The following is a 57,671-nucleotide window of genomic DNA, read 5'->3' as shown; positions in this document are numbered from 1 at the left end:
GGTGATCATGCTGGTCGGGGCTCTATCGATCCTCAAATTGCCGATCAACCAATACCCGAGCATCGCGCCTCCGGCGATCGCTATCTCCGTGACCTACCCAGGCGCTTCCGCACAGACCGTGCAGGACACCGTGGTGCAGGTCATCGAGCAGCAGCTCAACGGTATCGACAACCTGCGTTATGTGTCCTCGGAAAGTAACTCCGACGGCAGCATGACCATTACCGCGACCTTCGAGCAGGGCACCAACTCGGACACCGCGCAGGTTCAGGTACAGAACAAGCTGAACCTGGCCACCCCGCTGCTGCCGCAAGAAGTGCAGCAACAGGGTATCCGCGTGACCAAGGCGGTGAAGAACTTCCTGTTGGTGATCGGTGTGGTTTCCGAGGACGGCAGCATGTCCAAGGACGACCTCTCGAACTACATCGTGTCCAACATGCAGGACCCGATCTCGCGGACCGCGGGCGTGGGTGATTTCCAGGTATTCGGTGCCCAGTACGCCATGCGTATCTGGCTCGACCCGGCCAAGCTGAACAACTTCAACCTGACTCCGGTTGACGTGAAGAACGCCGTGGCGGCGCAGAACGTCCAGGTCTCGTCCGGCCAGATCGGTGGCTTGCCAGCCCTGCCAGGCCAGCAACTGAACGCCACCATCATTGGCAAGACCCGCCTGCAGACTGCCGAGCAGTTCAAGGCGATCCTGCTGAAGGTCAACGCGGACGGCTCGCAAGTGCGTCTGGGCGATGTCGCCGATGTCGCCCTGGGGGGTGAAAACTACTCCGTCAGTGCCCAGTTCAACGGTGCCCCGGCTTCCGGCCTGGCGGTGAAACTGGCCAACGGCGCCAACGCCCTGGACACCGCCAAGGCCCTGCGCAAGACCATCAGCGACCTGGAACCGTTCTTCCCGGAAGGGATGAAAGTGGTGTTCCCGTACGACACCACCCCGGTGGTGACCGAGTCGATCAAGGGTGTGGTTGAAACCCTGGTCGAAGCGATCGTGCTGGTGTTCCTGGTGATGTTCTTGTTCCTGCAGAACTTCCGCGCCACCGTCATCACCACCATGACCGTTCCGGTGGTGTTGCTGGGTACCTTCGGCATCCTCGCGGCCGCCGGGTTCAGCATCAACACCCTGACCATGTTCGGCATGGTGCTGGCCATCGGCTTGCTGGTGGACGACGCCATCGTCGTGGTGGAAAACGTCGAGCGGGTAATGGCCGAGGAAGGCCTGTCACCCAAGGAAGCGACCAAGAAGTCCATGGGCCAGATCCAGGGCGCCCTGGTCGGTATTGCCCTGGTGCTGTCGGCGGTACTGCTGCCAATGGCGTTCTTCAGCGGTTCCACCGGTGTGATCTACAAGCAGTTCTCGATCACCGTGGTCTCGGCCATGGCCCTGTCGGTCCTGGTTGCCCTGATCTTCACCCCGGCCCTGTGCGCCACCATGCTCAAGGCCATTCCCCACGGCGAACACGCCGCGCCGAAACGCGGCTTCTTCGGCTGGTTCAACCGTACCTTCGACCGCAGCGTCAAAAGCTACGAGCGTGGCGTGGGCAACATCCTGCGGCACAAGGCGCCTTACCTGCTGGCCTACGCGCTGATCGTGGTCGGCATGATCTGGCTGTTCGCCCGTATCCCGACTGCGTTCCTTCCGGAAGAAGACCAGGGCGTACTGTTCGCCCAGGTACAGACCCCGGCCGGCTCCAGCTCCGAGCGGACCCAGGTGGTCGTCGACGAAATGCGCGCCTACCTGCTGGACAAGGAAAAGGACACCGTGGCCTCGGTCTTCACCGTGAACGGCTTCAACTTCGCCGGTCGTGGCCAGAGTTCGGGCATGGCGTTCATCATGCTCAAGCCGTGGGACGAACGCTCCGTGGACAACAGCGTGTTCAACCTGGCCGCCCGTGCCCAGCAGCACTTCTTCAGCTTCCGCGATGCGATGGTGTTCGCCTTCGCCCCACCGGCGGTACTGGAGCTGGGTAACGCCACCGGTTTCGACGTGTTCCTGCAGGACCGCGCCGGTATCGGCCACGAGAAACTGATGGAAGCGCGCAACCAGTTCCTCGGCATGGCGGCGCAGAGCAAGATCCTCTCCCAGGTGCGTCCGAACGGCCTGAACGACGAGCCGCAGTACCAGCTGGAAATCGATGACGAGAAGGCCAGCGCCCTGGGCGTGACCATCTCCGACATCAACAACACCTTGTCGATTGCCCTGGGCAGTAGCTACGTCAACGACTTCATCGACCGCGGTCGGGTGAAGAAGGTGTACATCCAGGGTCAGCCTAACGCTCGCATGAGCCCCGAGGACCTGAAGAAGTGGTACGTGCGTAACAGCGCCGGGACCATGGTGCCGTTCGCCTCCTTCGCCAAGGGCACATGGATCTACGGTTCGCCGAAACTGGCCCGCTACAACGGCGTGGAAGCGGTGGAAGTCCTGGGTGCCCCGGCGCCGGGCTACAGTACCGGTGAAGCCATGGCCGAAGTCGAAGCCATCGCCAAGAAGCTGCCGGCCGGTGTCGGTATCTCCTGGACCGGCCTGTCCTACGAGGAACGCCTGTCGGGCTCGCAAGCGCCTGCGCTGTACGCCTTGTCGCTGCTGATGGTGTTCCTGTGTCTGGCGGCGCTGTATGAAAGCTGGTCGATTCCGATCGCGGTCATGCTGGTGGTGCCGCTGGGGATCATCGGTGCGCTGATGGCAACCAGCCTGCGCGGCCTGTCCAACGACGTGTACTTCCAGGTGGGGCTGTTGGTGACCATCGGTCTGGCGGCGAAAAACGCCATTCTGATCGTCGAGTTCGCCAAGGAACTGCACGAACAGGGCCGCAGCCTGGTGGACGCGGCGATCGAAGCCTGCCGCATGCGTCTGCGTCCGATCATCATGACCTCCCTGGCCTTCGTGCTCGGTGTGGTACCGCTGGCCATCTCCACCGGCGCAGGCTCGGGTAGCCAGCATGCGATCGGTACCGGGGTGATTGGCGGTATGCTCACCGCGACTGTCCTGGCAATATTCTGGGTACCTTTGTTCTTCGTCACCGTGTCCAAGATGGGCCGCCGCAAGGCAGACGAAGCGCAAACTACTGAAACTCCTGAAGAGGCTGGCCAATGAGCAAGTCGCTACTCTCCCTCGCAATCACCGCCGCCGTGCTGAGTGGTTGCTCGCTGATACCGGATTATCAGCAGCCGCAAGCGCCGGTCGCGGCGCAATACCCGCAAGGGCCGGCCTATTCGCCTGCGGAGGCAGCCAACCAGGCAGCCGCCGAACAGGGCTGGCGGCAGTTTTTCCATGACCCTGCCCTGCAGCAGCTGATCCAGACCGCGCTGGTGAACAACCGCGACCTGCGGGTCGCGGCGCTGAACATCGACGCCTACGCCGCGCAGTACCAGATCCAGCGCGCGGACCTGTTCCCGGCGATTTCGGCCAACGGCAGCGGCAGTCGTCAACGTACCCCGGCGCGGATGTCGCAGACCGGTGAAGCGGCCATCTCCAGCCAGTACTCGGCAACCCTGGGTATCAGCGCTTACGAGCTGGACCTGTTCGGTCGCGTTCGCAGCTTGAGCGAGCAGGCCTTGCAGACCTACTTCTCCAGCGAAGAAGCCCGGCGCAGCACGCAGATCAGCCTGGTGGCCAGCGTGGCCAACGCCTACCTGACCTGGCAGGCCGACAAGGAACTGCTCAAGCTGACCCAGGACACCCTGGCGGCCTACGAGGAGAGCTACCGCCTCACCTCGCGCAGCAACGAAGTCGGCGTGGCCTCGGCCCTGGACCTGAGCCAGGCGCGGACCTCGGTGGAAAACGCCCGGGTGCAACTGGCGCGTTACACCCGCCAGGTGGCCCAGGACGAAAACAGCCTGACGCTGCTGCTGGGTACCTCGATCCCGGCCAACCTGCCGAGCGCGCAGCCGTTGTCGGCCGACCTGCTCAGCGAGTTGCCGGCCGGCCTGCCGTCGGAACTGCTGCAACGCCGTCCGGACATCCTCGCCGCCGAGCACAACCTGAAAGCCGCCAACGCCAGTATTGGCGCGGCACGCGCGGCGTTCTTCCCGAGCATCAGCCTGACCGCCAATGCCGGGACCTTGAGCCCGGACATGGGCGGTCTGTTCAAGGGTGGCTCGGGCACCTGGTCGTTCGCGCCGCAGATCAATATCCCGATCTTCAACGCCGGCAGCCTGCGCGCCAGCCTGGATTACTCGAAAATCCAGAAAGACATCAACGTGGCGCAGTACGAGAAGTCCATCCAGACCGCCTTCCAGGAAGTCTCCGATGGCCTGGCCGCACGTCAGACCTACAACCAGCAGTTGCAGGCCCAGCGTGACTTCGTCAACGCCAACCAGGACTACTACCGTCTGGCCGAGCGTCGCTACCGCATCGGTGTCGACAGCAACCTGACCTTCCTCGACGCCCAGCGCTCGCTGTTCAGCGCGCAGCAAGCGTTGATCACCGACCGGCTTGCGCAGCTGACCAGCGAGGTCAACCTGTACAAGGCCCTGGGTGGCGGTTGGAACGAGCAAGGTTCGCAGAAAGCCGAAGTGAGCAAAGAGGCACCGCCACTGAAGCTGTTCTGAGTGCATGACGCTTGAAAAAAGCCCACCTTCCGGTGGGCTTTTTTATGGGCCGAAGACGGCCGCCACTTGTGTTCGTTAATCGCCCAAAACCCGCCAAGGCCAATTGAACAGGCCCGTTGATCCAACGCACCATTCCCCGCACCTACAAAAACCAATAACAACAGGTTCGTCATCATGACCCCGCGCCCTGCCCGCTCCGGCTGATTCCGTTCCATCCACCCTCCCGGTTTCAACCTTGTCTGCAACCTGACGTTGCGGCAGCGCCCTGCCTCACCCCTAACAATTAGAGAGCCCGATCCATGAAGCCATCCACTCGCACTCCCTATTCCCTGCTGCCCAGCCTGCTGGCCGTCAGCATCGCCGGCACGGCCCTGCCGGTCATGGCCGCGGAGTCCGGCTTTCTCGAAGACGCCAAGGTCAACCTGAACCTGCGCAACTTCTACATCAACCGTAACTTCACCAACCCGGGCAAGAGCCAGGGCAAGGCTGAAGAGTGGACCCAGAGCTTCATCCTCGACGCCAAGTCCGGCTTCACCCAGGGCACCATCGGTTTCGGCATGGACGTGCTGGGGCTGTACTCGCTGAAGCTCGATGGTGGCAAGGGCACCGGCGGCACCCAGCTGCTGCCCCTGGATCACGACGGGCGTCCGGCCGACCACTTCGGCCGCACGGGCGTCGCGTTCAAGGCCCGCCTGTCGCAGACCGAAGTCAAGGTCGGCGAATGGATGCCAGTGCTGCCGATCCTGCGCTCGGACGACGGTCGCTCCCTGCCCCAGACCTTCCGCGGCGGCCAGATCACCTCGAAGGAAATTGACGGCCTGACCCTCTACGGCGGCCAGTTCCGCGCCAACAGCCCGCGTGACGACAGCAGCATGAGCGACATGTCGATGACCGGCAAAGCGGCCTTCACCTCCGACCGTTTCAACTTCCAGGGCGGCGAATACAGCTTCAACGACAAGCGCACCCAGGTCGGGGTGTGGAACGCCCAGCTCAAGGACATCTACAGCCAGCAATACCTCAACCTGATCCACAGCCAGCCGCTGGGCGACTGGACCCTGGGCGCCAACATCGGCTTCTTCTACGGCAAGGAGGATGGCAGCGCCCGCGCCGGCGACCTGGACAACAAGACCTGGTCGGGCCTGTTCTCGGCCAAGTACGGCGGCCACACCTTCTACGTCGGCCTGCAGAAACTCACTGGCGACAACGCCTGGATGCGCGTCAACGGCACCAGCGGCGGTACCCTGGCCAACGACAGCTACAACGCCAGCTACGACAATGCCCAGGAAAGATCCTGGCAACTGCGTCATGACTACAACTTCGTCGCGGTCGGCATACCCGGCCTGACCTTGATGAACCGCTACATCAAGGGCGACAACGTGCACACCGGCACCATCACCGACGGCAAGGAATGGGGACGCGAGAGCGAGCTGGCCTACACCGTGCAAAGCGGCACGCTGAAGAACCTCAACGTCAAATGGCGCAACTCGACCATGCGCCGCGACTTCAGCACCAACGAGTTCGACGAGAACCGCCTGATCATCAGCTACCCGATCAGCCTGCTGTAAGCCCACTCGCTCGCCCACACCAAAAACAAGGCCAGCCCCATTCCCGGGGCTGGCCTTGTTTTTTGCAGGAGCAAAGCTTGCTCGCGATGATCGTCAACGATGGCGCGTACTGACTGGCTGAACGCCGCACCCTCAGGTTCATCGCGAGCAAGCTCGCTCCTGCAGGGAAAACGCAGCGGCGCCGAGTTGCTCGGCGCCGCCTTTCTTTACAAGTCGCGGGTCATCAGGCGCGGGATTCGACGCCCAGCTCGTCCCACACCGACTCGGCCAGGTGGAAGGTCGCGTTGGCCGCCGGAATACCGCAGTAGATCGCGCTCTGCATGATCACTTCCTTGATCTCGGCGCGGCTCACGCCGTTGTTGGCGGCGGCGCGCAGGTGCAGCTTGAGCTCTTCGTTGCGGTTCATGCCGATCAGCATGGCGATGGTGATCAGGCTGCGGGTGTGGCGTGGCAGGCCCGGACGTGTCCAGATATCGCCCCAGGCGTGCCGGGTGATCATTTCCTGGAACTCCGAGTTGAACTCGGTCAGGGTGTTCAGGCTGCGATCGACATGGGCATCGCCCAGCACCGCGCGACGCACTTGCATGCCTTCGGCGTAACGTTGTTTCTCGTCCATCGGGGGCTTCCTCAAATGTTCTGGTCAGCCAGCAGAAATGCCACGACCCGCTCGCTGAACGCCGCGCCGGCCTGGACGTTGGACAGGTGCGCCGCATGGAACTCGGCGTATTCGGCGCCGCGCACGCGCTCCTGAATGAAATGCCCGCCCGAGGGCGGCGTGACCGCATCTTCGGTACCGGACACCACCAGGGTCGGTGCCTCGATCGCCGACAGTTGATCGCGGAAATCCGCATCGCGCACCGCCGCGCAGTTGGCGGCATAACCCTGGGGCGAGGTGGCCGCCAGCATGTCGGTGATCAGCTTGGCCTGGTCCGGGTGCGCCACGGCGAAGGCCGGGGTGAACCAGCGGGCGATCGAGGCATCGCGCAATGCGACCATGGCCGCCTGGCCATCGCGCAGCACGGTTTCGATGCGTGGGTTCCATACCGATGGATCGCCGATCTTCGCCGCGGTGTTGCACACCACCAACTTGTTCAGGCGCTCGCCGGCATTGATGCCCAGCCACTGGCCAATCAACCCGCCCATGGACAGGCCGCAGAAATGCGCACGCTGGATATGCAGCGCGTCCAGCAGCGCCAGCACGTCACGGCCCAACTGCTCGATGCTGTAGGGGCCTTCGGTGACCAGGGATTTGCCGTGGCCACGGGTGTCGAAACGCAGCACGCGGAAGTGCTTGGTAAAGGCCGGAATCTGGATGTCCCACATGTGCAGGTCGGTACCCAGGGAGTTGGACAGGACCAGCACCGGCGCATCGACCGGGCCGTCCAGTTGGTAATGCAGTTCGCCATCGGCGAGTTGTACGAATCCCACGGCAGTCTCCTTCAGGCGTTCAAGGCTAAATGTTCGGCCACGGCGCGCTCGACCCAGGCTTGTGCCTGGCCGAGGTAATGCGCCGGGTCCAGCAGGCGGTCCAGTTCTTCCGCCGACAGTTCGGCGGTCACTTGCGGCTCGTCCCCCAGCACCGCGCGCAGATGCCGCTGTTCAGCTACCGCGCGTTTGCAGCACTGCTCCAGCAGATGGTGTGCGGTCTCGCGACCCAGGCGCTGGGCCAGGGCGATGCTCACGGCTTCCGCCAGCACCAGCCCCTGGGTCAGGTCGAGGTTCCTGGCCATGCGCGCGGCGTCGACTTCCAGGCCGTCGGCCACCAGCAGCGCCTGTTGCAAGGCACCGGACACCAGGCAGCAGATCTCCGGCAGGGTTTCCCATTCGGCGTGCCACAGGCCCAGGCTGCGTTCGTGCTCCTGGGGCATGGCGCTGAACATCGTCGCCAGCAGCCCGGGAACCCGGGTCGCCGCGCCGATCAATACCGCCGCGCCCACCGGGTTGCGCTTGTGCGGCATGGTCGAGGAGCCGCCCTTGCCCGGCGCCGACGGCTCGAAGACTTCCGCCGCCTCGGTCTGCATCAGCAGGCTGATGTCACGGCCGAGCTTGCCGAGGCTGCCGGCGATCAGGCCGAGCACCGAGGCGAACTCCACCAGCCGGTCGCGCTGGGTGTGCCAGGGCTGCTCCGGCAGGCTCAGTTGCAACTCCTCGGCCAGGGCCTGGGCAATGGGCAGGGCCTGCTCGCCCAGGGCCGCGAGGGTGCCCGAGGCCCCGCCGAACTGCAGCACCAGCAAGCGCGGCTTGAGCTGCGCCAGACGCTCGCGGCTGCGGGTCACGGCCCCCAGCCAGCCGGCGATCTTCATGCCGAGGGTGACCGGCGTGGCATGTTGCAGCCAGGTGCGGCCGGCCATGGGTGTGTCGGCATAACGTTGGGCCTGGGCGGCCAGGATGCCGCCGAGGCGCGCCAGGTCGTTGTCGATCAGGCTCAGCGCCTGCCGCAGTTGCAGGACCAGCCCGCTGTCCATCACATCCTGGCTGGTGGCGCCCAGGTGCACATAACGCTCGGCGCTGGCATCGGTCTTGGCGATCTGCTTGCCCAGGGCCTTGACCAGTGGGATCGCTGAGTTGCCCGCAGTGGCGATGGCCTGACCCAGGGCGGAAAAATCATAGAGTCCGGCGCGGCAGGCCGCCTCGATCGGCGCCACTGCCGCGGCCGGAATCACTCCGACCCGAGCCTCGGCCCGGGCCAGCGCGGCCTCGAAGTCGAGCATGGCCTGGACCCAGCCCTGGTCGCAGAACACCGCGCGCATATCGCGGGTGGTGAAGTAGGCATCGAACAGTTGGTTGCTCGCCGGTGTACTCATAAACAATCCTTTGGGGCGTGCGTCCGCGACGGACGCGCGCGGACAGGTCAAAGATCGTGGTGCAGGTACGCCGCCTGTTTAGGCAGACGCAGGCTGAACAGGAAGGCAATCGCCATCATCGCCGTCACGTACCAGTAGAAGGTGTTTTCCATGCCCAGGGATTTCAGGCCCAGGGCCACGTATTCCGCCGAACCGCCGAACAGCGCGTTGGCCACCGCATAGGCCAGGCCTACCCCCAGCGCCCGCACTTGCGGCGGGAACATCTCGGCTTTTACCAGGCCGCTGATGGAGGTGTAGAAACTGACGATCGCCAGGGCCAGGGTGATCAGCACGAAGGCCAGGAACGGGCTGGTAACGGTTTTCAGGGTCAGCAGGATAGGCACGGTGCACAGCGTACCCAGCGCGCCGAACCAGAGCATCGAGTTACGCCGGCCGATCTTGTCCGCCAGCATGCCGAACAGCGGCTGCATGCACATATAAAGAAACAGCGCGCCGGTCATGATGTAGCTGGCGGTCTTGGCGTGCATGCCGGCGGTGTTCACCAGGTATTTCTGCATATAGGTGGTGAAGGTGTAGAAAATCAGCGAACCACCGGCGGTGTAGCCGAGCACGGTGACAAAGGCCTTCGAGTGATGCTTGAACAGCGCGGCCACGCTGCCGGCGTCCTTGTCTTCACGCATTTCCTTGCTGGTGGTTTCTTTCAGCGAACGCCGCAGCAGCAGGGAGATCAGGGCCGCGATGGCGCCGATCACGAACGGAATGCGCCAGCCCCAGGCCTTCAGCTCCGCCTCGTCGAGAAACTGCTGCAGGATCACCACCACCAGCACTGCCAGCAGTTGCCCGCCGATCAGGGTCACGTACTGGAAGGAGGCGAAGAACCCGCGCTGGCCCTTGAGCGCGACTTCGCTCATGTAGGTCGCGGTGGTGCCGTATTCCCCGCCCACTGACAGGCCCTGGAACAGCCGCGCCATCAGCAGCAGCGCCGGCGCCCAGGCACCGATGCTGGCGTAGGTCGGCAGGAAGGCGATGACCAAGGAGCCGGCGCACATCATCAGCACCGAGATCATCATGGAATTCTTGCGCCCGTGCTTGTCGGCCACCCGGCCGAACAGCCAGCCGCCGATAGGACGCATCAGAAACCCGGCGGCGAACACGCCGGCGGTATTGAGCAGTTGCACCGTGGGGTCGTCGGAGGGGAAAAACGCCGGGGCGAAATAGATCGCGCAGAAGGCGTAGACGTAGAAGTCGAACCATTCGACCAGGTTGCCGGAGGAGGCGCCGACGATCGCGAAGATCCTCTTGCTGCGTTCCTCGGTCGTGTAGTGACTGGTTAACGTTGTCATGGCTTTTCACTCTTTGGGGACGTGGTGAGTCTAGACATACTTTGTAACAGTCCCGTTCCGCAAGACGACCTTGGGGGGTATCGGCCTATTCGGCCTTATCGCGAGCAAGCTCGCTCCTACAGGATGTGGGTCGATCACGATGCCGTGATTCAACTGCGGTCATGTAGGAGCGAGCTTGCTCGCGCTCCCCCCAGGCACACTCAATAATCGAAAAACACGGTTTCCGCGTCGGTACCCTGCAGGATCACGTTCCAGTGGTAGTGACCCGGCGCATCCGCCTTGGCCAGCAAGGTGGCGCGACGCTCTGCGGGCACGCAGGCCAGCAGCGGATCGGCCGCGTTGGCCGGTTCGCCGTCGAAGTAGATGCGGGTCAGCAAGTGCTTGACCAGGCCCCGGGCAAACACCAGCACCACCAGGTGCGGCGCCTGGGTCGAACCCTGCAGGCCAGGCACGCTGCCCGGCTTGATGGTGGTGAAGCGGAAACGCCCTTCCCCATCCACCGGCACCCGGCCGAAGCCCTGGAAGTTCGGGTCCAGGGCCTTGTCCTGATCGTCTTCCGGGTGATCGTACTTGCCGGCCGCGTTGGCCTGCCAGATTTCCAGCATGGCGTCGTTGACGAAGTCGCCGTTGCCATCCACCACCTGGCCGCTGATCGCTACCCGTTCGCCGAGGGTCTCGGCCTGGGTCAGGTCTTCGCGGTTCAGCCAGGTCAGGCCGATGTGGTAGTAGGGGCCGACGGTGTGGGACGTGGTCGCAGTCAGCGTCATCTTATTTCTCCATCGGCGTGGCATCGCGGCCGCGCAAGACGATGTCCCAACGGTAGCCGAGGGCGTAGGACGGAATGGTTTTCTCCAGGTCGAAGCTGGCGATCAGGCGTTCCTTGGCGCTGGTGTCCGGCACGCAGTTGTAGATCGGGTCGTAGGCCAGCAGCGGGTCGCCCGGGAAATACATCTGGGTCACCAGGCGCGTGAGGATGCTCGGCCCGAACAGCGAGAAGTGGATATGCGCTGGACGCCAGGCATTGTGGTGGTTACCCCAGGGGTAGGCACCGGGCTTGATGGTCTGGAACTGGTACCAGCCATCGGCGTCGGTGACGGTGCGCCCGGTGCCGGTGAAGTTCGGGTCCAGCGGCGCATCGTGCAGGTCACGCTCGTGGTTGTAGCGACCGGCGGCGTTGGCCTGCCAGATCTCCACCAGGATCCCCGGCACCGGCAGGCCGTTCTCGTCCAGCACCCGGCCGTGGATGATGATGCGCTCGCCCTGGGGCTCGCCGGCATGCTGGGCGGTGAGGTCGTTGTCCTTGTCCTGCAGGTAATCGGCGCCGATGGTCGGGCCGGTGATTTCCGACAGCGAATGGAGCAGGAACACCAGCGGCTTGGACGGCGAGCGGGTGTTGGTGGATTTGTAGGCCGGGTTCAGGTAATCAGGCTGAGTACCTGGTTGCGGGCGCCGGTAACCGGGCTTGTCGGTCATGCTCGATCCTCGTTCTTATAAAAAGCGCGTCAGACGCGCTCGATGGCCAGTGCCAGGCCCTGGCCGACACCCACGCACATGGTCGCCAGGCCTTTCTTGCCACCGGTCTTTTCCAGGTGGTGCAGCGCCGTCAATACCAGGCGCGCGCCGCTCATGCCCAGCGGATGGCCAAGGGCGATGGCGCCGCCGTTGGGGTTGACCTGGGGCGCGTCGTCCGCCAGGCCCAGTTCGCGCAACACCGCCAGGCCCTGGCTGGCGAAGGCTTCGTTGAGTTCGATCACATCAAAATCGCTGACCGCCACGCCCAGGCGCTCGGTCAACTTGCGCACCGCCGGCACCGGGCCGATGCCCATCACCCGTGGCGCGACGCCGGCGCTGGCCATGCCCAGCACCCGGGCACGGGCGCTCAGGCCGTGCTTTTTCACCGCCTCGGCCGACGCCAGGATCAGCGCCGCCGCCCCGTCGTTGACGCCCGAGGCGTTGCCGGCGGTGACGGTCTTGTCCGGGCCATTGACCGGCTTGAGCTTGCTCAGGGTTTCCAGCGAGGTATCGGCCCGCGGATGCTCGTCCTGCTCGACCACCGTCTCGCCCTTCTTGTGGACGATGCGCACCGGGACGATTTCCTCGGCGAAGAACCCGGCGGCCTGCGCCGCGGCGGTGCGTTGCTGGCTGCGCAGGGCGAACGCGTCCTGGTCGGCGCGCGACACCTGATAATCGTCGGCGACGTTGTCGGCGGTCTGCGGCATGGCATCCACGCCGTACTGGGCCTTCATCAGCGGGTTGATGAAGCGCCAGCCGATGGTGGTGTCTTCCAACTTCATGTTGCGCGAAAAGGCGGTGTCGGCCTTGCCCATGACAAAGGGCGCGCGGGACATCGACTCGACGCCGCCGGCGATGGCCAGCTCCATCTCGCCACTGGCGATGGCGCGAAAAGCGGTGCCGATGGCATCCATGCCCGAAGCGCACAGGCGGTTGAGAGTCACACCCGGAATGGTTTCCGGCAGCCCGGCCAGCAGCAGCGCCATGCGCGCCACGTTGCGATTGTCTTCGCCGGCCTGGTTGGCGCAGCCGAGGAACACCTCGTCCACCGCGCTCCAGTCCACCGACGGGTTGCGCTCGATCAGCGCCTTGATCGGCGCGGCGGCCAGATCGTCGGCACGGACGGTCGACAGGCCGCCACCAAAGCGGCCGATGGGGGTACGAATGGCGTCACAGATAAACACTTCGCGCATCAGGCTTCTCCCGGAGTCTGGCCATGGGCCGCGGCGGTGCGGGCTTCCAGGTCACGCAGGGCGGTCAGTTCGATCTCGGTCGGCGCGGCGGTCTCTGCGACCTGGTCGGCGAAACGGATCGCCCAACCGGTGGCGGCGACCACCTGCTCACGGGTCACGCCCGGGTGCAGCGAGGTGACCACGAATTCATGGCTGCCGGCTTCCGGCTCCATGATGCACAGGTCGGTGATGATCCCCACCGGCCCGGCCCCTGGCAGGCCCAGGCGTTTGCGCGAGTCGCCGCCTTCGCCATGACCGACCGAGGTGATGAAGTCGAGCTTGTCGACAAAGGAGCGCGACGACTGCTTGAGGATGATCAGCACGCTTTTGGCGGAACCTGCGATCTCCGGCGCACCGCCAGCACCTGGCAGGCGGACTTTCGGCTGGTGGTAATCGCCAACCACCGTGGTGTTGATGTTGCCGAAACGGTCGACCTGGGCGGCGCCGAGGAAACCGACGTCGATACGCCCGCCTTGCAGCCAGTAGCGGAAGATCTCGCCGGTCGGCACCACGGTGTCCGCGGTCTCGGCCAGTTCGCCGTCACCGATGGACAGCGGCAGCACGCTGGGCTTGGCGCCGATCGGGCCGGATTCGTAGATCAGCACCACGTCCGGCGACGAAGTCAGGCGCGCCAGGTTGGCGGCCTTGGACGGCAGGCCGATCCCGACAAAGCACACCGAGCCGTTCTGCAGGCGGCGGGCGGCGGCAACGGTCATCATTTCATTGGTGGTGTAAGTCATTATTTGGCCCCCGTTGCTGCGGCCAGCTTGGCCTGGAATTCGCTGAAGTCAGCGCTGCCGCGGATGTATTCGTTGATCCAGGCGGTGAAGGTTTCACGGTCGCGGGCGATCGGGTCCCAGGCCTGGTAGAAGATGTTGTCGCGCTCGGTGTAACCGTGGGCGTAGGACGGATGGGCGCCGCCCGGTACGTGGCAGACCGCGCTCAGGGCCCAGGTCGGCAGCACGCAGGCGTTCATCGGCGCGTTCAGGTCGTCGACGATTTCTTCCACGGTGACGATGCAGCGCTTGGCGGCCAGGGCGGCCTCCTTCTGCACGCCAAGGATGCCCCACAGCAGCACGTTGCCCTTGCGGTCGGCTTTTTGCGCGTGGATCACGGTGACGTCAGGGCGTACCGATGGCACCGCCGCCAGCACTTCACCGGTGAATGGGCAGGTCACGCTCTTGATCAACGGGTTGACCTTCGGCAGGTCGGAGCCGGCATAAGCGCGCAACACCGCGAATGGCAGGCCCGAGGCACCCGCCACGTAGGCGTTGGCCAGGTCGGCGTGGCTGTGTTCTTCGATTTCCAGGGCGTGGGGCCATTGCTTCTCGACCGCGTCCCGCAGGCGATGCAGGGAACCCACGCCCGGGTTGCCGCCCCAGGAGAAAATCAGCTTGCGGGCACAACCGGCACCGATCAACTGGTCGTAGATCAGGTCAGGGGTCATCCGTACCAGGGTCAGGTCTTTTTTGCCCTGGCGAATGATTTCGTGACCCGCGGCCGTGGGGATCAGGTGGGTGAAGCCTTCGAGCGCGACGGTATCGCCGTCGTTGACGAACTGCTTCACCGCGTCGTGCAGCGAAAGGATTTCAGCCATGGAGGGATCTCCCGATTGTTATTGAGCGACTGGAAGAAAAAGGCGCAAGGGATACGCCTGAGTGACTGAAGATTAAGCCGGGGGAAAAACCCAAACAATCCGATAATCGACTGAGTGTTCGTTTATCGAACAGATTGTTGTCTGACTATCGATTGCGTTGTAGCCGCTGCCGCAGACTGCGATCGACCGGAACGGTCGCGAAGATCTCAGGCTCGCTGAAGGCCTTCGGCCTTATCGCAGCCTGCGGCAGCGGCTACAGGTATTCAGCGCTCCCTTCAGGAGCGCTTTCTTCATTCGATCAGGTCGCATCCGCATGGCTGACCATGCCCTTGATCACCACCGCCGTGGTCGCCAGCGCCGCCGGGATCACCAGCGCGGTCAGCACCTGCTCGAAGTTCCAGCCCAGCCCCAGCAGCGTGGCGCCCATCCAGGCCCCGAGGATCGCCCCGAAACGACCGATGCCGAGCATCCACGACACGCCGGTGGCGCGGCCCTGGGTCGGATAGAAGCGCGCGGCCAGGGATGGCATCGCCGATTGCGCGCCGTTGACGCACATGCCGGCGATCAGCACCAGGGTCGCCAGCAAGGTGATGTTGCCCAGGCTTTGCCCGACCGCGTAGGCGAAGACCCCGGCCAGCAGGTAGAAGGTGCCGATGACCTTGTGCGGGTTGAAGCGGTCCATGGCCCAGCCCACCGCCACGGCGCTGAGTACCCCGCCAAACTGGAACAGCGCGCCAATAAAGGCCGCCTGCTCCATGCTCGCGCCGCTGTCGCGCATCAGGGTCGGCAGCCAGCTGGTCAGCAGGTACACGATCACCAACCCCATGAAATAGGTCAGCCACAACAGCAAGGTGCCAGCGCTGTAGGTCCCGGAGAAAATCACCGCAAACACATTGCGCGCCTTCACCGTCTTCTGTTCCGGCACGCTGAAGCTCGCGGCCTGGCCGACCGTGCCCGGCTCGATGGGCGCCAGGGCCTTGCGCACCTTGTCGGTGCCACGATTGCGCACCACCAGGTAACGCGCCGACTCCGGCAGCCAGGCCAGCAGCACCACGGCCAGGATCAGCGGCAGGATCCCGCCGATCAGCAACAGGCTGTGCCAGCCGAACGCCGGGATCAGCTTGGCGGAAATGAAACCGCCACCGGCCATGCCCAGGTTGAAACCACAGAACATGCTGGTCACCAGCAACGACTTGTGGCGCTCGGGGGTGTATTCGGAGAGCAGCGTGGTGGCATTCGGCATGCCGGCGCCCAGGCCCAGGCCGGTGAGGAAACGCAGCACCAGCAACTGGTCGACATTGGTGCTGTAGGCCGACGCCAGGCTGAAGGCACCGAACAGCAGCACCGCCCCCACCAACACCACTTTGCGCCCGAAGCGGTCAGCCAACGGGCCGGAGCCCAGCGCCCCGAACACCATGCCGATCAGCGCCGCACTCATCACCGGGCCGAGGCTGGCACGGTCGATGCCCCAATCCTGGGACAGCGCCGGCGCGATGAATCCCATGGCCGCGGTGTCGAGGCCATCGAGAAAGACAATCAGGAAACACAGGATCACCACCCGCCACTGATAGCGCGACAGCGGCTGGGCATTGATAAAGGACTGCACATCGAGGCAGTTCCCTACAGCGGATTGAGGCTGGTTCATTATTTTTATTCCACGCGAAAAACGCAGGCGAACAGGCGCCAGCCAAAGCTGGTCGGTTCAAATCGAAAAAGGGTCTTGCGGATCAGGCCGTCGGCAGGCGAAGGCAGGATAAAGGAGCGCGGCTGGGCGCGCGGGCGATGCTCATGGGCGGGTTGGCCTCTTCATTATTATGGGGGGCGCCACGCGGCCAATGGAGAGGCAGAGCTCCAGTGGCCGGATGACGCTGCCGCGACATTAATGAGGCAAGGGAAAGAGCGTCAATTCAGCAAGCGCGTATCTGTGCGTTTATCGAACAGCTTAAGCAGGCAGCCCTCAAGCGAACAATTGGGCGCTGAGGTCGCGACTGGCGCTGAGCAGGCCCGGCAAGAAGCGCTGCTCCAGCTCGGCGCGGCTGACGCGGCCGGCATGGGTACTGACATTGAGCGCGGCCAGCACCTGGCCTGAAGCGTCGTACACCGGCACGGCGATGGAACGCAGGCCTTGCTCCAGCTCCTGATCGACGATGCACCAGCCCTGCTGCCGAACCTGTTGCAGGCATTCGAGCAGCGCCTCTGGCGTGTGCAGGGTACGGCTGGTCTTGGCTTGCAGGTCGGCATGCTCGAGGTATTCGCGCAACGAAGCGTCATCCAGCGCCGCCAGCAGGATCCGCCCCATGGACGTGCAGTAGGCCGGCAGGCGCCCACCGACCGAGAGATCGACCGAGATCAGGCGCTGGGTGGTGGCCGAACGGGCGATGTACAGAATGTCGTCGCCTTCCAGGGTGGCCATGTTGCAGGCTTCGTGCAGTTGCTCGCTCATGCGATCCAGGTAAGGCTGGGCCGACACCGCCAGCGGCGTGGAAGACAGGTAGGCGTGCCCCAGTGTCAGCACCTTGGGCAGCAACGAATAGGTGCGGCCGTCGGTGGTGGCGTAACCGAGCTTGATCAGGGTATGCAGGCAGCGGCGCACGGCGGCCCGGGGAATCTCCGTGCGGTGGCTGATCTGGGCAATGGTCAGATGGCGCTTGCGCTCCTGAAAGGCCTGGACCACCGCCAGGCCGCGAGCCAGAGAAGTCATGAAATCCGGATCACCCGTCAGCGCCTGAATCCGCTTGGCCGGCGAAGCGACAATCGGTGGCGCGGCGGAAGCGAAGGAATTACGCAATTGATCGTTCATTTCAGGTTCTCTGCGACGGAAGTCTGGCTTATTACAAGCCGTACTGGAGAGGATGCACAAGCCTGCACAGCCAACATTGGGCGATTATCGAACCATCGACCGATAATCGCAATCCACCGCGACTAAGTGCTTCTACGCGATGCGGCGTTTTTTCGCCGCCAATAAAACTCTCATTTCTTCCGTATTAGTCCAGGCAACTTGTCAGGCCTTGTTACAGAACTGCAGCGTCACCCCTCTCATCATTCGGCTTAAAACTTTCGTGTAACAAAACCCTGATATCAAGTTGACGATTTTTAACTTATTGCCGATAGAGTTATTCATGGCCGCCGCTATAATGAGCAAAGTGATCACCGACGCTTTTCTGCGTTCGGCAGCATCATCAGGGTGCGTATCGGTAAGTGACGCTTCCTGCTGCAAGCGCTTGACGCTCATCTCAATATGCCCGGCCAATGTGCTTGCAAAAAAGTGACTGTTGCTACGACAGCTGTTCTTGTCCGGTGGCGTGGCCGCATGCAACAAGAAGCGGTTTGGCGAGCCCCATCGCAATCCTGGCTCCTTTAATCGAGCCGAGCACGAGGCGCTCGATAAACCCGATCGAGGCAATGCGTATCATCGGGATAATCTCAACTCAGTTAGGTAACACTGTGACGAAAGACGAACTGCGCGCGGAACTTGAGCGCCAGGAACAACGTTACAAGGAAGTTTACGGAGGCGAAGTCACCACCTACGCCGCCCAGCCTGAACCGGAACGCAAACCTTGGCGAAAGCGCGCCAGCATTCTCGACCAGGCATTTACCCAAGAACTGCAAAAGATGGAAAAAGAGCTCAAGGCAGAACAGCCGTGACGCTCTTCGCCTGAAGCTTTCGCACTGCTCGATGCCCTTGCAGATAAATGCCGATCGCAAGGTCGGCCGGGCATCCGCCGTGCAGCCGCGGATGGGGCCCAAGGGCTCAAAAACTGTCATGGAAGTGAAATTTCATACAAGCGTTTGAGACGTTTGGCTGAGTCTTGCACCCCTGACCTTGAGGATGAGCCCCAGTAAAATCAAGGGCTTGCCCATGCCTCGAAAAAAGGCATGGCCATTGGCCTGCCTCCGGCTTTTTCGTTGAAGAATGTTACCAACCAGCACCTAGTGCATCGATTACCAGGGTTTTCTGGCATAATCGCGCCCCCTTATGACCGGGTCAGAAAACCTTCATGATCGATTTATTCAGCGGACTGGATGCTTGGGTGCTTGTGAGCCTCTTGCTCGCCCTGGCTTTTGTCCTCGCCTACGAGTTCATCAACGGCTTTCATGACACCGCAAATGCGGTTGCCACTGTTATCTACACCAAAGCCATGCCGCCGCACCTGGCCGTATTCTTTTCCGGTGTATTCAATTTCCTCGGCGTGCTGCTGGGCGGCGTCGGCGTGGCCTATGCCATCGTCCATCTGCTGCCGGTCGAGCTGCTGATCAATGTCAACACCGGCCACGGCCTGGCCATGGTCTTCTCGTTGCTGGCCGCGGCCATCACCTGGAACCTGGGCACCTGGTACTTCGGTATTCCCGCTTCCAGCTCCCACACCTTGATCGGTTCGATCCTCGGCGTCGGCCTGGCCAACGCCCTGCTCAACGACATCCCGTTGGGCGATGGCGTGAACTGGCAGAAGGCGATCGACATCGGCGCTTCCCTGGTGTTCTCGCCCATGGCCGGCTTCCTGATTGCCGCCCTGGTGCTGATCGGCCTGAAGTGGTGGCGTCCGATCTCGAAGATGCACAAGACCCCGGAACAACGCCGCAAGGTCGACGACAAGAAACATCCGCCCTTCTGGAATCGCCTGGTGCTGGTGATCTCGGCCATGGCCGTGAGCTTTGTGCACGGTTCCAACGACGGCCAGAAAGGCATCGGCCTGATCATGCTGGTACTGATCGGTATCGTGCCCGCGCAGTTCGTGCTCGACCTGAACAGCACCACTTACCAGATCGAACGTACCCGCGACGCCACCCTGCACCTGAGCCAGTTCTACCAGCGCAACCAGGACTCCCTGGGCGAGTTCCTGGCCCTGGGCAAAAGCGTGAAGGACGATCTGCCAGGCAAATTCCGCTGCAACCCGCAGCAGACCGAACCGACCATCGCCGCGCTGCTGGGCACCCTCAAGGGTGTAGCCGACTATCACTCGCTGCCGGCCGAAAGCCGCATCGAAGTGCGTCGCTACCTGCTCTGCCTGGACGACACCGCGAAGAAAGTCGGCAAGCTGCCGAACCTCGCGGCCCGTGAAAAGGCTGACCTGGACAAGTTGCGCAAAGACCTGACCGCCACCACCGAATACGCGCCGTTCTGGGTGATCCTGGCCGTGGCCCTGGCCCTTGGCCTGGGGACCATGATCGGCTGGAAACGTGTGGTGCAGACCATCGGTGAGAAGATCGGCAAGCAAGGCATGACCTATGCCCAGGGCATGTCGGCGCAGATCACCGCCGCCGGCCTGATCGGCATGGCCAATATCTTCAGCCTGCCGGTATCGACCACCCACGTGCTGTCGTCGGGTGTGGCCGGGACCATGGTCGCCAACAAAAGCGGCCTGCAAAGCGGCACCGTGCGCACCATCCTGCTGGCCTGGGTACTGACCCTGCCGGCGACCGTGGCGCTGTCGGCCGGTCTGTTCTGGCTGGCCTCGAAAGCCCTCGGGACCTGATTCGCTCGGTCCGCGACAAAAAAGGTGCGCCCCTTGGGTTGCACCTTTTTTTGTGCCTGAAGGAAGTGATCGTTCCCCCACAAAACACACAGGCAAAAAAAAGGGCAACCGAAGTTGCCCAAAATGCCTTGCGTGCTCGTTACCGGAAAGACTTAAGGTTTTTTGCGTTTATGCGCATCTTTCCAGATGAAAAATCCAAACCCGGCGAAAAACAGAACCATGAGGCCGACAGTCAGCACTCCGGCGATCACCACATTATCGAAAAACATGACTGGCCTCCTGCTCTTGCCCTGTTGCGATGGGGCTAAGTTAACCAAAGAGGCGGCGGGGAAAATTGACCGGGGTCAATGGTCACCCAAGACAGGACGACAGGGAGGGGAAATAACTGACTTACATCAACAGATCGCGCCCGGTTCAGCGCTTTTTCGGCTTTTTCGGTTTCTTCTTCGGCTTGCCCAGAGGCATTGCCTGCTCGAAGGCCTGGCGCACTTCATTCAGGCGCTTTTCCTTCAGGTCATGCACACGCTTGGCACGTTCGGCGTTCAGGTCGATCAGGTTGTCGTCTTGGCTCATGGCGTTGGCTTGCATCATTCAGGTCAATGTCGACCACAGCCTCTATATATAGATAGCGCGGCTGCGGCCCTTGCGGGTTTGCCAATAATGCGGCGTGACGCGGCGGCTGACCAGTGATCGGCAGGTATCGAGCGCAATTAAAGGTGGAGGTCCGCCGTATTTGACCAGCATCGTGCGGATTGCGGCATGTGATTCCTTGCCTCGCCGTTGCAGGCATTCAAGAGCGGTATCTAAACCTCGACGTCGACCCACAGCCCCTGGCGTGGCGCATCCTCGATCAGCGGCACCACCGGCACAGTGTTGTCGGCATTCAGCTCGTCCCCGGGCACGGCCAGGTGCAGTTCGGGATCGTTCTCGGCCTCACGCTGGCGTTTGTGCTTTTGTTGCTGGCGCTGCTGTTCTTCGCGCAGCAGCAGCGCCGACTGTTCGGCATCGCGCTTTTGCAGGTCGATGGTGCTTTCGTTGGAACTCTGTTGCACCGGCACCACCGGCGGGATATCCGGGCGCGGCCGGATCGGATCCTGCTGGGAGGTCACGGGCACGGCACTCAAGGGCAGCATCGGGGGCAGCATATTATTGGTCTCCTGTCGGCAGGCTGTCGGCTGCTGCGGGGGCGACTTGAGCCATCGGTCGCAAACTTGTGACCCAGTCGTCACCCGATAGTGCCCCGAGCCCCGACAAATGCGCCCGATACGCTACCTTCCAGCGTAGTTGTTTTTGTTAGAGTTCTTTGGCCTGAGGGCGCCGATCCGTTAACATAGTCGGCTTTTTCAAGGCGGGAGTCAGGCAGCATGGCGCAGCAGTATCAACCGGGGCAACGCTGGATTAGTGACAGCGAAGCCGAGCTAGGTCTAGGCACCGTTCTGGCACAGGACGGCCGCTTGCTGACCGTGCTCTATCCGGCCACTGGCGACACTCGCCAGTATGCGCTACGGAATGCGCCCCTCACTCGCGTGAGGTTTTCCCCGGGTGACACCATCACCCACTTCGAAGGCTGGAAGATGACCGTGCGCGAAGTCGACGACGTCGATGGCCTGCTGGTCTACCACGGCCTCAACGGGCAGAACGAAGTCGTCACCCTGCCGGAAACCCAACTCTCGAACTTCATCCAGTTCCGTCTGGCCAGCGACCGTCTGTTCGCCGGGCAGATCGACCCGCTGGCCTGGTTCTCCCTGCGCTACCACACCCTGGAACACACCAGCCGCCAGCTGCAATCGTCGCTGTGGGGCCTGGGTGGCGTACGCGCCCAGCCGATCGCCCACCAGTTGCACATTGCCCGTGAAGTCGCCGACCGTATCGCGCCGCGGGTTCTCCTGGCGGACGAAGTGGGCCTGGGCAAGACCATCGAAGCCGGCCTGGTGATCCATCGCCAGCTGCTGTCGGGCCGCGCCAGCCGCGTGCTGATCCTGGTCCCGGAAAACCTGCAGCACCAGTGGCTGGTGGAAATGCGCCGGCGCTTCAACCTGCAGGTCGCGCTGTTCGACGAAGAACGTTTTATCGAAAGCGATGCCGCCAACCCCTTCGAGGACACCCAGCTCGCCCTGGTGGCCCTGGAATGGCTGGTGGACGACGAGAAGGCCCAGGACGCGCTGTTCGCCGCCGGCTGGGACCTGATGGTGGTCGACGAAGCCCACCACCTGGTATGGCACGAAGACCAGGTCAGCCCGGAATACGCGCTGGTGGAACAGCTGGCCGAGGTGATTCCGGGCGTCCTGCTGCTCACCGCCACCCCGGAACAACTGGGCCAGGACAGCCACTTCGCCCGTCTGCGCCTGCTCGACCCGAACCGTTTCCACGACCTGGCCGCCTTCCGCGCCGAGAGCGAAAACTATCGCCCGGTGGCCGAAGCCGTGCAGGAACTGCTGGATAAAGGACGCCTGTCGCCCGAAGCGCACAAGACCATCCACAACTTCCTCGGCAACGAAGGCGAAGCCCTGCTCGCCGCCGTCAACGAGGGCGATAGCGAGGCCAGCGCGCGCCTGGTGCGCGAGCTGCTGGACCGCCACGGCACCGGCCGTGTGCTGTTCCGCAACACCCGCGCCGCGGTGCAAGGTTTCCCCGAGCGCAAGCTGCACCCCTACCCGCTGCCGTGCCCGGACGAATACCTGGAACTGCCGCTGGGCGAGCACGCCGAGCTGTACCCGGAAGTCAGCTTCCAGGCCCAGCCGGACGCCAGCGAAGAAGAGCGCTGGTGGAAATTCGACCCGCGTGTCGAGTGGCTGATCGACCAGCTGAAAATGCTCAAGCGCACTAAGGTCCTGGTGATCTGCGCCCATGCGGAAACCGCCATGGACCTGGAAGACGCCCTGCGCGTGCGTTCCGGCATCCCGGCCACGGTGTTCCACGAAGGCATGAACATCCTCGAGCGCGACCGCGCCGCCGCCTACTTCGCCGATGAAGAGTTCGGCGCCCAGGTGCTGATCTGCTCGGAAATCGGCAGTGAAGGTCGCAACTTCCAGTTCGCCCACCACCTGGTGCTGTTCGATCTGCCGTCGCACCCGGACCTGCTGGAGCAGCGGATCGGCCGTCTCGACCGGATCGGCCAGAAACACGTGATCGAACTGCATGTGCCGTACCTGGAAACCAGCCCGCAAGAGCGCCTGTTCCAGTGGTACCACGAAGCGCTGAACGCCTTCCTCAATACCTGCCCGACCGGCAACGCCCTGCAGCATCAGTTCGGCCCGCGCCTGCTGCCGCTGCTGGAAGAAGCCGACGACGGCGAGTGGCAAGCGCTGATCGACGAGGCGCGCACCGAGCGCGAACGCCTTGAGGCCGAGCTGCACACCGGTCGCGACCGTCTGTTGGAGCTCAACTCCGGCGGCGCTGGCGAAGGTGATGCGCTGGTGGAAGCGATCCTCGAGCAGGACGATCAGTTCGCCCTGCCGATCTACATGGAAACCCTGTTCGACGCCTTCGGCATCGACAGCGAAGACCATTCGGACAACGCGCTGATCCTCAAGCCAAGCGAAAAAATGCTCGACGCCAGCTTCCCCCTGGGCGACGACGAAGGCGTGACCATCACCTACGACCGCAACCAGGCGCTGTCTCGCGAAGACATGCAGTTCATCACCTGGGAACACCCGATGGTGCAAGGCGGCATGGACCTGGTGCTGTCCGGCTCCATGGGCAACACCGCCGTGGCGCTGATCAAGAACAAGGCGCTGAAACCCGGCACCGTGTTGCTGGAACTGCTGTACGTCAGTGAAGTGGTGGCACCGCGCTCGCTGCAACTGGGCCGCTACCTGCCACCGGCCGCCCTGCGCTGCCTGCTGGACGCCAACGGCAACGACCTGTCGGCGCGCGTCGCCTTCGAGACCCTCAACGACCAGCTGGAAAGCGTGCCACGGGCCAGCGCCAACAAGTTCATCCAGGCCCAGCGCGACCAGCTGACGCCGAAGATCAACGCTGGCGAAGCGAAGATTGCCCCACGTCACGCCGAGCGCGTGGCCGAGGCGCAACGTCGCCTGGCCGCCGACACCGACGAAGAACTGGCGCGCCTGACCGCGTTGCAGGCGGTCAACCCGACCGTGCGCGACAGCGAGCTGGTGGCCCTGCGCCAACAACGCGAACAAGGCCTGGCCATGCTTGAGAAAGCAGCGCTGCGCCTGGAAGCGATCCGGGTACTGGTAGCGGGCTGATTCCCCCTGCTCTCCCGGTAAATGAAAAGGCCCGCACAATGCGGGCCTTTTTTATCGGCTTCTGTAGGAGCGAGGCTTGCCCGCGATGGAGGCAACCCGTTCTATCTGGCACACCGCGTCATCGTTCATCGCGGGCAAGCCTCGCTCCTACAAAGCACTGTTCAGGCGGTCACCGCAGCCCCCGCTGGCGCGGCCGGCACCAACCCGTCCTTCATCCGCTGCGCATCGCGCACGAAGCAGCGCGAGGCCAGGAACAGGAACAGCATGGTCAGCAGCAACGCCACCGGGATCAGGTACATGGCGTCATGCAGGCCAACCGCCTTGAACGCCTCGGTCATCTGCTCAGCCCCGGCGGCGTACATCGCCGCATGGGCAAAGTGATCGGACAGTGCCCCCACCACCACCGGCCCCAGGCCACCGCCCAGCAGGTACAGGCCGGCGAAGAACAGCGCCATGGCCGTGGCGCGCAGACGGGGTTCGACCACATCCTGGATTGCCGTGTAAACGCAGGTATAGAAGTTGTAGGCGAACAGCCAGCCGACACTGAACACCGCGACGAACACCCCGATTTCGATGCGCCCGGCATGCAGGGCCCAGGCGGTGCACAGGGTCGAGATCAGCATGCTGAAGGCGGCGAACAACAACCGACCGTTGGCCACACGCTGGTGAATCTTGTCGGCGACCCAGCCGCCCAGGGTCAGCCCGAACAGGCCGGTCAACCCGACTATCACCCCGGTCGCCACCGCGGCGTCCTGCAACGGCATCAGGAAATAACGCTGCAGCATCGGCACCAGGAACGAGTTGCAGGCGTAGGTGGCGAAGTTGAAGGTCAGCCCGGCCAGCACCAGCCAGAGAAAGGTCGGGATCGCCAGCACCCGGCGGATCGGCCGGTCGACGCGTTCCTGGGAAACCTTGACGGTTTCCGCCGCACCGCGCTTGGGCTCCTTGATGAAGAACATGAACACCGCCAGCAACAGGCCCGGCACCGCGGCGATAAAGAACGGCGCGCGCCAGCTGTCGAAGGCCTTGACCATGGCGCCGATGGTGAAGAACGCCAGCAACAGGCCCAGGGGCAGGCCGAGCATGAAGATGCCCATGGCCCGGGCCCGGCGATGGGCCGGGAACAAGTCGCCGATCAGCGAGTTGGCGGCCGGCGCATAGCTGGCTTCGCCGATGCCGACGCCCATGCGCACGAGCAGGAAACTCCAGAAACTGCCCACCAGGCCGTTGACCGCGGTCAGCCCGCTCCACACCGCCAGGCCCCAGCCCATGAGTTTGCTGCGCGAGCCGGTATCGGCCATGCGCCCCAGGGGCAGGCCGGCAATGGCGTAGACGATGGTGAAGGCGGTGCCGATGATGCCGATCTGGAAGTCGCTCAGGTGCCATTCCATGCGGATCGGCTCGATGATGATGGCCGGAATGGTGCGATCGAAGAAGTTGAACAGGTTAGCCAGGAACAACAGGAACAGAATGCGCCAGGCATTCGCCGCTTGGGTCGAGTTCTGCATGGGTCGGTCTCTTTTATTGTTATTCGGCCAGACGCAACCGAGCCTGGAAGTTGCAATCTAGTCAGCCCCGCCGCGCTTGTCTGTAATGATTCGTAAGGCTGATACCAGGCAATCCGAAGCGCGGGCCGTCGACCGCGCTCGACGACCGTCCGAACAGCGCCAGCGCCCCCGCCTAAACCGCCGCAAGCCCCCGGATACCGGGGCTAAAGCCCGATTTTTCAAGGGCTTGCGCAGGGCCTGAAAAATACCTCGCGCGCCCCCTTCCCAAGGCCGTTGCGAAGCCTAGAATAGCGGCCTTGCTGCCCCCCTCATCAACCTCCTCCCCTTTGAATACGCCCATGTCCGAAGCCAGTCCGTGTCTGAATTGCGGTGCCTGCTGTTCACACTTTCGTGTGTCTTTTTTCTGGGGTGAATGCGCCTCTTCCGGCGGTACGGTCCCCGACGATCTGGTGGCGTCCATCAGCCCCAGCCGGGTCGCCATGCTCGGCACCGATTGCAAGCCGACCCGCTGCACCGCGCTGACCGGCGAGGTCGGCAAGGAAGTCAGCTGTTCGATCTACCACCAGCGCTCCAGCACCTGCCGCGAATTCGAGGCGTCCTGGGAAAATGGCCAACAGAACGTCGATTGCGACGCCGCGCGCGCGGCATTCGGGCTCGCGCCCCTGGAGCCGGCGCTGTACTTCGAACAGAGTGCTTAGCTCGATTGGCTATGAGCTGAATTCCAAAATCATTTAAGTCAATTTGCCACCATCGTTCCCGGCCTCGACTCGGCTTCCTATACTCAGTCCCATTGGCCAGCCACCCAGGGCTGGCCCTGGATGACTCAAGAAACGGGGCATGCGATGGAATGGCTTGGTCTGCATTTTTTTACCGAGCTCCCCGAAGGCGGGCAGGTATTACTCACCTGCAACCACAACCCCGTGCTGGTGATCCTCGCCTATCTGGTGGCCTGCGCCGGCAGCTTCGCCACCCTGGACATGGCCGAACGGGTGCGCCACGTCGACCTGGCGGCGGCCCAGCAACGCTGGCGCTGGGTCGGCGCCTTCTGCCTGGCCGGCGGCATCTGGGCCATGCACTTCATCGGCATGCTGGCACTGCAGATCCCCATCGAAACCCATTACGACCTGCCGATGACCCTGCTGTCGCTGCTGATCGCGGTGATTGCATCCTGGCTGGCGATGAAGACCCTCAGCCATCCCCAGTTGCAGCTATGGCGCTACCTGCTGGCGTCGATCTGGATCGGCCTGGGCATCTGCGCCATGCACTATGTCGGCATGGCGGCCATGCGCTCGCCAGCCACGGCCTACTACCAGCCCGACCTGTTCGGCCTGTCGATTGCCATCGCCATCAGCGCGAGCCTGGTCGCCCTGCTCTTGTCCCGCTACCTGAGCAACGGCAGCGGCGTGCTCCACCAGTTGCTCAAATACGCGGCCAGCCTGCTGCTGGGGGGCGGCATAGTCGCTATGCATTTCACCGGCATGTGGGCGTTGAAACTGGTGCTGCCGGCGACGGGCACACCCTCCATCGCGGTGGACGACAACCCCTTGCAACTGGGCCTGACCATCGCCGTCATCGCCCTGTTGATCATTGGCAGCAGCATCAGCGCGGCCTTGGCGGACAAGAAACTCCAGCACAAGGAACAGGACCTGCGCCGGGTCAACACCCTGCTGAGCCAACTGGACCAGGCCCGGGTGGCGCTGCAACAGGTGGCGCACTACGACGCCCTGACCAACCTGATCAATCGTCGCGGCTTCAACCAGCTGTTCGCCGAAAAGCTCATTGAAAAGACCGTGCAGGGTGGCATGCTCGCGGTGATGTTCCTCGACATCGATCACTTCAAGCGGATCAACGACAGCCTCGGCCACGATGCCGGCGACGAACTGTTGAAGGTGATTGCCGGCCATATCAAAAGCTCCACCCGCAGCCATCAAGACGTAGTGGCGCGTTTCGGCGGAGACGAGTTCTGCATCCTCATGAGCTTGAGCGACCGCGACGAAGCCCAGCACATGGCGCAACGCATCATGAGCAAGATGAAGGAACCCATCGAGCTGGCAGGAAGGCGCATGGTGATGACCACCAGCATCGGCATCAGCGTCTTTCCCGACGACGGCAAGACCAGCGAAGAGCTGCTCAAGCATGCCGACCTGGCGCTCTATCAATCCAAGGGCAGCGGTCGCAACAGCCTGCATTTCTTCAGCACCAACCTGAAGACCAAGGCGAGCCTGGAACTGCAACTGGAGGAAGAACTGCGCAATGCCCTACGCAACGAAGCCGGCTTGACCCTGTATTACCAGCCCATCTACGACCTGGGCAGCCGCAAGGTCAGCAAGCTTGAAGCGCTGGTGCGCTGGCGGCATCCGTTGCACGGGCTGCTGGCCCCGGATCGCTTCATCGGGATCGCCGAAGCCAACGGGCTGATTGCCGAACTGGACAACTGGGTCCTGCGCAAGGCCTGCGAGGATCTGGCCGCCCTGTCCCGCCACGGCTTTGCCGAGCTGAAAATCGCGGTGAACTGCTCGGCCCTGAACCTGGCCCGGGAGGAGTTGGCCGAAGAGATCGCCAACGCCCTGGGCAGCGCCGGTGTCGCGCCCCAGCGCCTGGAACTGGAAGTCACGGAAAACGCCCTGATGGGCAACATCGACAGCACCGTGGCCCTGTTGCGGCAGATCCGCAATCTCGGGGTGTCGCTGTCGATCGATGACTTCGGCACCGGTTACTCGTCCCTCGCCTACCTCAAGCGCCTGCCGCTCAACACCCTGAAGATCGACCGTTCGTTCATCCAGGACGTGCCCCAGTCGACTCAGGACAAGGAGATCGTCCAGGCGATCATCGTCATGGCCCATACCCTGCACTTGCAGGTGGTGACCGAAGGCGTCGAGAGCGTGCAGCAGTACGAGTTCCTCGCCCAATACGGCTGCGACTTCATCCAGGGTTACCTGCTCAGCCGCGCAATACCCCTGGAAGAGTTGCCCGGGGTGATCGACGAGATCGAGCAGCGCATGCGGCCCGCCGTCGCCGCGGTCAGCCCTCTGACGCCGGTTCGCGATACAGGCGGACCAGGGTCGCGGGATCCTGCTCCAGATAGCCCTGGCCGCCATGCAGGCGCATCAGTTGTGCAGCCAATCCGCTGATCGGCGTGGCCGAGCCCTGTTCACGGGAGAACTTCACCGCACCGTCCAGATCCTTGAGCAGGGTGCGTACATGCCATTTGATCGGTTCGAAGCGGCTCTCGGCCATCTGCGGGGCGAGGATCTGCAGCGGCCTGGAATCGGCGAAACCACCGGCCAGCGCCTCGGCCAGCAATGACGCATCGACCCCGGAACGCTCGGCCAGCGCCACCACTTCGGCGATCACCAGCGCATTGCAGGCGACGATCATCTGGTTGCAGGCCTTGGTCACCTGGCCGGCACCGACACCGCCCATATGAGTCACCCGTTGCCCCAGGTTGAGCAGGACCGGGCGTACCCTTTCGATATCCGCCGCCTCGCCACCGACCATGATCGCCAGGCTGCCAGCCTCGGCACCGGGCGTGCCGCCGGACACCGGGGCATCGACCCAGCCCATGCCGGTCGTGCTCGCCAGCTGCGCGGCCATTTCCCGGGTGGCGGTCGGCTCCAGGCTGGAGAGGTCCACCAGCAACTGGCCGGCCCGGGCTCCCTGGGCAATGCCCTCGGCACCGAATACCACCTCGCGCACCACCTCGGTGTTGGCCAGGCACAGCAGCACCAGGTCCGCCGCCTCGCACAACCGGGCCGGGGTCTCGGCCAGTCGCGCGCCAGCCTCCAGCAGCGGCGCGCATTTTTCCCGGTTGCGATTCCACACCACCAGGGGATAACCCGCCGCCAGCAGACGGCGACACATGGGCAAGCCCATCAGGCCAATACCGGCAAACCCGAGGGTGGGTAACGTTGCCATCATCTTGCCTCCTTTTGATTAAAGATCACCGAAAACTGGCCGATTTATCTGAACTTAGGAAAGGATTCCCCCTAGCGGCCATCAGACTTATCCCTATCGCTGGGGCCAATATCGCACTGTAAAGTCGCGAGATCCCACTTGATGGCTCTTTGATATCTTGTCACCGAGCCGACCAGTCCAGGCACACGGCGCACAATGACTTCTAAAAACAATTCTGCCAACGCAGTATCCGAACTGACGCTGACCCCGGGCAGCCAGAGCTTTTCAGAGTCGAAGCCATTGTCCAGCTCGCGCCCACAGGCGCCCCAGCAATACCTCTACTTCACCGAAACCAACACCGACCGCATCCTCGACAACCTCGACGGCCTGCGCGACTCGGTATTCCCGCGCCCGCCGCACCTGGAAGACGAGCTCGAAGCGCGCCGCGAGCAGGAGTTCCCCTCGGTCTGCCTGATCGGCCTGGGCCGCTGCGGGTCGAACATCGCCCTGGATGTGGCGGAGCTGGTGTACAACGCCCGCAAGTTCTACCTCAACGAATTCAACAACGACGACAAGGCCTATACCGACAAGGGCTACAGCCCCGCCCAGTGGATCCGCCACAACCTGCGCCTGGGCCAGAACAAGGCAAGCAAACCGGTGTTCCTGGTCGAGCCGCTGGTGATGCTGGGCGACCTGGACAAGGACATCGCCGGGCGCATCCGCTTCTCGCGCAAGGGCGAAAAAAGCGGCTTCATCCGCGACTACAGCAAGATGAAGATCATGGACCTCTCGGAAGTCCACGCCGGTGGCGCCGGTAACGCGCCGATCCTCGGCCAGTACCTGGCCAAGATCATCCTCAACAAGGACACCCAGCGTTTCTCCAGCCCCGACTGGAAAATGATCCACTCGTACCTGATCGACTCCTGCGGCATCAAGGCCAACCAGTCGCGCCTGTACTTCTCGATCTTCAGCGCCGGCGGCGGTACCGGTTCGGGCATGGCCTCGGAGTTCGGCCTGGCCCAGCAGTACTCGTACATGAACAAGACGTTCGACACCAAGCCGATCGACGAACACGACAGCAAGAGCGGCCACTCCTTCGTCTTCGAGCCGATCTTCACCAGCGGTATCTGCGTACTGCCGAATATCTCCGATCACCGCAGCGAAATGTCCGAAGCCTTGCACATCAACGCCGGACGCCTGCTGTGCAAATACCTGTCGGAAGAATGGGACTTCTCCTACAACTTCGATAACGAAGACAGCAGCGAAGCCAGCGTCATGGGGCGTATCCGCCCATGGAACGCGATGATGCTGATTTCCAACGACATCATGCGTTATGCCGAAGAAAGCGATGACGGCAACATCCAGAACATCGACGTCAACGCCATGGAGAAGCACGCCAACCAGTACATCTCCCAGCAGATCTTCAACATCCTCACCGCCCAGGCGGTGACCACCGACTACGACCAGAACTATTTCCGCCGCGCCGGCATCGACATCGGCGAGACCATCCGCCTGGATGCCAACGACCTGTTCATGAGCCTGGCCGGCCCGGTGGCGATCGCCTATGCCGAGTCCGTGGTCCCGGAAACCCCGGTGCCGACCGGCGACAAGTTCAAGGTGTTCGAGAAAGAGCCGCAGCGCCTGAACATCGACGACCTGTTCTTCCGCTCCATCGACCTGCCGCACTTCAACAAGGTGACCCAGGCCATCGAGGGCATCAGCCTGCTGCCGATCGAGTCCAAGCGTTATCGCGCGGCGCTGGAGCAATACAAGGCTTCCGGTTATGACGCGGCCGCGCTGCACGACCTGCACTTCTTCAAGAACTGCTCGTCGGTGGTGTCGATCGTCTCCCTGCCGAAGGACTACAAGCTGTCGTACATGGACCTGAACCGGCTCAAGACCCACCTCAACAGCCTGTTCCCCAACACCACCCTCAAGCGTTACGCGCTGGTGATCGGCGCCTCGGCCAACCTCTCGCTGACCACCCTGATCGCCAAGAGCCCGTGCCTGTCGGACGACTTCCTGACCCTGATCGTGGCCTTTATCAAGCGTTGCTTCGCCCGCAACCCGTACCGCTTCGACGAGACCCTGGACAACTCGATCCTCGATTTCATCGTCAGCGAACAGTTCGATGAAAGTCGCATCGACGAGCTGCTCAACGAGTTCGAGAACCCGGCGAAGATCCTCGATACCAACTGGTACGCGATCAAGCCGATGTACGAGAAGAAGTACCGCGAGCTGATCAACGACAAGGACAAGTTCGTCTCGATCAACGACATCCGCCTGTCCCGCGATTGCGTGAAGAAAGCCATCAAATACCTGCGCGAGATCTATCGTCACCGCATCGGCAAGACCAAGGTCATCTCGCTGAACAACCATACGGGCAGGACAGCGTACTAACAGCTGCCCGTTCTCTTCTGTAGGAGCAGCCGGTCGACGCTCGATTGCTCGCGATCAGCGGCATCAAGCTCAAGCGATGTCGACTGGTAGGACGCCATCGCGAGCAAGCTTCGCTCCTATAGGGGAAATGGCGTTTTACAGGGAAGTGGCGTTAATACCCGGAAACAATCAGGCCGCCCTTAGGCGGCCTTGAAAACTGTTCCCATTCCGCTTACGTCACCGTCAGCCTGAAACGGGTGGGGCCTTTCTCCACGGGCAACTTGCCATCACCGTGATCGCGGTTACTCGGCTACACACTTCCAGCCGGAAAAACCAGGCACCCTTTTGGTGCTCAACCTTCGGCCGGCGCCCTTTCCTGGACCAGAATCCACGGCGAAACCACCACTGCCCACAGCAGTGGATCACGCTCCACCAGATCCAGCGCCCGCGTCGCAGACACCTTGCCCACCTTCTCGGCGGCCAGCCAGGCAGAGACTTTCTCGGCCTGGTTCTCGGCCATGGCCTCGGCTGCCTCGATCAAATCCAGGCCGGCGTCGACCCACAATAGGGCACCCTTGGCGAAGAACGGCTCCAGCTCCTTCCAGGTAATAGATGCGGTTTCACCAAGCAGCTTGGCATAGAGGGTGCTAGGTTCTTGAGTCATGGGCCTGTCCCGAAAAGAAATCGGCGCAATGATAACGTCGGTGCTCTGGCAGACAAACCCGGTTGCAATTGCGTCAACGATAGAGAAGTGCAGGAGAGCCAAGGATTGCTCGCTGAATACGGTCAAAACCCCGCCGCGATTCTGTCTTTTTCTTTCAATAAAGCGACACCCCCTGATTTTGCCCCCTGGCGCCAGCTTCCCAGGCTAACAATCGGCGCTCTACACTGTACCGGTACAGTTGCCGGGGGCATTTTCCGGGGATATCCAAGAGATATCTGACCCGGTTCTGCTGCTACGGCGCCAGGACTATAAAAATTACAACAGTAAGAGTGGAGCACTATGAATAAGGCTACTAAGCAGATTTCCAAACTGTTTGCCGCTATGGTTCTGGCCGGAGTCGCCAGCCATTCGTTCGCAGCTGACACCATCAAGATCGGCATCGCCGGCCCCAAGACCGGCCCTGTAGCCCAGTACGGCGACATGCAGTTCAGTGGCGCGAAAATGGCCATCGAACAAATCAACGCCAAGGGCGGCGTCGATGGCAAGCAGCTCCAGGCCGTCGAATACGATGATGCCTGCGATCCGAAACAAGCCGTTGCCGTAGCCAACAAAGTCGTCAACGACGGCGTCAAGTTCGTGATCGGTCACCTGTGCTCCAGCTCCACTCAACCGGCTTCGGACATTTACGAAGACGAAGGCGTGGTCATGATCACCCCCGCCGCCACCAGCCCGGACATCACCACCCGTGGTTACAAGATGGTGTTCCGCACCATCGGCCTGGACAGCGCCCAGGGCCCTGCCGCCGGCAACTACATCGCCGACCACGTGAAACCGAAAATCGTTGCCGTACTGCACGACAAGCAGCAATACGGTGAAGGCATCGCCACCGCCGTTAAACAGACCCTCGAGAAGAAAGGCACCAAGGTTGCCGTGTTCGAAGGCATCAACGCCGGCGACAAGGACTTCTCCTCGATGATCGCCAAGCTCAAGCAAGCCAACGTCGACTTCGTCTACTACGGCGGCTACCACCCGGAGCTGGGCCTGATCCTGCGCCAGGCCCAGGAAAAAGGCCTGAAGGCCAAGTTCATGGGCCCGGAAGGCGTGGGTAACGACTCCATTTCGCAGATCGCCAAGGACGCTTCCGAAGGCCTGCTGGTGACCCTGCCGAAATCCTTCGACCAGGATCCGGCCAACGTGGCCCTGGCGGATGCGTTCAAGGCCAAGAAAGAAGACCCGAGCGGTCCGTTCGTGTTCCCTTCCTACTCCGCGGTTGAAGTCATTGCCGGCGGTATCACCGCCGCCAAGAGCGAAGACCCGACCAAGGTGGCCGAAGCCATCCACGCCGGTACTTTCAAGACCCCGACCGGCGACCTGAGCTTCGACGCCAAGGGCGACCTGAAAGACTTCAAGTTCGTGGTCTACGAGTGGCACTTCGGCAAACCTAAAACCGAAGTCTCGCCTCAATAAGGCCCTGTCTGACTGACTGCCAATAAAGCCCACGGCGTGCCGTGGGCTTTGTTTTACGAACGTATTGGGCCTGTTTTCCGTGATCCGGAAGCCCGCCCACCTGAAAATCTCAAAACCGTCATCAGCGGTTCGCTGGCAAAACCTGACCCGAAGTGGATGCAGATCCACGGGGCGCAGGCGGGAAAATGACTCCACCAGTGAAATGCGTATCAGGTTTTTAGGAGCGCTGTAATGCCTGACCTCTATCACTTTTTCCAACAGCTGGTTAACGGTCTCACCGTTGGCAGCACGTATGCCCTGATCGCCATCGGCTATACGATGGTTTACGGCATCATTGGAATGATCAACTTCGCCCACGGCGAGGTGTACATGATCGGTTCCTATGTGGCGTTCATCGCCATCGCGGGCCTGACCATGATGGGACTCGACAGTGTCCCGCTGTTGATGACCGCGGCCTTCATCGCGACCATCGTCGTTACCAGTGCCTACGGCTACAGCATCGAACGGATCGCCTACCGCCCCCTGCGCGGCAGCAACCGTCTGATCCCGCTGATCTCGGCCATCGGCATGTCGATCTTCCTGCAGAACACGGTTCTGCTGGCGCAGGACTCCAAGGACAAATCCATCCCCAACCTGATCCCGGGCAACTTCTCCATCGGGCCAGGTGGCGCACATGAAGTGCTGATCTCCTACATGCAAATCGTGGTGTTCGTGGTGACCCTGATCGCCATGCTCGGCCTGACCCTGTTCATCTCCCGTTCCCGCCTGGGCCGCGCCTGCCGTGCCTGCGCCGAGGACATCAAGATGGCCAACCTGCTGGGTATCAACACCAACAACATCATCGCCCTGACCTTCGTGATCGGTGCCGCGCTGGCGGCGATCGCGGCCGTGCTGCTGAGCATGCAATACGGCGTGATCAACCCCAACGCCGGCTTCCTGGTCGGTCTCAAGGCCTTCACCGCCGCGGTACTGGGCGGCATCGGCAGCATTCCGGGCGCCATGCTGGGCGGCCTGGTACTTGGGGTGGCGGAAGCCTTCGGTGCCGATATCTTCGGCGACCAGTACAAGGACGTCGTGGCGTTCGGCCTGCTGGTTCTGGTGTTGTTGTTCCGGCCAACCGGCCTGCTGGGCCGTCCGGAGGTTGAGAAAGTATGACTAGGAATCTTCGACAGGCGTTCTTCAGCGCCTTGCTGGTGTGGGCTGTCGCCTACCCGATACTCGGTTTGAAACTGACCATCGTCGGCATCAACCTGGAAGTCCATGGCACCAGCCCCACCACGCTGACCATCATCGCCCTGTGTTCGGTACTGATGTTCCTGCGGGTGCTGTTCGACCATCAGATCAGCGCGGCCTGGAAGTCCTCGCCCAACATGCCGGTGATCCCGGCCAAGGCCAGTAACTTCCTGACCCTGCCGACTACCCAGCGCTGGATCATCATTGCGCTGATCATCGGTGCGCTGGTCTGGCCGTTCTTCGGCTCGCGCGGCGCGGTGGACATCGCCACCCTGGTGCTGATCTACGTGATGCTCGGCCTGGGCCTGAACATCGTGGTCGGCCTGGCCGGCCTGCTGGACCTGGGGTACGTCGGCTTCTACGCCGTGGGCGCCTACAGCTACGCGCTGCTGTCGCACTACTACGGGTTGAGCTTCTGGATCTGCCTGCCTATCGCCGGCCTGATGGCGGCCACCTTCGGCTTCCTGCTGGGCTTCCCGGTATTGCGCCTGCGCGGTGACTACCTGGCGATCGTGACCCTGGGCTTCGGTGAAATCATCCGCCTGTTCCTGCGCAACCTGACCGACCTCACCGGTGGTCCGAACGGTATCAGCAACATCGATAAACCGACGTTCTTCGGCCTGTCCTTCGAACGCCGGGCCGCCGAGGGCCTGCAGACCTTCCACGAGTACTTCGGCATCGAATACAACTCGATCAACAAGGTGATCTTCCTTTACCTGGTCGCGTTGTTGCTGGCGCTGTTCGCCCTGTTCGTCATCAACCGCTTGCTGCGCATGCCCCTGGGACGTGCCTGGGAAGCCCTGCGCGAAGACGAAATCGCCTGCCGCGCACTGGGCCTGAACCCGACCGTGATCAAGCTGTCGGCCTTCACCCTGGGTGCCTGCTTCGCCGGTTTCGCCGGCAGCTTCTTCGCCGCGCGCCAGGGCCTGGTGACGCCGGAGTCCTTCACCTTCATCGAGTCCGCGACCATCCTCGCCATCGTGGTATTGGGCGGCATGGGCTCGCAGTTGGGCGTGGTCCTCGCAGCCACCGTGATGATCCTGCTGCCTGAACTGATGCGTGAATTCAGCGAATACCGCATGTTGATGTTCGGCGCCATGATGGTGCTGATGATGATCTGGCGTCCTCAAGGCCTGCTGCCCATGCAACGTCCCGTCCTGCAACTGAAAGCGGAGCCGCGCAAATGAGCCGTGAGATCCTCAAAGTAACGGGCCTGAGCATGCGCTTTGGCGGCCTGCTGGCGGTCAACGGCGTAGCCCTGACCGTCAAAGAAAAACAAGTGGTGTCGATGATCGGCCCGAACGGCGCCGGCAAGACCACGGTGTTCAACTGCCTGACCGGTTTCTACCAGCCCACCGCCGGCAGCATCCTGCTCGACGGTGAGCCGATCCAGGGGCTGCCCGGCCACAAGATCGCCCTCAAGGGCGTGGTACGCACCTTCCAGAACGTGCGGCTGTTCAAGGACATGACAGCGGTCGAGAACCTGTTGATCGCCCAGCACCGTCACCTGAACACCAACTTCCTGGCCGGCCTGTTCAAGACTCCGGGGTTCCGCAAGAGCGAGCGCGAGGCCATGGAATACGCCGAGTACTGGCTGGAAAAGGTCAACCTCAAGGAGTTCGCCAACCGTCCCGCCGGCACCCTGGCCTACGGTCAGCAACGGCGCCTGGAAATCGCCCGCTGCATGATGACCCGTCCGCGGATCCTCATGCTCGACGAACCGGCCGCCGGCCTCAACCCGCGGGAAACCGAGGACCTCAAGGCGCTGATCGGCGTGCTGCGCGAAGAGCACAACGCCACCGTGCTGCTGATCGAACACGACATGAAGCTGGTCATGAGCATTTCCGACCACATCGTCGTGATCAACCAGGGCACGCCCCTGGCCGACGGCACGCCGGAACAGATCCGCGACAATCCCGAAGTGATCAAAGCCTACCTGGGGGAAGCGTAAATGCTGCAGTTCGAAAACGTTTCCACCTTCTACGGCAAGATCCAGGCGCTGCACAGCGTCAACGTCGAGATCCGCCAGGGCGAGATCGTCACCTTGATCGGCGCCAACGGCGCCGGCAAATCCACCCTGCTGATGACCCTCTGCGGTTCGCCGCAGGCCCACAGCGGCAGCATCCGTTACCTGGGTGAGGAACTGGTGGGGCAGACCTCCGCGCAGATCATGCGCAAGAGCATTGCCGTGGTGCCGGAAGGTCGTCGGGTGTTCGCCCGCCTGACCGTGGAAGAGAACCTCGCCATGGGCGGGTTCTTCACCGACAAGGGCGATTACCAGGAGCAGATGGACAAGGTTCTGGGCCTGTTCCCGCGCCTCAAGGAACGCTTCAACCAGCGCGGCGGCACCATGTCCGGCGGCGAACAGCAGATGCTCGCCATCGGCCGCGCGCTGATGAGCAAGCCCAAGCTGTTGCTGCTCGACGAACCGTCCCTGGGCCTGGCGCCGATCATCATCCAGCAGATCTTCGACATCATCGAACAGCTGCGCCGTGACGGCGTGACGGTGTTCCTGGTGGAGCAGAACGCCAACCAGGCGCTGAAGATCGCCGACCGTGCCTATGTACTGGAAAACGGTCGGGTGGTGATGCAAGGCACCGGCGAAGCCCTGCTGACCGACCCCAAGGTGCGCGAAGCCTATCTGGGCGGCTGAGCACCTGCTGCAACAAAGAACGGCCCTTCGGGGCCGTTTTTTTTCACCTGGAAATCGCCCCTCCTGTAGCCGCTGCCGCAGGCTGCGATCGGGGCAACGCCCCGCAAAGGCTGACCACACGGAAGGCCCGGTACACCGCGCGGCCAGTGATTGCGACGGCTGCGCCGTCGATCGCAGCCTGCGGCAGCGGCTACAGATGAAGATTTTTTCGCCCGGGCTGTAACAAACCCCATCGACCTTTCTCTAGAGGGGTAAGCAGGCACACATGCCTGCCTTCCCCAATACCTTTTCTGGAGAAACACCATGACCGCTACCACTCGCACCCTGTCCGCCGCCGCCCTGGCCCTGGCCCTCGGCTCTGCCTTGAGCATGGCCGCGCTGCCGACCACCGCCCAGGCCGCCGACGACATGGAGAAATGCTTTGGCGTCGCCATGAAAGGCAAGAACGATTGCGCCGCAGGCGCGGGCACCACCTGTGCCGGCACCGCCAAAGTCGACCACCAGGCCAACGCCTGGAAACTGGTTCCTAAAGGCACCTGCGAGAAAACCGCCAGCAGCACCTCGCCTACCGGTTTCGGCCAGCTCCAGGCCTACAAAGCCAAGTCGTAATCCACCGTCTGCCTGAGTGTCGATGATGAACATGGCCGTACCACTCCCCCTCCATCCCGCCACTCAGGCGCCCCTCTCCAGCCTGCCGCAACGCGCCGGGCTGGGGCTCAAGACCGAGCACTTTCGCCAGGTCCTGAGGGAACAGCCCGATATCGGTTTCTTTGAAGTCCATGCGGAAAACTACATGGTCGCCGGCGGGCCGTTCCATCACTACCTGGGGTTGATCCGCGAGCAGTACCCGCTGTCGCTGCACGGCGTCGGCCTGTCGATCGGCGCCGAAGGTCCGCTGGACCAACAGCACCTCAAACGCCTGGCGGTGCTGATCGAGCGTTATCAACCCCAGTCCTTTTCCGAACACCTGGCCTGGTCCAGCCATGGCCCGGTGTTTCTCAATGACCTGCTGCCACTGGCCTATGACCGGCCGACGCTGAACCGCGTCTGCGAACACATCGACCAGGTACAGAACACATTGCGCCGCCCCATGCTGCTGGAGAACCCGGCCACCTATCTGGAGTTTCGCCAGTCGAGCATGGACGAGGCCGAGTTCATCCGCGAGGTGATAGACCGCACCGGCTGCGGCCTGTTGCTGGACGTGAACAATGTCTACGTGTCGTGCATCAACCACCGGCGCGACCCGTTGGCCTATATCGATGCCCTGCCGTTGCACGCGGTGGGTGAGATTCACCTCGCCGGCTTTGCCGAAGACACTGACAGCCTGGGCGACCGCTTGCTGATCGACGATCACGGCGCGCCGATCGATAACGCCGTGTGGGCGCTGTACCTGCGGCTGCTGGAACGGATCGGGCCGACCGCGACCCTGATCGAGCGCGACAACCAGGTGCCGGCGTTTTCCGTGCTGCACGCCGAAGTGCGCCAGGCGGATGAGCTGCTGCAATGCGCCAGGAGGCTGCCGTGAACACACAAGCCAGCTTCGCCAGCGCCCTGCTCGACCCCGAGCAGCCCTGCCCGGCGGGCCTGTACTGCGGCAACGGCGCCGACCCGGCCAGCCGCTTCGCGGTGTACCGCAACAATGTGCAGAGTTCGCTGATCAACGCCCTGGCCGATGCCTATCCGGTGGTGGCGCAACTGGTGGGCGATGAGTTCTTCCGGGCCATGGCCGCGCTCTACGTCAGGCGCTTCCCACCCACCAGCGCCGTGCTCAGCGACTATGGCCATGACTTCGCCGATTTCATCGGCGGTTTCCCTCCCGCCGCCAGCCTGCCTTACCTGGCCGATGTCGCGCGCCTGGAACGCCTGCGGGTCAGCGCCTATCACGCCGCCGACGCCTGCCCGGTACAACCGCAGCAGATCGCCGCAGCCATGGCCGAGCCTGCAACCCTGGGGCAATTGCGCCTGGAGCTGCACCCTTCGCTCGGCCTGCTGGAATCGGCCCATCCGGTGGTCGCCTTATGGGCCGCCCACCAGGGCGATGGCGACTGGCAGGCGATCGACTTGCAGCAAGGACAAAACGCCCTGGTACTGCGTCACGACCTGGAGGTCGAAGTGTTCGCCATCGACGCCGGAGTCGCCTGCTTCATCCACAGCCTGCACCACTCCCAGCCGCTGCAGGTCGCCGCGGCCAATGCCTTGGCGGCCGATCCGGCATTCGAGCCGAGCCAGGCCCTGGCGCTGTTGATCGGTCGCGGCGCCATCACTCGCCTGTCCCCCCATTCCGAGGTTTGAACATGGACACCCACTGCACCAAACACCACCCGCTCAGCCACGGGGTGAACCGACTCATCCAGTTGCTGGAGCGTATTCCCCACAGCCTGATCGCCTTTATCGCGCGCTTCTCGATTGCCGCGGTGTTCTGGAAATCCGGCCAGACCAAGGTCGAGGGCCTGGCCATCGATCTGTTCTCCGGGACGTTCGAGCTCGGCATGCCGCGCCTGGCCGACTCGACCATTCCCTTGTTCCAGAGCGAGTACCGGGTACCGCTGCTCTCCCCCGAACTGGCCGCGCACCTGGCGGCATTCGCCGAGCATCTGTTCCCGCTGCTGCTCCTGGTCGGTTTCGCCACGCGCTTCTCGGCCCTGGCACTGCTGGGCATGACCCTGACCATCCAGCTGTTCGTCTACCCTGACGCCTACCCGACCCACGGCACCTGGGCGGCGGTCCTGCTGTACCTGATGGCCCGCGGCCCCGGCAAGCTCTCCATCGACCACCTGATCGCCCGCCGCTACCAGCGACCTTGACCCTCTGTCCCTGTAGGAGCGCAGCTTGCTCGCGATGAACGATAACGCGGTTTTTCAGACAGTCCGCGGTGCCGCCATCGCGAGCAAGCTTCGCTCCTACAGATTTGATCGCCCACCGCTGTAGCTGTAGCCGCTGCCGCAGGCTGCGATCGGGTCCGAAGGACGCGCAAGGTCTCAAGATCGCCGAGGCCCTTCGGGCCTTGCGCAGCCTGCGGCAGCGGCTACAAGGTCCATCGCAGCATCAAGTCAGAGGCGATCCAACGCTTCGCCGCTGCGCTTGAACCAGCCGATCAGGTAATCGGCCAGGACCTGGGTGCGCCTGGGCAGCCCGCCCTGATACGGGTGCACCAGGTACATCGGCATGCTGCGGGTCTGGTAGTCGCGCAGCAGCCCGCGCAAACGCCCATCGGCCAATTCCGCCTGCAGCAGGTAGGACGGCAGCCGGGCGATCCCGGCGCCCACCAGCGCGGCCTTTTTCAGCAGGTTGTAGTGATTGCTGGCGAAGGGCCCCGACACCCGCACCCGCAACAGCTCGTGCTGCTGGTGATAGAGCCACTCCTCACGACCGCTGTAATGACTGTTGAGCAGGCAGCGATGCTCGGCCAGGTCCCTGGGCGTCTGCGGCTCGCCATATTGCTCCAGGTAGGCCGGGCTGGCGCAGGTCATCTCGTGCCAGGCCAGCAGCGGCCTGGCCACCAGCCGCTGGTCGTTGGCCACCTCCGAGCGGATCGCCAGGTCGAAGCCGTCCCGGGTCAGGTCGCGGTAGTTGTTGTTCAGCTCCAGCTCGATCTGCACCTCGGGATACTGCCGGGAAAACTCCAGCAACAGGCCCTCGAAAAAGGTCTCCCCCAGGGACACCGGCACCGTCAGCCGCACCGGCCCGGCCATGTCGTCCTTGAGCCGCGCCAGCGCCTGGCGCGCCCGCTCGACCTGGACCAACAGCGCCTGGGCCTGGGGCAACAAGGCGGCGCCCGCCGCGGTCAGGCTCAAGCGGCGCGTGGTGCGCTGCAACAGCACGACCGAGAACTGCGCCTCCAGGGCGCTGATGCGCTTGGACAATTGCCCCTTGCTGCAACCCAATTGCTGGGCGGCCAGGGTGAAACTGCCGGCCTCGATCAGCACGGCGAACGCCGCCAGGTCATCCATCTCGCTCACGGATTGTTTCCATTTGAAAACCAAAGGTTGCCTATTAGTGCGCTAATCAACGGGAAAAACCAGCACTAGACTGCAACCTCGTTCAACCCACGCGAGGAACAGCCCCATGAAAATTCTTCTGATCGGCGCCAACGGCACCATAGGTTCAGCGGTCGACAAAGAGCTGTCGCAGCGTCATGAAATCATCCGCATTGGCCGTACCAGCGGTGATTTCCAAGTGGATATCAGCGACAGCGCCTCGATCCGCGCGCTCTTCGAGCAAACCGGCACATTCGACGCGCTGATCTGCGCCGCCGGCAATGTCACCTTCGCGCCACTGGGCGAGATGAGCGAACAGCACTTCGCCCTGGGCCTGCAGGACAAGCTGATGGGCCAGGTCAACCTGCTGCTGATCGGTCGCGAGTTCGCCAACGACGGCGCCTCGTTCACCTTCACCTCCGGCATCCTCAACCGCGACCCGATCCGCAGCGGCGCCTCGGCAGCCCTGGTCAACGGCGCCATCGACGGTTTCGTCCGCGCCGCCGCCATCGAGTTGCCGCGCGGCCTGCGGGTGAACTCGGTAAGCCCGACCGTGCTGGTGGAGGCCATGGACAGTTACGCCCCGTACTTCCGTGGCTATAAGCCGGTTCCCGGCGCCGACGTGGCGCTGGCCTACGCCAAGAGCGTGGAAGGCCTGCAGACCGGCCAGACCTATATCGTCGGCTGACCCACATGGATCTTCTGTAGGAGCAGCCGGTCGACGCTCGATTGCTCGCGATAGCGGTACGCCAGTCACACCGCAGTACCTGCATCGCCGGCAAGCCTGGCTCCTACAGAGGCGCGATTGGATCCGGGGTTGTGATGAACGGTCAGGCTGCGTAACGTGGCGGCACTTGATTGGAGACCCGACGATGCGTGCCGCCCGTTCCCTTGTTTGTATTGCCCTGCTCCCCCTGTTTGCCGGTTGCCAGATGCTGTCGGTGTTCGATGGCCAGCCCCGGACGCAGTCCCAGGCCGGCCAGACCCGCATGCAGGGCACGCTGACCGCCGCCGACGGCCAGTTGCTGTTCAAGCCTTGCGTCGGCGAGCAGCGTTATGTGGTCAAGGACAACGGTGGCACCAGCATCCTCCAGGAAGCCGCCAGCCTGGCCGACCAGCAGGGCACGCTGTTCGCCGACCTGCGCGGGCACTTTTCCCCGAGCAAGGCCGGCGGCGCCGACAGTGAAGTGGCGCTGAGCCAGTTGTATCGCGTCGAACGCTCGAGCGATGCCTGCGGCGATCCCGACTTCCCGCGCCTGATCCTGCGGGCCAGTGGCAAGGCTCCGGACTGGAACGTCGATGTCAGCGCCAAGGGCATGCGCATCGAACGCGCCGGCCAGCCGGCACTGGCGCTGCCTTACCTGGAAGAGCAACTGGGCGACGGCCGCTTCAACCTCAGCAGCGAAGCCAACAACCGCCATGTCGAACTCTGGGTCGCGCCGCAGCGCTGCGTGGACAGCAAGACCGGCAGCGTGCAGCACCTGACCGCGGAATTGCGGGTCGATGGCCAGGTCCAGCGCGGTTGCGCCTATTTCGGCGGCTCGCGCAGCGACTGAGGCGACGGACAACCGTTTTAACCTCACGGGGTCCGGGCTTTGCGGCTTATAATCGCCGGTTTGTAAAACCGCCCTGACGCATTGGTGCGTCCCGCGAACCGGACCCTGTCATGTTACGAATCACCGAACTCAAGCTGCCGATCGACCATCCCGATGAAGACCTGCGCCCTGCCATCCTGCAGCGCCTGGGCATCGCCAGCGAGGACCTGCTCGACTTCACCCTGTTCAAGCGCAGCTACGACGCGCGCAAGAAGTCGTCCGAGCTGTGCTTCATCTACACCCTCGATCTGAACGTGCGTGACGAGGCCAAGCTGCTGCACAAGTTCGCCGACGACCGTAACGTCAACCCGGCGCCGGATGTCAGCTACAAGGTCGTCGGCCAGGCGCCCGCCGACCTGGCGCAGCGCCCAATCGTAGTGGGTTTCGGCCCCTGCGGGATTTTCGCCGGCCTGCTGCTGGCGCAGATGGGCTTCAAGCCGATCATCCTCGAGCGCGGCAAGGAAGTGCGCCAGCGCACCAAGGACACCTGGGGCCTGTGGCGCAAAAGCGTGCTCAACCCGGAATCCAACGTGCAGTTCGGCGAAGGCGGCGCGGGGACCTTCTCCGACGGCAAGCTGTACAGCCAGATCAAGGACCCGAAACACCACGGTCGCAAGGTCCTGCACGAGTTCGTCAAGGCCGGCGCGCCGGAAGAGATCCTCTACGTCAGCAAGCCGCATATCGGTACCTTCCGCCTGACCGGCGTGGTCGAGAACATGCGCCAGCAGATCATCGCCCTGGGCGGTGAAGTGCGCTTCGAGCAACGGGTCACCGACGTGCTGATCGAAGACGGCCAACTGGTCGGCGTCGAGCTCAACAGCGGCGAACAGATTCACTCGAAACACGTGATCCTGGCCCTGGGCCACAGCGCCCGCGACACCTTCCGCATGCTCCACGGCCGTGGCGTGTACATGGAGGCCAAGCCGTTCTCCGTGGGTTTCCGCATCGAACACCCGCAATCGCTGATCGACAGCGCGCGCCTGGGCAAGTACGCCGGTCACCCGAAACTCGGTGCCGCCGACTACAAGCTGGTGCACCACGCGAAGAACGGCCGTTCGGTCTACAGCTTCTGCATGTGCCCGGGCGGCACCGTGGTGGCGGCGACTTCCGAGCCGAACCGCGTGGTCACCAACGGCATGAGCCAGTACTCGCGTAACGAGCGCAACGCCAACTCTGGCATCGTGGTCGGCATCACCCCGGAAGTGGATTACCCGGGTGGCCCGCTGGCCGGCATCGAGCTGCAGGAACGCCTGGAATCCCACGCCTTCGTGCTCGGCGGCAGCAACTACGAAGCCCCGGCGCAACTGGTCGGCGACTTTATCGCCGGCAAGCCATCCACCGCCCTGGGCAGCGTCGAGCCGTCCTACAAGCCGGGCGTCGCCCTGGGTGACCTGGCGCTGGCCCTGCCGGACTTCGCCATCGAGGCGATCCGCGAAGCGCTGCCGGCCTTCGAGCGGCAGATCAAGGGTTACTCCCTGCATGACGCGGTACTGACCGGGATCGAGACCCGCACCTCGTCGCCGCTGCGTATTACCCGCGACGAATCGATGCAGAGCCTGAACGTGAAAGGCCTGTACCCGGCCGGTGAAGGCGCCGGTTATGCCGGCGGCATCCTGTCGGCCGGGGTCGACGGGATCCGCATCGCCGAAGCGGTGGCGCGCAACATCCTCGGCATCGAGGCGTAAAAAAAGGCCTATGCCAGGGGGAGATGCCCCCCTGTAGGAGCGAGCTTGCTCGCGATGGAGGCCAACGATAACGCGGGGCATCTGAAACACCGCGTTGTCTTGATGTTTTTCGCGAGCAAGCTCGCTCCTACAAGGGCGGGCTTGCAGCCTCAGATGCCAGCGCGCAATACGCTGGCCGGCAACGCCTCGCCACGCTCCACACTCGCTGCCACCGCCTCGATCAAGGCCGTCAACTGGTAACCCTGGGCGGTCAGCCAGTCCTGATCGTAATAGGTGGTCGCATAACGCTCGCCACCGTCACACAGGATGGCGACGATCGAACCACTCTCGCCGGCCTGTTTCATCTGCTGCGCCGCCATCAGCGCGCCGATCAGGTTGGTCCCGCTGGAACCGCCCACCCGCCGCCCCAGGCGCTGCGCCAGGTAATGCATGGCCGCCAGCGACAGGGCATCCGGCACCTTGACCATCGCATCGATCACCTTGGGCAGGAACGACGCCTCGACCCGTGGCCGGCCGATCCCTTCGATGCGCGAACCGCAATCCAGGCGCAGGCTGGCGTCACCGCTCTGGTAGTAATCGAAGAACACCGAACGCTCGGCGTCGGCGCAGAGTACCCGGGTGCAATGCTGGCGATAGCGCACATAACGCCCCAGGGTAGCGGTGGTGCCGCCGGTGCCCGGGCTGGAGATCAGCCATTTGGGCTCCGGGTAACGTTCGAAGCGCAGTTGCTGGAAGATCGACTCGGCGATGTTGTTGTTCGCCCGCCAGTCGGTGGCGCGCTCGGCGTAGGTGAACTGGTCCATGAAATGCCCGCCGCTCTCCCGGGCCAGGCGCTCCGATTCGGCGTAGATCTGCGTCGGGTCCTGCACCAGGTGGCTCTTGCCGCCGTAGAAGGCGATCTGCGCGATCTTTTCCTGGGACGTGGTGGCCGGCATCACCGCAATGAACGGCAAGCCCAGCAGGCGCGCGAAATAGGCTTCGGAAATCGCCGTCGAACCGCTGGACGCCTCAATCACCGGTGCCCCGGGCTTAAGCCAGCCGTTACACAGCGCATAAAGGAACAACGAACGCGCCAGGCGATGCTTGAGGCTGCCGGTGGGATGGCTGGACTCGTCCTTGAAATACAGCTCGATGCCCGGTAGCCCCGGCAGGGGCAAGGGGATCAGGTGGGTATCGGCGCTGCGCTGGAAATCGGCTTCGATGATCCGGATGGCCTCGCGGGCCCACTGACGGTTGTCGCTCATGGTGTTTTCTCGTTGGCTCGAACGCCACACAGGACGCAAAAAGATGATGTGCACCCAGCATAGGTGATCCAGGCACAAGGAAAATCAGGTGCTGCAACAGGCAAAAGTCCCCGGCCCGTCGGGCTGGGGCCGGACATGTTAAGAAACATCCCCGGTCGCTCACAGGTACAGTTTTGAATCAATTGGATACACAACTGCTAGGCTGGTTTTCCAGCGGGCCGCTGCTCTGCTACATATAACAAAAAAGAATATAACTTTTGTTTTAACAACTAACAGTACGGGTTAGGGTGTGCCACCTTTTTAGTTTTCTGATGGAGAGCGACCTTGCCTCTGCGTAGCACTTTCACGCGTTTCTTTCAGTTGGAAGCTGCCAGCGGTCTGTTATTGATTGCCGCTGCCGTGCTTGCCCTGATCATCAACAACTCACCGCTGTCCTGGCTGTACAACGGCCTGCTGGACACTCCCGTGGTCGCCCAGATCGGCGCCCTGAAAATCGCCAAGCCCCTGCTGCTGTGGATCAACGACGGCCTGATGGCCATGTTCTTCCTGCTGATCGGCCTGGAGGTCAAGCGCGAGCTCCTCGACGGCCACCTGTCCAAGCCTTCGCAGATCGTCCTGCCGGGCGCCGCCGCCATCGGCGGCATGGTCGTGCCGGCGCTGATCTACTGGTTCCTCAACAAGGACAACCCGCCGGCGCTCAGCGGCTGGGCGATTCCCATGGCCACCGACATCGCCTTCGCCCTCGGCGTGCTGGCCCTGCTGGGCAAGCGGGTGCCGGTGTCGCTGAAACTGTTCCTGATGACGCTGGCGATCATCGATGACCTGGGGGCCATCATCGTCATCGCGATTTTCTACTCCGGCGCCCTGTCGACCCTGTCGCTGATGCTCGCCGCGGCCTGCCTGGTGGCGCTGGTGGCGATGAACCGTTTGGGGGTGGTCAAGCTCGGGCCGTACATGATCATCGGCCTGATCCTCTGGGTCTGCGTGCTCAAGAGTGGCGTCCACGCGACCCTGGCCGGCGTGACCCTGGCGTTCTGCATCCCGCTGCGTACCCGCAATGCCGAGCCTTCGCCGCTGCTGAGCCTGGAGCATGCGCTGCATCCATGGGTGGCATACGGCATCCTGCCGCTGTTCGCCTTCGCCAATGCCGGCCTGTCGCTGCAGGGCATTACCGTGGAAAGCTTCACCCATTACGTGCCCATGGGCATCGCCATCGGCCTGCTGCTGGGCAAGACCGTCGGCGTGTTCGGCCTGACCTGGCTGGCGGTGAAGATGGGCCTGGCCGCCCTCCCCGGCGGCGCCAACTGGGGCCAGGTGCTGGGCGTGGCGATTCTCTGCGGGATCGGCTTCACCATGAGCCTGTTTGTCGGCTCCCTGGCCTTCGTGCCCGGCAGCAGCGAATACGCTGGCATGGACCGCATGGGCATCCTCACCGGCTCGCTCTTCGCCGCCCTGATCGGCTACGCCGTAACGGCCGCGGCCAGCCGCAAGAACCCACAATTGCCGGCATAACCACCGGAGTTGCCAGGGCTGAAAACACAAAACCCCGACCAGTTGCCTGGCCGGGGTTTTGTTTTGTCGCGGTTAACCCTTAGTGGGCAACACGACTGGTGCCGTTGACACTCATGATGCGCACGCGCTCGCCAACGCGGAACACTTCGTTTTGTTCAACTTGTTGTACATAGGCACGCATGCTGCCGTCGTCTTCACGCACGGTGATTTCCACGCCCTGGGTACGGGTCAGGCCTTCCTCGGTGGCGGAACCGATCAGGCCGCCCGCCACCGCACCGATGACCGCCGCCACGATGCTGCCTTTGCCGCCGCCGATGGCGCTGCCGCCAACGCCGCCGACCGCTGCACCGGCGAGGCCGCCGATCGGGGTCTTGGTGCCTTCGATTTTCACCGGACGCAGGGATTCGATGGTGCCCATGCGAACGGTCTGTACGCGACGCGCCTCGTCACGGGAGTAAGAGTCACCGGACAGGTTGGATTGGCAACCGGTGAGCAACATGGCCATCGTGGAAAAGGAAGCAACCAGCAAAACAGACTTACGCATAGGATCAACTCCAAAGGACAGATAATCATTAAACTCCGCAGCTTGACGCCTGTCACGGCATCGCCCGGATAAAATTGGTTCCATTCAGCAGCAGTACAGACTGCATGCATATAAAAACTCTTCACACGGTAGCGCTTATTTCCCGAGTTGCGCCACCGACCAAAGGATTTTCCATGGATTACTTCATCATCGTCGTGACCACCGTTGCCGGCCTGTACTTCCATTGGTGGCTGTATGTACGGATCAAGCGCTGGATGGACCGGGACCTGGCGCTATCGCTGGCCGGCGGGGACGAGAAGAAAAAATCCTTCATGCTGCAACAGCTGGCGAATGCCCATCGCCAGAAAGTAAAACGCCGGGACCTGCCACAGTGGCTTGAAGCCGCCGCGGCCGGTTATCCCGGCGAATGAGCTGATTCGGGTTCAGGGGGCCAGGCGCTCACGCACCCAGTCGGCACCTTGCAGGCGGTAGTTCAGGCGATCGTGCAAACGGCTGGCACGCCCCTGCCAGAACTCGATGCGCTCCGGTAACAGGCGATAACCTCCCCAGTGCTCGGGGCAATGGGGCTGGGTATCGCTGAAGCGCTCCTCGGTGTTCTTGAGCAGAGCTTCCAGTTCCTGGCGATCGGCGATCACCTGGCTCTGCGGCGATGCCCAGGCGCCCAGGCGGCTGCCCAGCGGGCGGACCTGGAAGTAGGCATCGGACTCCTCGGCGGTGACCTTGACCACCCGCCCCTCGATACGCACTTGGCGCTCCAGGGCCGGCCAGAAGAAGGTCATGGCGGCAAAAGGCCGTGCGGCCAGTTGCTGCCCCTTGGCGCTGTCGTAGTTGGTGAAGAAGGTGAAGCCCTGCGCATCCAGCCCCTTGAGCAGCAGGATGCGGCAATGAGGGCGCCCCTCTTCGTCAACGGTCGCCAGGGTCATGGCGTTGGCCTCGACCGGCGGCTGCTCGGTTTTCACCGCCTGTGCGAACCACTGGTGGAACAGCGTGAAGGGCTCGACCGGAGCCTGGGCTTCGGTCAGTCCGTCACGGGTGTAGTCGCGGCGCATGTCCGCCAGTCCCTGGGTCATTGCTGGTTCCTTTTGCCCGATGCCTGATGAATCAGTTCTTCGCCTGTTCGGTCGCTGCCTTGGCCGGAGCCTTGGCAGTGGTGGTTTTCTTGGCAACGGCTTTCTTCGCCACAGGCTTCTTGGCTGGGGCTTTTTTCGCCGGGGCGGCTTTCTTCGCGGCGACGGCTTTCTTCGAGGAAGCAGCAGGAACGACCGACTTCACATCCTGTACGGCAACCAGTTCAGCCTCGGACGGGGTCGGCTGGTTGTACTTGCTCAGCAGGGCCAGCATGGTGCTGCGCTGGGTGACGATGATTTCCACACGACGGTTCAGCGCACGACCTTCGGCGCTGTCGTTGGCCGCGCGAGGCATGACCGAACCCATGCCACGCAGCATCAGGCGATCACGCTTGAGGCCAGTGAGGCTGAAAATCGCGGCAACGGACTGCGCACGATCACGGCTCAGCTTCTGGTTGGCCGCTGCGGCACCAGTAGTGTCAGCATGGCCCAGGACCAGCACGGAAGTCTTGGCATCGGTACCCACGGCCTTGGCCACGCGAGTGAACGGGCTCAGGGTGACCGGCAGCAACATGGCCGGGCGATCCGGGTTGAACGAACCGTCGACCGGAGCGGTCACCACCAGGGTGTTCTCGCGACGCTCCAGTTGCAGGCGGCTGTCCTTGATGGCTTCACGCAGGCGTGGCTCGTAGTCGTCCAGCCAGGCCTGGGTGATTTTTGGATCCGGCATCGGGATGTCTTTCACGTCTGCCTTGGTCGGAGACGTGGGCTGCTGGTTGAAAGGCCACCACCAGTTGCCGGTCTCGGTCTTGGCGACCTTCGGCGCCGCGGTCGCGGCGTCCGTCTTGGCCTTGGCGTCGGCTAGCGGCTCTTTGACTGCGTCTTTGCTCGCGTCCTTGGAAGGGAACGGCCACCACCAGTTGGTGGTCTCGGCCTTGGCGGCCGGAGCAGCGGCGGAAGCGGTTGCGGTTTCGACCTTGGCTGCGGCAGGAGCGGTCGCGGACTTGGCGGTGGAGGTGGCGGCGGACTTGGCCGCGGAAACTTCGTTGGCAGCTGCTTTTGCTACCGGTTGCACCGCTTCCTTGCTGGCGGTCTTATCGGAACCGAAAGACCACCAGTGCCCTCCTTCTGCGTCATTTTGTGGAGTTTGTGCACAACCGGTGACAGTGAGGCAAAGAGCCAAGGCTAAAGACTTGTTCGACGACATGGGATATCCACAAAATGAGATCAAAAATTACGGTCTCTACGAACCGTACAAACAGACGCTTTGAAAGTATAAAAGCCACAGGGTTCCTTTCTGATGCCTTTACTCATGTTTAGGCAAAAAAAATCCTGACAGCAACCTTTTTACAGACAATCCGACAGAACCCTCACCAACTTCTGCGCTCTTGGATCCATCAGCACGTATGGCCCCAGGGTATTGGTGACAAAACCGAAGGCCACATCGTACTCAGGATCGGCGAAACCGATGGAGCCACCCGCTCCCGGATGACCAAACGCACGAGGGCCGAGACCGAAGGTCGCGTTGGCCACCTGCGGCTGGTCAAGCATGCAACCCAGGCCGAAACGGGTCTGGGTCAACAGGGTCTTGTCCATGCCGACGCTGTGTTCGCGAGTCAGCTCTTCGAGCATGTCCGCTTCCAGCAGGCTGCCATCGAGCAGGCCGCTGTAGAACCCGGCCAGGCTGCGGGCATTGCCATGGCCATTGGCCGCTGGCTGTTGCATGCGCCGCCATTCCGGCTTGTTGGTACTGGTCATGATCGACGGCGGGTTGGTGAACGCCCGGGTGGTCATGGCCGTGGGTTCGCGCATGGTCACTTGCAGCAGGCGCTGTGCGGCCGCGTCGCCGACATTGCCCTTGCCCCGGGCGATATGCGCCACCCGGTAAAACTCCTCGTCGGGCAGGCCAACGAAAAAGTCCAGCCCCAGCGGCCTGGCGACCCGCGCCACGATGGATTCGCCGGGACCGCGCCCGTCAGCCCGACGCAGCAACTCGCCCACCAGCCAGCCGTAGGTGATGGCCGCATAACCGTGGCCTTCGCCCGGCGTCCACCAAGGGGCTTGCGCCGCGAGGGCATCGACCATGGTTTGCCAGTCGTAGAGCGCTTCCGGCGCCAGCAGCTCACGCAAGGCCGGCAGCCCGGCCTGATGGCAGAGCAACTGACGCAGGGTGATCGCTTCCTTGCCGGCCGCGGCGAACTCAGGCCAGTACCGGGCAACCGGTGCGTCCAGCTGCAACTTGCCTTCGGCCACCAGTTGCAGGGCGGTGACCGCGGTGAAGGTCTTGGTGCAGGAAAACAGGTTGGCGATGGTATCGCAGTGCCAGGCTTCGCTGCCGTCCTTGTCGGCGGTGCCGGCCCAGAGGTCGATCACGGTTTCCCCGCCGATCTGAATGCACAACGCCGCACCGCGTTCCTGGGGATCCTCGAAGAGGGCCGCGAAGGCCTCGCGCACCGCTTCGAACTTAAGCTCGTAATGACCCTGAATCTGCACCCGTAACTCCCCGGACCATGCTCTACAAAGTGGTGCGCATTGTTCCAGCCCTTGAGGGTTTTGGGAACAGAAGCGAGCCCGGCGGTGATCCACCGGAAGAATTGTTCAGAAATCGACGGACATTGAACGCGGCGCGGGCCGGCCAGCCCCTACGAGTGAGTGTAGAGGCGGACCGGCCCACGCGGGGAAGCCGTACCCTAAAGGCCTGGCTCAGCGATCAATGGCCATTCGCCGAATGACCACCCGCATGGCCGCCGCCCTGCCCTGCACCCTTGCCATCATGGCCCGGCTTGCCGCCGTCGGCGGCATGACCCGCGGCCTTGGCCTTCCCGGCTTCCTTGCCCAACTGGTCGAGGGCCTGCAGGTTGCTCTTGCGCACACTGTCGACAAAACCCTGGAACGGCACATCGGTGATGCCCACCAGGCCGAAATGGCCGTTCTCGCCGTCCAGCAGGCGACCGGTGACCGGCTGATCGAGGTACTGGAACCAGTGCACGCCGACAATCGACGGCTCGCTCAGCGCCTGCTTGAGGAATTGGGCATAGGCCGGACCGCGATCCTCCTCCCGCACCAGCTCGGTCACGCCCCCCCAGAACGGGCCGCGATCCCTGGAACCGAAGTTGAACTCGGTGATCAGGACCGGCTTGTCCAGCGTGTTCAGCCGGGCAAAGTCGTAACCGTCCTGCGGCTTGAGGGTGTACATGTTGAAGCTCAGCACATCGCAGTACTGGGCACAGGACGCCACCGCCTCGGGGGTGCTGATGGCGAAGCGTCCGCCCAGCAGCAGGTGATTCGGCGCGTGCCATTTCAGCGAATCGGAAATGGTCTTGAAGTACGTGTCGGCAAAGACCTTCTGGAAGTATTTGAAGTCGGCTTCGATCTCCGGATGCTCCGGGCTAGGCAAAGGCGGCTCGAACCCCGGATCTTCCATCAGCTCCCAGGCGGTCAGGTTGATGCCCCAGGCCTTCGACAGGCCCTCCTGGTTGCGGTACTTGTCGCGCAGTTGCTTGAGGAACGCGCGCTTGGCCGGCACGTCGGTGGTCATGCGCAATGTGCCGTAGGCCAGGGCATAACGCGCCTTGGGGTCATCGCCGGGGCCGGCCCAGGCCAGTTCGTTGTCGGCGAAGTAGCCGATCAGCCATGGATCGTCGCGGTGATCGCGGGCGGCAATGGCCACGGCGCGCTCGGTGGCCATGGCGAAACGCGGATCGAACGGATCGGGCATGCCGCCCCACCAGTCGGTGCCGGTGCTGATGCTTGCATAGTCGCCGACGATCGACAGCGGCAAGGTGTAGGGCACACGGTCGTTCAGGCCCAGCGCTGGCGCGCTCCAGTTGCCGATGGTGTTGAAACCCCAGGCCTGCAGGCGATCCAGGGTGTGGCTGGCCCAGCGCTTCTGGTCCAGGGCTGCAGCAGGGCAAGGTGCCGCGGCTGGCGATTCACTGCCCTGCTCGGCCTGGGCCTCCTGGGCGTCGGCCTTGGCGGCGTCCGCCACACCGGCCTGGGTTTCGCTGCCCGGGGTGCAAGGCACACCGTAGGTGCGTTGCAGGTTGGCGCCATAGAAGTCGTACCAGCGGCCGGCGTTATAGGCGCGGCCCCGGTCGGCGCCATTGCCGCCGCGGTTGTCGCCTTCGCCGTAATAACCGGCCAGCGGTTCGCCGATGTTAGGCAGTGTCGAGAACATCCATTCACGGCCGGCGATGTAAGTCTGGCTGTCGTCCGCCGCGACCGCATTGACCCCCAGGGAATAGAACGGATGCCCCTCGGGCGTCACCAGATACCAGCGGCCATCGCGCTTCTCAGTACGGAAGAAACCACTGGCCTTGAAGGTCGGCCCATTGCTCCAGCCGCCGAAGGTGTCCAGGGAGGAACGCTCGCGTTCGGCCAGCCAGGTTTTCAGCTGCTGCTGTTCCTTGGTCGCGGCGGCCTTGAGCTGTTCGTCGCTGGCGACCTTTTCCGGCCACTTGGCCCGGGTCGACTGGCCATAGGCATCCACCAGGCCACCGTAGGCGGCCTTGACCACCGCCTCACCGTCCTGCACGCCAAAACGTTCGAGCAGGATGCTCTGGGCGGCTTTCGGCTGATCCATCGACAAGGTCACCGACACCACCTGGCTGCGATCCAGCTCGCCTTCGCTGCTGGCCAGCAGCACGCGCTGGCCTTCGAAGGTCATCGGCATCGGCGGGCCGGCCTTCATGCCCTGGCTCAGCGGCGAGCTGGCAACCAGCGGCACCAGCAGGGTCTGCGCCGGGCCGGCCGGCAGGTCGATGCGGCTGAGCAGGGTCTTGCCGTCATTGCTCTGGATCTTCACGTACAGGGTCAGCGCCCAGTTCATCGCGCTCTGGATCCGCAGGCTCATGGCCCCGGACTGCGACCAGTCCCAGGCGCCCGTCTGCGGGGTCAGGCGCAGGCTTGGCTGAATCGCCGGGTTGAACGTCACCCGGCGCAGCACTTCGCCCTCGGCTGTCTGCTCCGCGTTGGCTTGCGGCAGGCTGGCATCCTGTGTCGCTACCTGCACCACGTCGGCAGGCCGGACAAAGTTGAACAGCGTCTGTTGCCCTGCCGGCGCGGCAAGCAGCGGCGTAGCGAACAACAGCGCAAGGACAGCGGGTAACGAACGGCGAATCATAGGGACCTGGTGCTCCTTAACGACCGATGAACGGCCTGTGTGCAATCAGTGACTGCAATAGACAACGCGACCGGCCCACAGGCCGGCCGCGCTCAGGAAATTTCCCGGCGGAACGGCGGCAACGCATTGAGGATAGCCTTGCCATAACGCTGGGTGACCAGGCGCCGGTCCAGCAGGGTGATGGTGCCGCGGTCCTGCTCGGTACGCAGCAGGCGGCCGCAGGCCTGGACCAGCTTGAGCGAGGCGTCCGGCACCGAGATCTCCATGAACGGGTTGCCGCCCCTGGCTTCGATCCACTCGGCCAGCGCGGCCTCCACCGGATCGTCCGGCACCGAGAACGGGATCTTGGCGATCACCACGTGCTCGCAGTAGGCCCCGGGCAAATCCACGCCCTCGGCGAAGCTGGCCAGGCCGAACAGCACGCTGGAATCACCGCCATCGACCCGCGCCTTGTGCTTGTTCAGGGTTTCCTGCTTCGACAGGTTGCCTTGAATGAACACCTGCTTGCGCCAGTCGCGGTCGAGGCCGTCGAACACGTCCTGCATCTGCTTGCGCGACGAGAACAGCACCAGGGTGCCCCGCGAGCCCTCCACCAGCTCCGGCAGGTCGCGGATGATCGCCGCGGTGTGGGCCGGCGCATCCCGTGGGTCGGCGCGCAGGTCGGGGACCCGCAGCACCCCGGCGTCGGCATGATGGAAGGGGCTGGGCACCACCGCGGTCACGGCCTTTTTCGGCAGCCCGGCACGCATGCGGAAGCGATCGAAGGTACCCAGGGCGGTCAGGGTGGCGGAGGTCACGAGCGCGCCATAAGCCACGTTCCACAGGTTCCGACGAAGCATCTCCGCGGCGAGGATCGGGCTGGCGTTGACCTCGATGTCGAACAGTGAGCCGCTTTCCGCCAGGGTCAGCCAGCGCGCCATCGGTGGGTTGTCTTCCGGGTCGTCGGTGGTGAAGGCGGTCCACAGCTCCCAGTTGCCCGAGGCGCGGGACAACAGGCTGCCGAACAGTGGGTACCACTCCTCGGCCTGGTTGCTGGCGATGCCGATGTTGACCTCGCCGTCCATGCCTTCCTTGAGCAAGTCGGTCAGGCGGGTGAACAGGTCGGTCAGGCGCGAGAAGCCTTTCTTCAGTTCGATGCCCATTTCCCGCATATGGTCGGGGATCAGCCCGCCGACGAAACGATGGCGCGGCCGCTCGCGGCCTTCCATGTCTTCGCCGGTCTTGAAGTCGGCCAGTTGCTCGCAGGCGGTGAACATGAACTGCTGCTGGGTCTTGATCTCCCGCGCCAGCTCCGGCACCTGCTCGATCAGCTTGCCCAGGTCGCCCGGCAGCGGGTGCTGGGCCAGCAGCTTGGTGAGGTTCTTGGCGGTCTGTTCCAGCCAGTCGGCGGTGGAACGCAGGCGGGTGTAGTGGGCGAAGTGGCCGATGGCCTTGTCCGGCAGGTGGTGGCCTTCGTCGAACACATAGAGGGTGTCGCGCGGGTCCGGCAATACGGCGCCACCACCCAGGGCCAGGTCGGCCAGGACCATGTCGTGGTTGGTGACGATCACGTCGACCTTGCCCATGCCTTCGCGGGCCTTGTAGAAGGCGCACTGGCCGAAGTTCGGGCAATGGCGGTTGGTGCACTGGCTGTGATCGGTGGTCAAGCGCGCCCAATCGGCGTCTTCCAGGGCGGTGGGCCAGCTGTCGCGGTCACCGTCCCATTTATTGCCGGCGAGCTTCTCGATCATGCTGGTGAACAGCTTCTGACTGGCCTCGTCGACCTCGATCTTGAAGCCTTCTTCTTCGAACAGCTGGGCGGTGGCGGTTTGCGCGTGGCCTTCCTGCAGCAGCATGTCGAGCTTGGACAGGCACATGTAGCGACCACGGCCCTTGGCCAGGGAGAAGGTGAAGTTCAGCCCGCTGTTGCGCATCAGGTCGGGCAGATCCTTGTAGACGATCTGCTCCTGCAGGGCGACGGTGGCGGTGGCGATCACCAGGCGCTTGCCGGCGGCCTTGGCGGTCGGGATCGCCGCCAGGCTGTAGGCCACGGTCTTGCCGGTACCGGTGCCGGCTTCCACGGCCACCACGGCCGGGTCGCCGGAACGCCGGCCTTCGTCGTCGGTGTCGACATCGCCCAGGACCTTGGCCACTTCGGCGATCATCAGGCGCTGGCCGTAACGCGGTTTCAGGCTCTTGGCTTCGAGAAAACGCGAGTAGGCGCCCTGGATCGTGGTTTTGAGTTCGTTGCTGATCATGATTCTTCGGGCGCGAGAAACGCTGGATAAATTTTCAGTGGTTCGGATCGGCCGCTATCATACCCCGCTAATTCATCCCGCGCAGAACGGAGTACCCGAATGACAGCCTTTGCCCTTGCCTACACCCTGCATGTCCTGGCCGCCCTGGTCTGGGTCGGTGGCATGTTTTTCGCCTGGATGGTGTTGCGTCCCGCGGCGGTGGCCGCCCTTGAGGGGCCGGCGCGGTTGAAGCTGTGGGCAGAAGTGTTCCCACGGTTTTTCGTCTGGGTCTGGGTCGCGGTGGTGCTGTTGCCGATCAGTGGTGTCGGCCTGATCCACCTGCGGTTCAGCGGCTTCGAGACCGCGCCGCGCTATGTGCAGGTGATGATGGGCCTGTATGTGGTGATGACCGCGCTGTTTATCCGGATCCAGTCGTTGCAGCTGCCAGCGCTGCGCCAGGCGGTGGCGGCCGAGGACTGGCCGGCGGGGGCCACGACCCTGGGCAATATTCGGAAATTGGTGGGGATCAATCTGATCATTGGCTTGTTGCTGGTGGCCGTGGCGGCGGCCCGGCCGATGTTCTAAAGGCGGATAGCGGGAGAAGCATCGCGGGCAAGCC

50 protein-coding genes (1 of these 50 cut by a window edge) are annotated in these 57,671 nt (G+C 63.2%); 24 read left to right on the top strand and 26 right to left on the bottom strand.

Going from position 1 to position 57,671, the window contains the following annotated elements:
- The 3 genes from emhB to PVZ78_RS29510 all read left to right on the top strand — a co-directional run.
- Window positions 1-3,097: the 3' portion of an efflux RND transporter permease subunit EmhB gene (emhB, locus tag PVZ78_RS29520; RefSeq protein WP_016702072.1), read on the top strand. It extends 50 nt beyond the left edge of the window; the window shows 3,097 of its 3,147 coding nt (coding positions 51-3,147); the start codon falls outside the window, past its left edge; the stop codon is at window positions 3,095-3,097.
- A complete protein-coding gene (gene adeC, locus PVZ78_RS29515) occupies window positions 3,094-4,554 on the top strand; it encodes an AdeC/AdeK/OprM family multidrug efflux complex outer membrane factor (RefSeq protein WP_009047411.1) in 1,461 nt (486 codons plus the stop codon). Before emhB ends, adeC begins: the two co-directional genes overlap by 4 nt.
- A 299-nt stretch (window positions 4,555-4,853) precedes the next feature.
- Window positions 4,854-6,119: an OprD family porin gene (locus PVZ78_RS29510; protein ID WP_038630791.1), complete on the top strand. Its 1,266-nt coding sequence runs from the start codon at window positions 4,854-4,856 to the stop codon at window positions 6,117-6,119.
- Window positions 6,120-6,342: 223 nt separating this feature from the next.
- Here the strand turns inward: PVZ78_RS29510 and pcaC are convergent, their stop codons facing one another.
- From pcaC to PVZ78_RS29450, 12 genes are all read right to left on the bottom strand, one after another.
- Window positions 6,343-6,735: a 4-carboxymuconolactone decarboxylase gene (gene pcaC, locus PVZ78_RS29505; RefSeq protein WP_009047408.1), complete on the bottom strand. Its 393-nt coding sequence runs from the start codon at window positions 6,733-6,735 to the stop codon at window positions 6,343-6,345.
- A gap of 11 nt (window positions 6,736-6,746) precedes the next feature.
- Window positions 6,747-7,547, bottom strand: a complete 801-nt coding sequence (pcaD, locus tag PVZ78_RS29500) for a 3-oxoadipate enol-lactonase (protein ID WP_273829659.1) — start codon at window positions 7,545-7,547, stop codon at window positions 6,747-6,749.
- Between the two features lie 11 nt (window positions 7,548-7,558).
- Window positions 7,559-8,923, bottom strand: a complete 1,365-nt coding sequence (locus PVZ78_RS29495; protein WP_273829658.1) for a 3-carboxy-cis,cis-muconate cycloisomerase — start codon at window positions 8,921-8,923, stop codon at window positions 7,559-7,561.
- Window positions 8,924-8,970: 47 nt separating this feature from the next.
- Entirely contained in the window at window positions 8,971-10,266 is a 1,296-nt protein-coding gene (locus tag PVZ78_RS29490) for an MFS family transporter (protein WP_016702068.1), read from the bottom strand.
- Between the two features lie 200 nt (window positions 10,267-10,466).
- Window positions 10,467-11,033 carry a protocatechuate 3,4-dioxygenase subunit alpha gene (pcaG, locus tag PVZ78_RS29485; protein WP_016702067.1) on the bottom strand — a complete coding sequence of 189 codons (567 nt, stop codon included), beginning with the start codon at window positions 11,031-11,033 and terminating at the stop codon, window positions 10,467-10,469.
- Between the two features lies 1 nt (window position 11,034).
- Window positions 11,035-11,739, bottom strand: coding sequence for a protocatechuate 3,4-dioxygenase subunit beta (gene pcaH / locus PVZ78_RS29480; RefSeq protein ID WP_273829657.1), 705 nt, complete (start codon window positions 11,737-11,739; stop codon window positions 11,035-11,037).
- 29 nt (window positions 11,740-11,768) lie between these two features.
- On the bottom strand, window positions 11,769-12,974 hold the full coding sequence (gene pcaF, locus PVZ78_RS29475; protein WP_273829680.1) for a 3-oxoadipyl-CoA thiolase: 1,206 nt from the start codon (window positions 12,972-12,974) through the stop codon (window positions 11,769-11,771).
- Window positions 12,971-13,753, bottom strand: coding sequence for a CoA-transferase subunit beta (locus PVZ78_RS29470; protein WP_177477880.1), 783 nt, complete (start codon window positions 13,751-13,753; stop codon window positions 12,971-12,973). Before PVZ78_RS29470 ends, pcaF begins: the two co-directional genes overlap by 4 nt.
- Window positions 13,750-14,607 (bottom strand): CoA transferase subunit A, encoded by an 858-nt coding sequence (locus PVZ78_RS29465; protein ID WP_009047400.1) that lies wholly within the window; start codon window positions 14,605-14,607, stop codon window positions 13,750-13,752. Before PVZ78_RS29465 ends, PVZ78_RS29470 begins: the two co-directional genes overlap by 4 nt.
- A gap of 298 nt (window positions 14,608-14,905) precedes the next feature.
- On the bottom strand, window positions 14,906-16,252 hold the full coding sequence (locus PVZ78_RS29460; RefSeq protein WP_028681800.1) for an MFS transporter: 1,347 nt from the start codon (window positions 16,250-16,252) through the stop codon (window positions 14,906-14,908).
- A gap of 312 nt (window positions 16,253-16,564) precedes the next feature.
- The gene (gene pcaR / locus PVZ78_RS29455; RefSeq protein WP_009047398.1) at window positions 16,565-17,407 is read right to left on the bottom strand and encodes a pca regulon transcriptional regulator PcaR; all 843 of its coding nucleotides are present in this window, start codon (window positions 17,405-17,407) and stop codon (window positions 16,565-16,567) included.
- Window positions 17,408-17,608: 201 nt separating this feature from the next.
- Window positions 17,609-17,953 (bottom strand): hypothetical protein, encoded by a 345-nt coding sequence (locus PVZ78_RS29450; RefSeq protein WP_155290747.1) that lies wholly within the window; start codon window positions 17,951-17,953, stop codon window positions 17,609-17,611.
- A gap of 98 nt (window positions 17,954-18,051) precedes the next feature.
- On the opposite strand from PVZ78_RS29450, the gene PVZ78_RS29445 reads away from it, so the two are divergent.
- Window positions 18,052-18,252 carry a hypothetical protein gene (locus PVZ78_RS29445; RefSeq protein WP_009047397.1) on the top strand — a complete coding sequence of 67 codons (201 nt, stop codon included), beginning with the start codon at window positions 18,052-18,054 and terminating at the stop codon, window positions 18,250-18,252.
- A 353-nt stretch (window positions 18,253-18,605) separates the two neighbouring features.
- Window positions 18,606-20,081: an inorganic phosphate transporter gene (locus PVZ78_RS29440; protein WP_009047396.1), complete on the top strand. Its 1,476-nt coding sequence runs from the start codon at window positions 18,606-18,608 to the stop codon at window positions 20,079-20,081.
- Window positions 20,082-20,233: 152 nt separating this feature from the next.
- Here the strand turns inward: PVZ78_RS29440 and ccoM are convergent, their stop codons facing one another.
- From ccoM to PVZ78_RS29430, 3 genes are all read right to left on the bottom strand, one after another.
- A complete protein-coding gene (gene ccoM, locus PVZ78_RS31680; protein ID WP_007926603.1) occupies window positions 20,234-20,350 on the bottom strand; it encodes a cytochrome c oxidase subunit CcoM in 117 nt (38 codons plus the stop codon).
- 145 nt (window positions 20,351-20,495) lie between these two features.
- A complete protein-coding gene (locus PVZ78_RS29435; protein WP_023968072.1) occupies window positions 20,496-20,654 on the bottom strand; it encodes a hypothetical protein in 159 nt (52 codons plus the stop codon).
- Window positions 20,655-20,884: 230 nt separating this feature from the next.
- Window positions 20,885-21,226, bottom strand: coding sequence for a hypothetical protein (locus PVZ78_RS29430; RefSeq protein ID WP_009047394.1), 342 nt, complete (start codon window positions 21,224-21,226; stop codon window positions 20,885-20,887).
- Between the two features lie 219 nt (window positions 21,227-21,445).
- On the opposite strand from PVZ78_RS29430, the gene rapA reads away from it, so the two are divergent.
- Window positions 21,446-24,292, top strand: coding sequence for an RNA polymerase-associated protein RapA (gene rapA, locus PVZ78_RS29425; protein ID WP_009047393.1), 2,847 nt, complete (start codon window positions 21,446-21,448; stop codon window positions 24,290-24,292).
- Window positions 24,293-24,453: 161 nt separating this feature from the next.
- Here the strand turns inward: rapA and PVZ78_RS29420 are convergent, their stop codons facing one another.
- Entirely contained in the window at window positions 24,454-25,800 is a 1,347-nt protein-coding gene (locus tag PVZ78_RS29420; protein WP_009047392.1) for a spinster family MFS transporter, read from the bottom strand.
- A gap of 338 nt (window positions 25,801-26,138) precedes the next feature.
- Here PVZ78_RS29420 and PVZ78_RS29415 point away from each other — a divergent pair, with 338 nt between their 5' ends.
- Complete coding sequence (locus PVZ78_RS29415) at window positions 26,139-26,498, top strand: YkgJ family cysteine cluster protein (protein WP_016702058.1); 360 nt, start codon at window positions 26,139-26,141, stop codon at window positions 26,496-26,498.
- A gap of 144 nt (window positions 26,499-26,642) precedes the next feature.
- A complete protein-coding gene (locus PVZ78_RS29410; RefSeq protein WP_273829656.1) occupies window positions 26,643-28,931 on the top strand; it encodes a putative bifunctional diguanylate cyclase/phosphodiesterase in 2,289 nt (762 codons plus the stop codon).
- Here PVZ78_RS29410 and PVZ78_RS29405 read toward each other — a convergent pair.
- Window positions 28,822-29,718, bottom strand: coding sequence for an NAD(P)-dependent oxidoreductase (locus PVZ78_RS29405; protein ID WP_053268380.1), 897 nt, complete (start codon window positions 29,716-29,718; stop codon window positions 28,822-28,824). The genes PVZ78_RS29410 and PVZ78_RS29405 overlap by 110 nt on opposite strands.
- 192 nt (window positions 29,719-29,910) lie before the next feature.
- On the opposite strand from PVZ78_RS29405, the gene PVZ78_RS29400 reads away from it, so the two are divergent.
- Complete coding sequence (locus PVZ78_RS29400; protein WP_273829655.1) at window positions 29,911-32,094, top strand: hypothetical protein; 2,184 nt, start codon at window positions 29,911-29,913, stop codon at window positions 32,092-32,094.
- 331 nt (window positions 32,095-32,425) lie between these two features.
- Here the strand turns inward: PVZ78_RS29400 and PVZ78_RS29395 are convergent, their stop codons facing one another.
- The gene (locus PVZ78_RS29395) at window positions 32,426-32,737 is read right to left on the bottom strand and encodes a DUF2288 domain-containing protein (RefSeq protein ID WP_009047388.1); all 312 of its coding nucleotides are present in this window, start codon (window positions 32,735-32,737) and stop codon (window positions 32,426-32,428) included.
- 339 nt (window positions 32,738-33,076) lie between these two features.
- Here PVZ78_RS29395 and PVZ78_RS29390 point away from each other — a divergent pair, with 339 nt between their 5' ends.
- The 9 genes from PVZ78_RS29390 (at window position 33,077) to PVZ78_RS29350 (ending at window position 40,894) form a co-directional block, all read left to right on the top strand.
- A complete protein-coding gene (locus tag PVZ78_RS29390) occupies window positions 33,077-34,204 on the top strand; it encodes a branched-chain amino acid ABC transporter substrate-binding protein (protein ID WP_025806742.1) in 1,128 nt (375 codons plus the stop codon).
- A 231-nt stretch (window positions 34,205-34,435) separates the two neighbouring features.
- Entirely contained in the window at window positions 34,436-35,359 is a 924-nt protein-coding gene (gene livH, locus PVZ78_RS29385; RefSeq protein ID WP_007926616.1) for a high-affinity branched-chain amino acid ABC transporter permease LivH, read from the top strand.
- Window positions 35,356-36,624, top strand: a complete 1,269-nt coding sequence (locus PVZ78_RS29380; RefSeq protein WP_273829654.1) for a high-affinity branched-chain amino acid ABC transporter permease LivM — start codon at window positions 35,356-35,358, stop codon at window positions 36,622-36,624. The genes livH and PVZ78_RS29380 overlap by 4 nt, the downstream gene beginning before the upstream one ends.
- The gene (livG, locus tag PVZ78_RS29375) at window positions 36,621-37,388 is read left to right on the top strand and encodes a high-affinity branched-chain amino acid ABC transporter ATP-binding protein LivG (protein WP_009047385.1); all 768 of its coding nucleotides are present in this window, start codon (window positions 36,621-36,623) and stop codon (window positions 37,386-37,388) included. Before PVZ78_RS29380 ends, livG begins: the two co-directional genes overlap by 4 nt.
- A complete protein-coding gene (locus tag PVZ78_RS29370) occupies window positions 37,389-38,090 on the top strand; it encodes an ABC transporter ATP-binding protein (protein ID WP_007926621.1) in 702 nt (233 codons plus the stop codon).
- Window positions 38,091-38,393: 303 nt separating this feature from the next.
- A complete protein-coding gene (locus PVZ78_RS29365; RefSeq protein ID WP_009047384.1) occupies window positions 38,394-38,699 on the top strand; it encodes a BufA1 family periplasmic bufferin-type metallophore in 306 nt (101 codons plus the stop codon).
- A 31-nt stretch (window positions 38,700-38,730) separates the two neighbouring features.
- Window positions 38,731-39,615, top strand: coding sequence for an MNIO family bufferin maturase (bufB, locus tag PVZ78_RS29360; RefSeq protein WP_273829653.1), 885 nt, complete (start codon window positions 38,731-38,733; stop codon window positions 39,613-39,615).
- Window positions 39,612-40,382 carry an HvfC/BufC N-terminal domain-containing protein gene (locus PVZ78_RS29355; RefSeq protein WP_038583924.1) on the top strand — a complete coding sequence of 257 codons (771 nt, stop codon included), beginning with the start codon at window positions 39,612-39,614 and terminating at the stop codon, window positions 40,380-40,382. The genes bufB and PVZ78_RS29355 overlap by 4 nt, the downstream gene beginning before the upstream one ends.
- A 2-nt stretch (window positions 40,383-40,384) precedes the next feature.
- Window positions 40,385-40,894 carry a DoxX family protein gene (locus PVZ78_RS29350; RefSeq protein ID WP_096373238.1) on the top strand — a complete coding sequence of 170 codons (510 nt, stop codon included), beginning with the start codon at window positions 40,385-40,387 and terminating at the stop codon, window positions 40,892-40,894.
- A 246-nt stretch (window positions 40,895-41,140) separates the two neighbouring features.
- On the opposite strand, the gene PVZ78_RS29345 is transcribed toward PVZ78_RS29350, so the two are convergent.
- Window positions 41,141-42,049 (bottom strand): LysR family transcriptional regulator, encoded by a 909-nt coding sequence (locus PVZ78_RS29345; RefSeq protein WP_028681807.1) that lies wholly within the window; start codon window positions 42,047-42,049, stop codon window positions 41,141-41,143.
- Window positions 42,050-42,155: 106 nt separating this feature from the next.
- On the opposite strand from PVZ78_RS29345, the gene PVZ78_RS29340 reads away from it, so the two are divergent.
- The 3 genes from PVZ78_RS29340 (at window position 42,156) to PVZ78_RS29330 (ending at window position 45,347) form a co-directional block, all read left to right on the top strand.
- A complete protein-coding gene (locus tag PVZ78_RS29340; protein ID WP_016702050.1) occupies window positions 42,156-42,755 on the top strand; it encodes a short chain dehydrogenase in 600 nt (199 codons plus the stop codon).
- Between the two features lie 184 nt (window positions 42,756-42,939).
- A complete protein-coding gene (locus tag PVZ78_RS29335) occupies window positions 42,940-43,623 on the top strand; it encodes a COG3650 family protein (RefSeq protein ID WP_009047378.1) in 684 nt (227 codons plus the stop codon).
- Between the two features lie 110 nt (window positions 43,624-43,733).
- Window positions 43,734-45,347 carry an NAD(P)/FAD-dependent oxidoreductase gene (locus tag PVZ78_RS29330; RefSeq protein WP_016702048.1) on the top strand — a complete coding sequence of 538 codons (1,614 nt, stop codon included), beginning with the start codon at window positions 43,734-43,736 and terminating at the stop codon, window positions 45,345-45,347.
- 149 nt (window positions 45,348-45,496) lie between these two features.
- On the opposite strand, the gene PVZ78_RS29325 is transcribed toward PVZ78_RS29330, so the two are convergent.
- Window positions 45,497-46,591: a PLP-dependent cysteine synthase family protein gene (locus tag PVZ78_RS29325; RefSeq protein ID WP_009047376.1), complete on the bottom strand. Its 1,095-nt coding sequence runs from the start codon at window positions 46,589-46,591 to the stop codon at window positions 45,497-45,499.
- A gap of 324 nt (window positions 46,592-46,915) precedes the next feature.
- Between PVZ78_RS29325 and nhaA the strand changes: the two genes are divergently transcribed.
- Complete coding sequence (gene nhaA / locus PVZ78_RS29320) at window positions 46,916-48,103, top strand: Na+/H+ antiporter NhaA (protein WP_273829652.1); 1,188 nt, start codon at window positions 46,916-46,918, stop codon at window positions 48,101-48,103.
- A 79-nt stretch (window positions 48,104-48,182) separates the two neighbouring features.
- On the opposite strand, the gene PVZ78_RS29315 is transcribed toward nhaA, so the two are convergent.
- The gene (locus PVZ78_RS29315; protein ID WP_007923357.1) at window positions 48,183-48,647 is read right to left on the bottom strand and encodes a glycine zipper 2TM domain-containing protein; all 465 of its coding nucleotides are present in this window, start codon (window positions 48,645-48,647) and stop codon (window positions 48,183-48,185) included.
- Window positions 48,648-48,820: 173 nt separating this feature from the next.
- On the opposite strand from PVZ78_RS29315, the gene PVZ78_RS29310 reads away from it, so the two are divergent.
- Window positions 48,821-49,057: a hypothetical protein gene (locus PVZ78_RS29310; protein ID WP_009047374.1), complete on the top strand. Its 237-nt coding sequence runs from the start codon at window positions 48,821-48,823 to the stop codon at window positions 49,055-49,057.
- Between the two features lie 12 nt (window positions 49,058-49,069).
- Here PVZ78_RS29310 and pdxH read toward each other — a convergent pair whose 3' ends face one another.
- From pdxH to dinG, 5 genes are all read right to left on the bottom strand, one after another.
- Entirely contained in the window at window positions 49,070-49,717 is a 648-nt protein-coding gene (gene pdxH / locus PVZ78_RS29305; protein WP_009047373.1) for a pyridoxamine 5'-phosphate oxidase, read from the bottom strand.
- Window positions 49,718-49,748: 31 nt separating this feature from the next.
- Entirely contained in the window at window positions 49,749-50,921 is a 1,173-nt protein-coding gene (locus tag PVZ78_RS29300; RefSeq protein WP_016702045.1) for an OmpA family protein, read from the bottom strand.
- Between the two features lie 140 nt (window positions 50,922-51,061).
- Complete coding sequence (locus PVZ78_RS29295; RefSeq protein ID WP_028681810.1) at window positions 51,062-52,207, bottom strand: EstA family serine hydrolase; 1,146 nt, start codon at window positions 52,205-52,207, stop codon at window positions 51,062-51,064.
- 217 nt (window positions 52,208-52,424) lie between these two features.
- The gene (locus PVZ78_RS29290; RefSeq protein ID WP_273829651.1) at window positions 52,425-54,836 is read right to left on the bottom strand and encodes a beta-galactosidase; all 2,412 of its coding nucleotides are present in this window, start codon (window positions 54,834-54,836) and stop codon (window positions 52,425-52,427) included.
- A 92-nt stretch (window positions 54,837-54,928) separates the two neighbouring features.
- The gene (gene dinG, locus PVZ78_RS29285; RefSeq protein ID WP_273829650.1) at window positions 54,929-57,073 is read right to left on the bottom strand and encodes an ATP-dependent DNA helicase DinG; all 2,145 of its coding nucleotides are present in this window, start codon (window positions 57,071-57,073) and stop codon (window positions 54,929-54,931) included.
- Between the two features lie 99 nt (window positions 57,074-57,172).
- On the opposite strand from dinG, the gene PVZ78_RS29280 reads away from it, so the two are divergent.
- Complete coding sequence (locus tag PVZ78_RS29280; protein ID WP_009047368.1) at window positions 57,173-57,637, top strand: CopD family protein; 465 nt, start codon at window positions 57,173-57,175, stop codon at window positions 57,635-57,637.
- The last annotated feature ends 34 nt before the right edge of the window (window positions 57,638-57,671 follow it).

The sequence above is a fragment of the Pseudomonas sp. SBT1-2 genome, from assembly GCF_028640875.1.
Lineage (GTDB): Bacteria > Pseudomonadota > Gammaproteobacteria > Pseudomonadales > Pseudomonadaceae > Aquipseudomonas > Aquipseudomonas chlororaphis_I.
Note: the sequence above shows the minus strand (reverse complement) of the source record. Positions and strands in the feature narration are given on the sequence as shown.

Coding starts and splice junctions, on each gene's coding strand:
- PVZ78_RS29495 (WP_273829658.1), bottom strand. CDS start 8,923: ATGAGTACACCGGCGAGCAACCAACTGTTCGATGCCTACTTCACCACC.
- PVZ78_RS29290 (WP_273829651.1), bottom strand. CDS start 54,836: ATGATTCGCCGTTCGTTACCCGCTGTCCTTGCGCTGTTGTTCGCTACG.
- PVZ78_RS29280 (WP_009047368.1), top strand. CDS start 57,173: ATGACAGCCTTTGCCCTTGCCTACACCCTGCATGTCCTGGCCGCCCTG.
- PVZ78_RS29325 (WP_009047376.1), bottom strand. CDS start 46,591: ATGAGCGACAACCGTCAGTGGGCCCGCGAGGCCATCCGGATCATCGAA.
- PVZ78_RS29365 (WP_009047384.1), top strand. CDS start 38,394: ATGACCGCTACCACTCGCACCCTGTCCGCCGCCGCCCTGGCCCTGGCC.
- dinG (WP_273829650.1), bottom strand. CDS start 57,073: ATGATCAGCAACGAACTCAAAACCACGATCCAGGGCGCCTACTCGCGT.
- PVZ78_RS29380 (WP_273829654.1), top strand. CDS start 35,356: ATGACTAGGAATCTTCGACAGGCGTTCTTCAGCGCCTTGCTGGTGTGG.
- PVZ78_RS29335 (WP_009047378.1), top strand. CDS start 42,940: ATGCGTGCCGCCCGTTCCCTTGTTTGTATTGCCCTGCTCCCCCTGTTT.
- PVZ78_RS29340 (WP_016702050.1), top strand. CDS start 42,156: ATGAAAATTCTTCTGATCGGCGCCAACGGCACCATAGGTTCAGCGGTC.
- PVZ78_RS29315 (WP_007923357.1), bottom strand. CDS start 48,647: ATGCGTAAGTCTGTTTTGCTGGTTGCTTCCTTTTCCACGATGGCCATG.
- PVZ78_RS29330 (WP_016702048.1), top strand. CDS start 43,734: ATGTTACGAATCACCGAACTCAAGCTGCCGATCGACCATCCCGATGAA.
- PVZ78_RS29465 (WP_009047400.1), bottom strand. CDS start 14,607: ATGGCTGAAATCCTTTCGCTGCACGACGCGGTGAAGCAGTTCGTCAAC.
- PVZ78_RS29350 (WP_096373238.1), top strand. CDS start 40,385: ATGGACACCCACTGCACCAAACACCACCCGCTCAGCCACGGGGTGAAC.
- PVZ78_RS29405 (WP_053268380.1), bottom strand. CDS start 29,718: ATGATGGCAACGTTACCCACCCTCGGGTTTGCCGGTATTGGCCTGATG.
- PVZ78_RS29460 (WP_028681800.1), bottom strand. CDS start 16,252: ATGAACCAGCCTCAATCCGCTGTAGGGAACTGCCTCGATGTGCAGTCC.
- pdxH (WP_009047373.1), bottom strand. CDS start 49,717: ATGACCCAGGGACTGGCGGACATGCGCCGCGACTACACCCGTGACGGA.
- pcaC (WP_009047408.1), bottom strand. CDS start 6,735: ATGGACGAGAAACAACGTTACGCCGAAGGCATGCAAGTGCGTCGCGCG.
- adeC (WP_009047411.1), top strand. CDS start 3,094: ATGAGCAAGTCGCTACTCTCCCTCGCAATCACCGCCGCCGTGCTGAGT.
- livG (WP_009047385.1), top strand. CDS start 36,621: ATGAGCCGTGAGATCCTCAAAGTAACGGGCCTGAGCATGCGCTTTGGC.
- PVZ78_RS29490 (WP_016702068.1), bottom strand. CDS start 10,266: ATGACAACGTTAACCAGTCACTACACGACCGAGGAACGCAGCAAGAGG.
- PVZ78_RS29420 (WP_009047392.1), bottom strand. CDS start 25,800: ATGCAGAACTCGACCCAAGCGGCGAATGCCTGGCGCATTCTGTTCCTG.
- ccoM (WP_007926603.1), bottom strand. CDS start 20,350: ATGTTTTTCGATAATGTGGTGATCGCCGGAGTGCTGACTGTCGGCCTC.
- PVZ78_RS29310 (WP_009047374.1), top strand. CDS start 48,821: ATGGATTACTTCATCATCGTCGTGACCACCGTTGCCGGCCTGTACTTC.
- pcaR (WP_009047398.1), bottom strand. CDS start 17,407: ATGAACGATCAATTGCGTAATTCCTTCGCTTCCGCCGCGCCACCGATT.
- PVZ78_RS29430 (WP_009047394.1), bottom strand. CDS start 21,226: ATGCTGCCCCCGATGCTGCCCTTGAGTGCCGTGCCCGTGACCTCCCAG.
- livH (WP_007926616.1), top strand. CDS start 34,436: ATGCCTGACCTCTATCACTTTTTCCAACAGCTGGTTAACGGTCTCACC.
- PVZ78_RS29370 (WP_007926621.1), top strand. CDS start 37,389: ATGCTGCAGTTCGAAAACGTTTCCACCTTCTACGGCAAGATCCAGGCG.
- PVZ78_RS29395 (WP_009047388.1), bottom strand. CDS start 32,737: ATGACTCAAGAACCTAGCACCCTCTATGCCAAGCTGCTTGGTGAAACC.
- bufB (WP_273829653.1), top strand. CDS start 38,731: ATGGCCGTACCACTCCCCCTCCATCCCGCCACTCAGGCGCCCCTCTCC.
- PVZ78_RS29415 (WP_016702058.1), top strand. CDS start 26,139: ATGTCCGAAGCCAGTCCGTGTCTGAATTGCGGTGCCTGCTGTTCACAC.
- PVZ78_RS29510 (WP_038630791.1), top strand. CDS start 4,854: ATGAAGCCATCCACTCGCACTCCCTATTCCCTGCTGCCCAGCCTGCTG.
- PVZ78_RS29300 (WP_016702045.1), bottom strand. CDS start 50,921: ATGTCGTCGAACAAGTCTTTAGCCTTGGCTCTTTGCCTCACTGTCACC.
- PVZ78_RS29400 (WP_273829655.1), top strand. CDS start 29,911: ATGACTTCTAAAAACAATTCTGCCAACGCAGTATCCGAACTGACGCTG.
- PVZ78_RS29390 (WP_025806742.1), top strand. CDS start 33,077: ATGAATAAGGCTACTAAGCAGATTTCCAAACTGTTTGCCGCTATGGTT.
- rapA (WP_009047393.1), top strand. CDS start 21,446: ATGGCGCAGCAGTATCAACCGGGGCAACGCTGGATTAGTGACAGCGAA.
- pcaG (WP_016702067.1), bottom strand. CDS start 11,033: ATGACGCTGACTGCGACCACGTCCCACACCGTCGGCCCCTACTACCAC.
- pcaH (WP_273829657.1), bottom strand. CDS start 11,739: ATGACCGACAAGCCCGGTTACCGGCGCCCGCAACCAGGTACTCAGCCT.
- PVZ78_RS29440 (WP_009047396.1), top strand. CDS start 18,606: ATGATCGATTTATTCAGCGGACTGGATGCTTGGGTGCTTGTGAGCCTC.
- PVZ78_RS29435 (WP_023968072.1), bottom strand. CDS start 20,654: ATGAGCCAAGACGACAACCTGATCGACCTGAACGCCGAACGTGCCAAG.
- PVZ78_RS29410 (WP_273829656.1), top strand. CDS start 26,643: ATGGAATGGCTTGGTCTGCATTTTTTTACCGAGCTCCCCGAAGGCGGG.